Source organism: Colwellia sp. 75C3, assembly GCF_002836255.1.
Classification (GTDB): domain Bacteria; phylum Pseudomonadota; class Gammaproteobacteria; order Enterobacterales; family Alteromonadaceae; genus Colwellia.
In genome coordinates this window covers 1-57,671 of sequence record NZ_PJAU01000056.1, presented here as the reverse complement: position 1 = coordinate 57,671, position 57,671 = coordinate 1, and the positions used below count along the sequence as shown (strand labels likewise).

The 57,671-nt window shown below is 37.4% G+C and carries 64 protein-coding genes (1 of these 64 running past the window's edge); 13 read left to right on the top strand and 51 right to left on the bottom strand.

Features of this window, described 5'->3' with window-relative positions; all coding sequences use genetic code 11:
- Window positions 1–630: the 5' portion of a LysE family translocator gene (locus CXF85_RS15565; RefSeq protein ID WP_101229576.1), read on the bottom strand. 12 nt of this gene lie to the left of the window's left edge; only the first 630 of its 642 coding nucleotides appear in the window; the start codon lies at window positions 628–630; its stop codon lies beyond the left edge, outside the window.
- A 114-nt stretch (window positions 631–744) separates the two neighbouring features.
- On the opposite strand from CXF85_RS15565, the gene CXF85_RS15560 reads away from it, so the two are divergent.
- Entirely contained in the window at window positions 745–1,671 is a 927-nt protein-coding gene (locus CXF85_RS15560; protein ID WP_101229575.1) for a LysR family transcriptional regulator, read from the top strand.
- 155 nt (window positions 1,672–1,826) lie between these two features.
- Here CXF85_RS15560 and CXF85_RS15555 read toward each other — a convergent pair whose 3' ends face one another.
- The 3 genes from CXF85_RS15555 to CXF85_RS15545 all read right to left on the bottom strand — a co-directional run bounded on the left by CXF85_RS15555 (window position 1,827) and on the right by CXF85_RS15545 (window position 6,146).
- Complete coding sequence (locus CXF85_RS15555) at window positions 1,827–2,207, bottom strand: ACT domain-containing protein (protein WP_101229574.1); 381 nt, start codon at window positions 2,205–2,207, stop codon at window positions 1,827–1,829.
- A 546-nt stretch (window positions 2,208–2,753) separates the two neighbouring features.
- Complete coding sequence (gene pta / locus CXF85_RS15550) at window positions 2,754–4,874, bottom strand: phosphate acetyltransferase (protein ID WP_101229573.1); 2,121 nt, start codon at window positions 4,872–4,874, stop codon at window positions 2,754–2,756.
- Between the two features lie 33 nt (window positions 4,875–4,907).
- A complete protein-coding gene (locus tag CXF85_RS15545; RefSeq protein WP_101229572.1) occupies window positions 4,908–6,146 on the bottom strand; it encodes an acetate/propionate family kinase in 1,239 nt (412 codons plus the stop codon).
- Window positions 6,147–6,419: 273 nt separating this feature from the next.
- On the opposite strand from CXF85_RS15545, the gene CXF85_RS15540 reads away from it, so the two are divergent.
- Window positions 6,420–6,920 (top strand): DUF412 family protein, encoded by a 501-nt coding sequence (locus tag CXF85_RS15540; protein WP_101229571.1) that lies wholly within the window; start codon window positions 6,420–6,422, stop codon window positions 6,918–6,920.
- A 33-nt stretch (window positions 6,921–6,953) separates the two neighbouring features.
- Here the strand turns inward: CXF85_RS15540 and rlmA are convergent, their stop codons facing one another.
- Together rlmA and xthA are read right to left on the bottom strand one after the other, a co-directional pair.
- The gene (rlmA, locus tag CXF85_RS15535) at window positions 6,954–7,784 is read right to left on the bottom strand and encodes a 23S rRNA (guanine(745)-N(1))-methyltransferase (RefSeq protein ID WP_232771228.1); all 831 of its coding nucleotides are present in this window, start codon (window positions 7,782–7,784) and stop codon (window positions 6,954–6,956) included.
- 24 nt (window positions 7,785–7,808) lie between these two features.
- Complete coding sequence (gene xthA, locus CXF85_RS15530) at window positions 7,809–8,615, bottom strand: exodeoxyribonuclease III (protein ID WP_101229569.1); 807 nt, start codon at window positions 8,613–8,615, stop codon at window positions 7,809–7,811.
- 271 nt (window positions 8,616–8,886) lie between these two features.
- Here xthA and CXF85_RS15525 point away from each other — a divergent pair, with 271 nt between their 5' ends.
- The 3 genes from CXF85_RS15525 to CXF85_RS15515 all read left to right on the top strand — a co-directional run bounded on the left by CXF85_RS15525 (window position 8,887) and on the right by CXF85_RS15515 (window position 11,898).
- Window positions 8,887–9,603, top strand: a complete 717-nt coding sequence (locus CXF85_RS15525; RefSeq protein ID WP_101229568.1) for a winged helix-turn-helix domain-containing protein — start codon at window positions 8,887–8,889, stop codon at window positions 9,601–9,603.
- Window positions 9,604–9,733: 130 nt separating this feature from the next.
- The gene (locus CXF85_RS15520) at window positions 9,734–11,023 is read left to right on the top strand and encodes an ATP-binding protein (RefSeq protein ID WP_101229567.1); all 1,290 of its coding nucleotides are present in this window, start codon (window positions 9,734–9,736) and stop codon (window positions 11,021–11,023) included.
- A gap of 194 nt (window positions 11,024–11,217) precedes the next feature.
- On the top strand, window positions 11,218–11,898 hold the full coding sequence (locus CXF85_RS15515; RefSeq protein WP_232771227.1) for a VC2046/SO_2500 family protein: 681 nt from the start codon (window positions 11,218–11,220) through the stop codon (window positions 11,896–11,898).
- Window positions 11,899–11,918: 20 nt separating this feature from the next.
- On the opposite strand, the gene CXF85_RS15510 is transcribed toward CXF85_RS15515, so the two are convergent.
- Window positions 11,919–12,416 carry a YchJ family metal-binding protein gene (locus tag CXF85_RS15510; protein ID WP_101229566.1) on the bottom strand — a complete coding sequence of 166 codons (498 nt, stop codon included), beginning with the start codon at window positions 12,414–12,416 and terminating at the stop codon, window positions 11,919–11,921.
- Window positions 12,417–12,734: 318 nt separating this feature from the next.
- Between CXF85_RS15510 and CXF85_RS15505 the strand changes: the two genes are divergently transcribed.
- On the top strand, window positions 12,735–15,206 hold the full coding sequence (locus CXF85_RS15505) for a S9 family peptidase (RefSeq protein WP_101229565.1): 2,472 nt from the start codon (window positions 12,735–12,737) through the stop codon (window positions 15,204–15,206).
- A 184-nt stretch (window positions 15,207–15,390) separates the two neighbouring features.
- On the opposite strand, the gene CXF85_RS15500 is transcribed toward CXF85_RS15505, so the two are convergent.
- The 8 genes from CXF85_RS15500 to CXF85_RS15465 form a co-directional block, all read right to left on the bottom strand.
- Window positions 15,391–16,104, bottom strand: a complete 714-nt coding sequence (locus CXF85_RS15500; protein ID WP_101229564.1) for a DUF3379 family protein — start codon at window positions 16,102–16,104, stop codon at window positions 15,391–15,393.
- Entirely contained in the window at window positions 16,097–16,612 is a 516-nt protein-coding gene (locus tag CXF85_RS15495; protein ID WP_101229563.1) for a sigma-70 family RNA polymerase sigma factor, read from the bottom strand. The genes CXF85_RS15500 and CXF85_RS15495 overlap by 8 nt, the downstream gene beginning before the upstream one ends.
- A 446-nt stretch (window positions 16,613–17,058) precedes the next feature.
- On the bottom strand, window positions 17,059–18,870 hold the full coding sequence (locus tag CXF85_RS15490; protein WP_232771226.1) for a BatD family protein: 1,812 nt from the start codon (window positions 18,868–18,870) through the stop codon (window positions 17,059–17,061).
- Between the two features lie 11 nt (window positions 18,871–18,881).
- A complete protein-coding gene (locus CXF85_RS15485) occupies window positions 18,882–21,008 on the bottom strand; it encodes a vWA domain-containing protein (protein ID WP_101229562.1) in 2,127 nt (708 codons plus the stop codon).
- A gap of 1 nt (window position 21,009) precedes the next feature.
- Window positions 21,010–22,053, bottom strand: a complete 1,044-nt coding sequence (locus tag CXF85_RS15480; RefSeq protein WP_101229561.1) for a vWA domain-containing protein — start codon at window positions 22,051–22,053, stop codon at window positions 21,010–21,012.
- On the bottom strand, window positions 22,050–22,661 hold the full coding sequence (locus CXF85_RS15475) for a DUF4381 domain-containing protein (protein ID WP_101229560.1): 612 nt from the start codon (window positions 22,659–22,661) through the stop codon (window positions 22,050–22,052). The genes CXF85_RS15480 and CXF85_RS15475 overlap by 4 nt, the downstream gene beginning before the upstream one ends.
- Window positions 22,661–23,746, bottom strand: coding sequence for a DUF58 domain-containing protein (locus CXF85_RS15470; protein WP_101229559.1), 1,086 nt, complete (start codon window positions 23,744–23,746; stop codon window positions 22,661–22,663). Before CXF85_RS15470 ends, CXF85_RS15475 begins: the two co-directional genes overlap by 1 nt.
- A gap of 107 nt (window positions 23,747–23,853) precedes the next feature.
- A complete protein-coding gene (locus tag CXF85_RS15465; RefSeq protein ID WP_101229558.1) occupies window positions 23,854–24,843 on the bottom strand; it encodes an AAA family ATPase in 990 nt (329 codons plus the stop codon).
- 341 nt (window positions 24,844–25,184) lie between these two features.
- Here CXF85_RS15465 and fadI point away from each other — a divergent pair, with 341 nt between their 5' ends.
- Both fadI and fadJ read left to right on the top strand, forming a co-directional pair.
- A complete protein-coding gene (gene fadI, locus CXF85_RS15460) occupies window positions 25,185–26,492 on the top strand; it encodes an acetyl-CoA C-acyltransferase FadI (RefSeq protein WP_101229557.1) in 1,308 nt (435 codons plus the stop codon).
- Window positions 26,492–28,831 (top strand): fatty acid oxidation complex subunit alpha FadJ, encoded by a 2,340-nt coding sequence (fadJ, locus tag CXF85_RS15455; RefSeq protein ID WP_232771225.1) that lies wholly within the window; start codon window positions 26,492–26,494, stop codon window positions 28,829–28,831. Before fadI ends, fadJ begins: the two co-directional genes overlap by 1 nt.
- Before the next feature lie 112 nt (window positions 28,832–28,943).
- On the opposite strand, the gene CXF85_RS15450 is transcribed toward fadJ, so the two are convergent.
- On the bottom strand, window positions 28,944–31,754 hold the full coding sequence (locus CXF85_RS15450) for an insulinase family protein (protein ID WP_101229556.1): 2,811 nt from the start codon (window positions 31,752–31,754) through the stop codon (window positions 28,944–28,946).
- A gap of 548 nt (window positions 31,755–32,302) precedes the next feature.
- Here CXF85_RS15450 and sixA point away from each other — a divergent pair.
- The gene (sixA, locus tag CXF85_RS15445) at window positions 32,303–32,863 is read left to right on the top strand and encodes a phosphohistidine phosphatase SixA (RefSeq protein WP_101229555.1); all 561 of its coding nucleotides are present in this window, start codon (window positions 32,303–32,305) and stop codon (window positions 32,861–32,863) included.
- A gap of 19 nt (window positions 32,864–32,882) precedes the next feature.
- Here sixA and smrB read toward each other — a convergent pair whose 3' ends face one another.
- Complete coding sequence (gene smrB, locus CXF85_RS15440; protein WP_101229554.1) at window positions 32,883–33,590, bottom strand: endonuclease SmrB; 708 nt, start codon at window positions 33,588–33,590, stop codon at window positions 32,883–32,885.
- A gap of 134 nt (window positions 33,591–33,724) precedes the next feature.
- Here smrB and prmB point away from each other — a divergent pair, with 134 nt between their 5' ends.
- From prmB to CXF85_RS15420, 4 genes are all read left to right on the top strand, one after another.
- Entirely contained in the window at window positions 33,725–34,663 is a 939-nt protein-coding gene (gene prmB / locus CXF85_RS15435) for a 50S ribosomal protein L3 N(5)-glutamine methyltransferase (protein WP_101229553.1), read from the top strand.
- A 123-nt stretch (window positions 34,664–34,786) separates the two neighbouring features.
- Entirely contained in the window at window positions 34,787–35,908 is a 1,122-nt protein-coding gene (gene aroC, locus CXF85_RS15430) for a chorismate synthase (RefSeq protein WP_101229552.1), read from the top strand.
- A gap of 170 nt (window positions 35,909–36,078) precedes the next feature.
- Window positions 36,079–37,284 (top strand): MFS transporter, encoded by a 1,206-nt coding sequence (locus CXF85_RS15425; RefSeq protein WP_232771224.1) that lies wholly within the window; start codon window positions 36,079–36,081, stop codon window positions 37,282–37,284.
- A 365-nt stretch (window positions 37,285–37,649) separates the two neighbouring features.
- Entirely contained in the window at window positions 37,650–38,051 is a 402-nt protein-coding gene (locus CXF85_RS15420) for a rhodanese-like domain-containing protein (protein ID WP_101229550.1), read from the top strand.
- Window positions 38,052–38,190: 139 nt separating this feature from the next.
- On the opposite strand, the gene CXF85_RS15415 is transcribed toward CXF85_RS15420, so the two are convergent.
- The 34 genes from CXF85_RS15415 to CXF85_RS15250 all read right to left on the bottom strand — a co-directional run bounded on the left by CXF85_RS15415 (window position 38,191) and on the right by CXF85_RS15250 (window position 57,636).
- Window positions 38,191–38,559 (bottom strand): VOC family protein, encoded by a 369-nt coding sequence (locus CXF85_RS15415; protein ID WP_101229549.1) that lies wholly within the window; start codon window positions 38,557–38,559, stop codon window positions 38,191–38,193.
- 62 nt (window positions 38,560–38,621) lie between these two features.
- Entirely contained in the window at window positions 38,622–38,999 is a 378-nt protein-coding gene (locus tag CXF85_RS15410) for a hypothetical protein (protein ID WP_101229548.1), read from the bottom strand.
- A 24-nt stretch (window positions 39,000–39,023) separates the two neighbouring features.
- Entirely contained in the window at window positions 39,024–39,743 is a 720-nt protein-coding gene (locus CXF85_RS15405; RefSeq protein ID WP_101229547.1) for a hypothetical protein, read from the bottom strand.
- Window positions 39,744–39,813: 70 nt separating this feature from the next.
- Complete coding sequence (locus tag CXF85_RS15400) at window positions 39,814–40,359, bottom strand: manganese efflux pump MntP (RefSeq protein WP_101229546.1); 546 nt, start codon at window positions 40,357–40,359, stop codon at window positions 39,814–39,816.
- A gap of 23 nt (window positions 40,360–40,382) precedes the next feature.
- Window positions 40,383–40,850 (bottom strand): OsmC family protein, encoded by a 468-nt coding sequence (locus CXF85_RS15395; RefSeq protein WP_101229545.1) that lies wholly within the window; start codon window positions 40,848–40,850, stop codon window positions 40,383–40,385.
- Between the two features lie 17 nt (window positions 40,851–40,867).
- Window positions 40,868–41,074, bottom strand: coding sequence for a hypothetical protein (locus tag CXF85_RS15390; RefSeq protein ID WP_101229544.1), 207 nt, complete (start codon window positions 41,072–41,074; stop codon window positions 40,868–40,870).
- A 50-nt stretch (window positions 41,075–41,124) separates the two neighbouring features.
- Entirely contained in the window at window positions 41,125–41,520 is a 396-nt protein-coding gene (locus CXF85_RS15385; RefSeq protein WP_101229543.1) for a hypothetical protein, read from the bottom strand.
- A 42-nt stretch (window positions 41,521–41,562) separates the two neighbouring features.
- Complete coding sequence (locus CXF85_RS15380; RefSeq protein ID WP_101229542.1) at window positions 41,563–42,039, bottom strand: GNAT family N-acetyltransferase; 477 nt, start codon at window positions 42,037–42,039, stop codon at window positions 41,563–41,565.
- A 39-nt stretch (window positions 42,040–42,078) separates the two neighbouring features.
- Window positions 42,079–42,480, bottom strand: a complete 402-nt coding sequence (locus tag CXF85_RS15375) for an NUDIX hydrolase (RefSeq protein WP_101229541.1) — start codon at window positions 42,478–42,480, stop codon at window positions 42,079–42,081.
- Between the two features lie 24 nt (window positions 42,481–42,504).
- Complete coding sequence (locus tag CXF85_RS15370; protein WP_101229540.1) at window positions 42,505–42,867, bottom strand: GFA family protein; 363 nt, start codon at window positions 42,865–42,867, stop codon at window positions 42,505–42,507.
- Between the two features lie 68 nt (window positions 42,868–42,935).
- Complete coding sequence (locus tag CXF85_RS15365) at window positions 42,936–43,553, bottom strand: hypothetical protein (protein ID WP_101229539.1); 618 nt, start codon at window positions 43,551–43,553, stop codon at window positions 42,936–42,938.
- Between the two features lie 64 nt (window positions 43,554–43,617).
- Entirely contained in the window at window positions 43,618–43,917 is a 300-nt protein-coding gene (locus tag CXF85_RS15360) for a hypothetical protein (protein ID WP_101229538.1), read from the bottom strand.
- 160 nt (window positions 43,918–44,077) lie between these two features.
- The gene (locus CXF85_RS15355; protein ID WP_157829121.1) at window positions 44,078–44,605 is read right to left on the bottom strand and encodes a nucleotidyltransferase family protein; all 528 of its coding nucleotides are present in this window, start codon (window positions 44,603–44,605) and stop codon (window positions 44,078–44,080) included.
- 204 nt (window positions 44,606–44,809) lie between these two features.
- Window positions 44,810–45,385, bottom strand: a complete 576-nt coding sequence (locus tag CXF85_RS15350) for a YdeI/OmpD-associated family protein (RefSeq protein WP_101229536.1) — start codon at window positions 45,383–45,385, stop codon at window positions 44,810–44,812.
- 143 nt (window positions 45,386–45,528) lie between these two features.
- Entirely contained in the window at window positions 45,529–45,819 is a 291-nt protein-coding gene (locus CXF85_RS15345) for a hypothetical protein (RefSeq protein WP_101229535.1), read from the bottom strand.
- 622 nt (window positions 45,820–46,441) lie between these two features.
- Complete coding sequence (locus CXF85_RS15335) at window positions 46,442–46,819, bottom strand: GFA family protein (RefSeq protein ID WP_232771223.1); 378 nt, start codon at window positions 46,817–46,819, stop codon at window positions 46,442–46,444.
- A 128-nt stretch (window positions 46,820–46,947) separates the two neighbouring features.
- Window positions 46,948–47,562 carry a LysE family translocator gene (locus CXF85_RS15330; protein WP_101229532.1) on the bottom strand — a complete coding sequence of 205 codons (615 nt, stop codon included), beginning with the start codon at window positions 47,560–47,562 and terminating at the stop codon, window positions 46,948–46,950.
- Between the two features lie 90 nt (window positions 47,563–47,652).
- Entirely contained in the window at window positions 47,653–47,961 is a 309-nt protein-coding gene (locus CXF85_RS23420; RefSeq protein ID WP_442871876.1) for an excalibur calcium-binding domain-containing protein, read from the bottom strand.
- A gap of 93 nt (window positions 47,962–48,054) precedes the next feature.
- Window positions 48,055–48,960 (bottom strand): EamA family transporter, encoded by a 906-nt coding sequence (locus tag CXF85_RS15320; protein WP_101229530.1) that lies wholly within the window; start codon window positions 48,958–48,960, stop codon window positions 48,055–48,057.
- Between the two features lie 133 nt (window positions 48,961–49,093).
- Window positions 49,094–49,417 carry a hypothetical protein gene (locus CXF85_RS15315; protein ID WP_157829120.1) on the bottom strand — a complete coding sequence of 108 codons (324 nt, stop codon included), beginning with the start codon at window positions 49,415–49,417 and terminating at the stop codon, window positions 49,094–49,096.
- Between the two features lie 427 nt (window positions 49,418–49,844).
- Complete coding sequence (locus CXF85_RS15310) at window positions 49,845–50,069, bottom strand: hypothetical protein (RefSeq protein ID WP_101229528.1); 225 nt, start codon at window positions 50,067–50,069, stop codon at window positions 49,845–49,847.
- 174 nt (window positions 50,070–50,243) lie between these two features.
- On the bottom strand, window positions 50,244–50,990 hold the full coding sequence (locus CXF85_RS15305; RefSeq protein ID WP_101229527.1) for a type 1 glutamine amidotransferase domain-containing protein: 747 nt from the start codon (window positions 50,988–50,990) through the stop codon (window positions 50,244–50,246).
- A gap of 193 nt (window positions 50,991–51,183) precedes the next feature.
- Window positions 51,184–51,648: a hypothetical protein gene (locus tag CXF85_RS15300; RefSeq protein ID WP_101229526.1), complete on the bottom strand. Its 465-nt coding sequence runs from the start codon at window positions 51,646–51,648 to the stop codon at window positions 51,184–51,186.
- Window positions 51,649–51,783: 135 nt separating this feature from the next.
- Window positions 51,784–52,122 carry a DUF805 domain-containing protein gene (locus CXF85_RS15295; protein WP_101229525.1) on the bottom strand — a complete coding sequence of 113 codons (339 nt, stop codon included), beginning with the start codon at window positions 52,120–52,122 and terminating at the stop codon, window positions 51,784–51,786.
- A 50-nt stretch (window positions 52,123–52,172) separates the two neighbouring features.
- The gene (locus CXF85_RS15290) at window positions 52,173–52,658 is read right to left on the bottom strand and encodes a GNAT family N-acetyltransferase (protein WP_157829118.1); all 486 of its coding nucleotides are present in this window, start codon (window positions 52,656–52,658) and stop codon (window positions 52,173–52,175) included.
- Window positions 52,659–52,774: 116 nt separating this feature from the next.
- A complete protein-coding gene (locus CXF85_RS15285) occupies window positions 52,775–53,011 on the bottom strand; it encodes a hypothetical protein (RefSeq protein WP_101229523.1) in 237 nt (78 codons plus the stop codon).
- 134 nt (window positions 53,012–53,145) lie between these two features.
- Window positions 53,146–53,601, bottom strand: coding sequence for a hypothetical protein (locus CXF85_RS15280; protein ID WP_101229522.1), 456 nt, complete (start codon window positions 53,599–53,601; stop codon window positions 53,146–53,148).
- Between the two features lie 104 nt (window positions 53,602–53,705).
- Window positions 53,706–54,281, bottom strand: coding sequence for a hypothetical protein (locus CXF85_RS15275; RefSeq protein ID WP_101229521.1), 576 nt, complete (start codon window positions 54,279–54,281; stop codon window positions 53,706–53,708).
- A 271-nt stretch (window positions 54,282–54,552) separates the two neighbouring features.
- Window positions 54,553–54,876 carry a hypothetical protein gene (locus CXF85_RS22985; RefSeq protein WP_198555658.1) on the bottom strand — a complete coding sequence of 108 codons (324 nt, stop codon included), beginning with the start codon at window positions 54,874–54,876 and terminating at the stop codon, window positions 54,553–54,555.
- Window positions 54,877–55,125: 249 nt separating this feature from the next.
- Window positions 55,126–55,380, bottom strand: a complete 255-nt coding sequence (locus tag CXF85_RS15270; protein WP_101229520.1) for a hypothetical protein — start codon at window positions 55,378–55,380, stop codon at window positions 55,126–55,128.
- 105 nt (window positions 55,381–55,485) lie between these two features.
- The gene (locus tag CXF85_RS15265) at window positions 55,486–55,953 is read right to left on the bottom strand and encodes a hypothetical protein (protein WP_101229519.1); all 468 of its coding nucleotides are present in this window, start codon (window positions 55,951–55,953) and stop codon (window positions 55,486–55,488) included.
- A 111-nt stretch (window positions 55,954–56,064) separates the two neighbouring features.
- On the bottom strand, window positions 56,065–56,484 hold the full coding sequence (locus CXF85_RS15260; protein WP_101229518.1) for a GNAT family N-acetyltransferase: 420 nt from the start codon (window positions 56,482–56,484) through the stop codon (window positions 56,065–56,067).
- Window positions 56,485–56,568: 84 nt separating this feature from the next.
- A complete protein-coding gene (locus CXF85_RS15255; RefSeq protein ID WP_101229517.1) occupies window positions 56,569–57,120 on the bottom strand; it encodes a GIY-YIG nuclease family protein in 552 nt (183 codons plus the stop codon).
- A 108-nt stretch (window positions 57,121–57,228) separates the two neighbouring features.
- The gene (locus CXF85_RS15250; RefSeq protein ID WP_101229516.1) at window positions 57,229–57,636 is read right to left on the bottom strand and encodes a DUF4279 domain-containing protein; all 408 of its coding nucleotides are present in this window, start codon (window positions 57,634–57,636) and stop codon (window positions 57,229–57,231) included.
- Window positions 57,637–57,671 lie beyond the last annotated feature (35 nt).

Genomic DNA, 57,671 nt, shown 5'->3' with positions numbered 1-57,671 from the left:
TACTAAGGTGAGTTTTATAGCAATTATCATTAAGACAAACCCCGACACTTTATCAATTTTCTGTTTTTGTCTATTGAAGCGAGGCAAAATATTTGGGTGTGATAATAATAAAGCAATACCGCTGTACCAGATGAAATGTGCCAACATAATGATCAATCCATAAGTTATTTGCATTATTAAGGGCGTATCTACCGACACAACTTGGGTAAAAATACTCAAGAAAAAGATAGATGTTTTGGGGTTTAATATATTGCAAGTAAAGCCTAAACGTAATGCCTTAAAAGCTGACATCCGGGCTGTTTTATTGTTTTTATCTTTATTTAAAAGAGCAGGTGTTGTTAATAACTGCCAGGCAATATAAATAAGATACGCGGCACCTAAGTATTTAATGGCCGTAAATAACCATGGCGAATTTGCAATAATTACGGCTAATCCTGCAATTGAATAACTGGCATGAATACAAACAGATAAACACATGCCTAAGCTCATATATAAACCGGCTAAACGACCATTGTAGATACTGGTACGCGTCACCATCACAAAATCAGCTCCTGGTAACATAGCCATAAAAATAGCGATTGTACTTACCGCAATAATTTCTGCCATATACGTATTTATTAGTGCTTCCATATTTTCCTCTTACAATGTGAAGTCTGTTCAAGCAAGCCGCTTATTATCCAACAACTATGTTAATCTATGAGATATTTAAAACAATACACACATTTGTAAAAGGACTTGTGCCTCATGGACACAAATAAACTAATGCCTTTATTAGCTGACATGGCTATTTTGGTTACTGTGGTTGAGCAGGGGAACTTTAGTAAAGCGGCAAGGAAACTAGGAATTACTCCCTCGGCAGTTAGCCGACAAATTAGTCGATTAGAAGATGCGTTAGGTATCAAATTATTACAGCGAACGACAAGACAATTGGCATTAACTGAGTCAGGGAAAATAACGTTTGATTATTGCAAACAGATGGTTGAATCTGCTGAGCAAGCAGTGAATGCCAGTCGCTCTGCAACATCGACGGTTAGTGGTTTACTGAGAGTGGCTGCACCAAAATCACTAGCGAATCAGGTATTACGTCCACTCTTTGTTGAGTTTTTAAAATGCTATCCGGACATTCAGTTACATTTAAAAGTAACCGACCGTATTTTAGATCCTATTCATGACGGCGTTGATTTCTTAATTCATATTAATGACTATCCAATTGAAGCGTTGGTAAATGTTAAAATTGGTCGTGTTGAACAGGTATTATGTGCCAGTCCTGATTTCCTCGCGAACCATACTCTGCCAACACACCCCGATGATTTAAAATATTTACCGTGTATTTGCTTAGGCGAAAATATGACAGATAATCGTTGGCGATTTAGTAATAAAAATCAAAAAACAACTGTAGAAGTAACAGGATCGTATTTACTTAACCATAGTGAAATGCGTCGAGATGCCATTGAACAAGGCTTTGGTGTCGGTTCTTTACCTGATTACACCGCGCAAAAAGGGATTGAAGCGGGAAAACTAATTCCGTTATTGAAAGATTGGCATTTACAATGCAGTTACCACGGTGATATTTGTTTGCAGTATGTGCAAAGTAAATATATGCCTAATAAAAACCGCGTGTTTATCGACTTTATTAAACAAAAATCATTGGAAATTCAGCAGGATTCGTAAGAAAGGCGTCGACTATACTTTTCTGATCAGGACCGTTAGATCAGCAAAACCTAACGTAGTTCTGGTCATACTAAAGAGGCTGACTACCGCCACTGTGTCTAAATTACTTAGCTTACCGGCTGATTATTATCAAAAGAAAAAGAATAGCTTTGTCACTATATCACCAAATATTGGTTAGCGCGTAGTGCTTCAATGGCTGTATTCATACATTCTTCTTTTACCAGGATGTAATCTGTGTCAAAGGTAGAAATGGCGAAGATGCTAATTTTTTCATTCGCCAATACAGTAGAGATATTCGACAAAATCCCTGTCATAGTAAAAGCAAGCGGGCCAACGACTTCTAATGCATGCCAGTTTAACTCGACTTCATCACTTTCAATCATAATGCTTTGTGGTAAAACAATGGATATTTCGTCAAAAGTCTTTGCAATAAAAAACATACTTGCGCTAAATACTTCCCCCGGAATAGTCGCACTCTCGGATAAACTGTGGATGGCGAATTGTTCGTTAATAAGTCTAAGCGTTAACTGTGCCATTAATGTCCTTAAAGCTATCTATTTGATTAATATTCTTAGTATATTCCCATGACACATCAAACTGAATCTCGGGGGGCGTGGGTATAACTATAGCACTAGTTACTTGCTGTGTTGTTTAATGTGTTGAGATTATCATAGACTCGATCAATGTCTGCGCATTGAAAATAGCTACATTTAGGGGGAAGTTATCTAAAAGGTTTGTTTACGAAAGTTTTACTCGGTTATTTATCGGAAATATTAATAGTTGCCTTAGGGTTTTCTATCCACAAAACCTGTGGATAGAATTGTGCGTAATACGTTGTTAACTGTATATCACATTGAAATAAAAGGGAAATAACAGTTGTACGTTTTTTGACTAGCTAGGGTTTAAATACTAATAAAGTGGATAAGTCATCAAAATACACTGTTGGGTTCTTTTATCTATATAAGTAAAGTTTTAAGACGGTTAAACTTATCAAAAAATGCGTTTAACCGTCTTGTTATTTAATTATGTCCAATAAAGAACCAAGATTATTACTTTATTTCAGCCAATAAACCTATGTGATGCTACATCGTCGCCTGTATTGCTGTTAGTGCAATGGTATAAACAATATCATCGACTAATGCACCGCGAGATAAATCATTAACCGGTTTGTTCATCCCTTGTAACATAGGACCTATGCTGACTAAGTCAGCCGAACGCTGTACCGCTTTATAGGTGGTGTTACCCGTATTTAAGTCAGGGAAGATAAACACTGTCGCTTTACCCGCTACCGGACTATTAGGCGCTTTTTTCTTGGCGACGTTTTCCATAATGGCTGCATCATATTGAAGTGGTCCATCAATAATTAGATCAGGTCGCTTAGCTTTGGCTATTTCAGTGGCTCTAGCGACTTTTTCTACATCAGCACCTTGACCAGATCTGCCGGTACTGTAACTGATCATGGCAACTCTTGGTTCAATATCAAAGGCTCTAGCAGAGTCGGCAGATTGGATAGCGATATCAGCTAACTGCTCGGCATTAGGCTCAGGGTTAATAGCACAATCGCCATACACAAGCACTTGATCAGGTAACAACATAAAGAAAATTGATGAAACCAAAGAGCTATCAGGCGCAGTTTTAATCAGCTGTAAAGCAGGTCTTATAGTGTTTGCAGTGGTATTAACAGCGCCAGAAACAAGGCCATCAACTTGACCGAGTTGTAACATCATAGTGGCCAAAACAACATTGTCTTTTAAGTTCTCTAGTGCAATAACATCCGTTAGACCTTTATTTTTACGTAGCTCGACCATAGGCCCAACGTAATTATCTCTAATAGAATCGGGGTCTGTTATGATTAAATTATCAGGTAGCTGAATACCTTGATGTTCGGCAATTTGCAGAATTTCTTCTTTGTTACCAATCAATTGACAGCGAGCGATGTTACGTTCACAGCAAATTGCTGCTGCTTTAATAGTGCGTATATCTGTGCCTTCAGGTAAAACGATTAACTTATTTGCTTGGCGAGCAAGCTCGGTTAATTTATGTCTAAAAGCCGGCGGTGATAATAAGTTATAACTATTGTTCTTAGAGGTTAAGCTTTCTAGCCAATCACTACTTAAATTATCAGCAACATGTTGTTTTACTTTGTCTTGTCGCTGAATATCGTCTTTGGGTATTTCTGGGTTAAAGCCCATGATATGACGCGATGTTTGCCAAGTATCCCAGGGGACAGACAGAACAGGTAAGCCAGCATCAAGGGCTTGCTGACATAAATCCCACACCTGCTCGGAAGGTTCAAAACCATTAGTTAAAATTAAGCCGCCTAATTTTGTACCATTCAACGCCGATAAGCAGGTGGCAATAATAATGTCAGTGCGATCACCAGGGGTAACAATAAGACGACCTGGTACTAAGTAACTGACCAAATTTGATACGGTTCTAGCACAAAAAGCAACACTGCGAAAACGGCGATGTGCCATATCACCCGCGTTAAGCACTTTAGCTTCAAGGTAGTTACTAATATCACACACACGTGGAGCGATTAGATCGATGTCCCACATTACTGTGCCGAGTAAATCAAAGTGTCGGTCTTTAAAAATAGATAAATCTAACCAATGGTTTAGATTAAAATCACTTTCTATTTCTTCTTCTTTGGGCAATAAACCATATTCTTCTTGATCTGGGCAATTGAGCTTGTTGATAACACAACCAATGAGGTGTTTGTTTTTTATGCCTCCATAGGTTTCTGCGCTGACTTCAAGTCTGTCTTCAAATTCTTCTGCGCTGTCATCACCAGGGCTGGCAACTAATACAATATTTGCCCCAAGTGCTTGAGCTACATCACGGTTAATGCGACCCGCATAAGGTTGTCTAGGTGTTGGCACTAAACCTTCAATAATGATAACGTCGTGATCTTTTTTAAAAGCATTAAAGTTAGCAACAATTTCTTCTAGTACAACATCATGAAGACCATCGCCCATTTTTCCTTCTACATAGCTAAGCGATACGCTAGTACTATTTTGAGATAAGCTAATTGCTTCAATGGTTTTATTCTTTTTAGCTAAGCTATTACGTGAGGGTTGGCTAATAGGTTTAAAGTGTCCTACTTTTATTCCTTTTTGCTGACAAGCATGCAATAAACCTAACGATACGCTGGTTAAGCCTACGCCTGAGCCAACAGGGATTAGCATAATTCTATGTGGCATAAATCAAATCCTATATATTCTTTATTTGAAGCGCTATTTAGCTAAATTTGTTAATAACTGAGCTGATTGCTCGGCAATGACCCATTCTTCATTGGTGGCAATAACTAAACAAGCTCTTGAGCTTTTAGTCGCGATATTACCTGAGGCGCCAAAGCGAGTAGCTTGGTTCTTTTCTTCATCGAGTGAGAAATTCAATAAACCTAACTGTTTAACTATTTCAGCGCGTATCCAACTTGAATTTTCACCAATACCACCGGTAAAGATTAAACCATCTAATTGCGTTAAGCTGGCGCTATAAGAGGCAATGCTTTTGGCTATACGGTAACAAAATACCGTCAGTGCTAATGTCGCTTGAACATGGTTATCTTCTAACATGGCATTTTCTAGAGTACGACAGTCATTGCTCAGGCCTGAAACACCTAATAAACCACTTTCTTTATTGAGTAATTTATTAACATCTGCGATGGAGTAACCTAAATTATCGACTAGATGAAAGATAATACCGGCATCAATATCGCCACAGCGAGTACCCATCATTACGCCTTCGCCAGGTGTCATGCCCATGCTGGTATCAACACTTTCACCATTTTTAATAACGGTAACACTACAACCATTACCTAAATGTGCACTGATTAAGTTACATTGCGCTAGTGGTTTCTTTAATTGCTTAGCTGCTTGTTTCGCGACAAAATAATGACTAGTTCCGTGAAAGCCGTAACGTCTTATTGCATGGTCTTTATACAAAGAATAGGGCAGACCATAGATGTAGGCTTTTTCAGGTATGCTCTGATGAAATGCGGTATCAAACACGGCTACTTGCGGTAAGTTTTCAAAGGCTTCTTGGCATGCTTTTATACCGATGAGATGGGCTGGATTATGCAATGGCGCTAGTTTTGCCAATTGACTAATGCTTTGCTCTACCTCGGTAGTAATTAATGTTGGTTGTGAATAATGTTCACCACCATGAACAACTCTATGCCCAATTGCACTGATATCTTTGACCAAGTTAAGTTGTTGTAATTGCTCCACCAATACAGAGAGTGCTGTTTGATGATCAAAAGCATCAGGTAATTTATAGCTTTGTTTTTCACCATCACGTTTGATAGTGATTTTTGCTTCAGGGCTAAGTAAACATTCGGCTAAACCCGATAATAATGTTTCACCGGTCGCTGGCTTTATTAAACAAAATTTAATAGAAGAGCTGCCACAGTTTATCACTAAAATAGCATCAGTATTAACAGAGTCTTTACTCTGAAGTTTTTGTTGAGTCATGTCTGTTGTCTTTTAAAAAAGTGAAATATATCGAATAATTAGTTGCAAAAATAATTAGATGCAAAATAACGTTGCAACTATTATAGCGCTTGACTGGCGAATATATATTGATGCAATACAATAAAATCGTGTTTAATTGTGTTTTTAATGATTTCTATTCGTAATAGGGAAGTGTATTCGATTGTTGTTATATACTTGCGAACATTAAAACACATGACTTATAGAGCAGTTTGATTGCTAGCGAGTATAGGGACTAGCTGCTATAGTAGAAGTATGAATATCTCCGTTGTACAACTCATTTATTTGGGTAAAAAATACTTATCTCTTTGGCCCGATAAGCCAGAGTTAACTCACTATTTCGAAGATTATCGAGGTGTGCAAAGCGCGCGCTTTGTTTGTCGATATTTTCCTGCGTTAGCCATGTTTACTGTCGTTATGCAGCTTTATGTCGCCTCAGGTTATCCTCTAGGTCAAGGCTCTATAAGTAATGCAATCAATGCACTACCTCAAGCACTTGTTTATGGTTTGTTTTTATTAAGCCTGCCGGTACAAGCATTAGTTTTTTCAGGTGTTAAAGCAGATAAGTTATTACCACCTTCGCTGGCTTCTTGGTATCACAGTGGTGTAGAAAAGGTAAAACAACAATTTATCGAACAAGGGAAGCATAGCAATGGTCACAGAAATGATAATGCTATCGCTAAGCTAACAACGTATAAACCCCGCTATATCGATCTGGCGCAACTTTTACAATTAACTTATGCAAGAACAGAGTAACGCGCGTTATTTGGTTACTCTGTCTTTAGAGCATTATGTCTTCTGATACAAACGTAATACAAAATCAGCTTGGCAACTAAATTCTTTTTGTTGCTTTAACTCGCTAATTAACGTTTCACTGGCTTTAAAGGCAAAAGGCGTCATTGCCAATAAGTTCAGTACATCGTCACTATCAGAAAAGTTCATTGGATAGTTCAAGCGTTGTTCTTCAACCAAGGTTAACTCTTCAATTACTTGCTTAGCCGTATCATGTTTATTTGCTTGTCGATATATCAGTGATTTAAGCTCAAACAAATGATTATCGGCGGGGGTAACCGTCAATAAATAGCCTTTATCTTGTAAGATGCGGGTAAACTCATTTTCTAAGATGGGTGCATAAACACTATAAAGCCAACCAAAATGTTTATTAGCAAAAGGCAAGTCAGAAAGCGTTGCTACGCTAAAAAAGCAATCTTGATAACGTTTTGCCGCAATCTTTATGGTCTCTTTAGCAATATCAACACCGTAGACACTGTTGTTGTCAGTTTTATGTTGATGTGTATAAAAACCTTCACCACAGCCAGCATCAAAAACAGCTAGGTTTTTATCACCATACTTTTGATATAACGCCAACATACTGTCAAGTAAAGGCTGGTAATAGCCTTTATCTAAAAAAGCGCGCCTAGCTTGTACCATTGCTTTATTATCGCCTGGTTCCTTTGAGTGTTTAAACTGGACGGGTAATAAATTAACATAACCTTGTTTTGCTTGATCAAAGCTATGGTTATTTTCACAACGGTAACTCTTTTCAACAAGTAATAAAGCTTGCTGACAAAGAGGGCAACGGTATTGGGCTAATTTTTTACTCGCGACGTTATTAGACATGTCAGTATGCATTAACAATAAACCTTATGAAAATGTTGACCAAATAGGTGCATGATCTGAAGGCTTTTCAATACCGCGTAATTCATAATCAATATCGGCTTCAATACATTGTGCGGCCATCTCTTTTGTCGCTAGTACAACATCAATACGAAGACCACGGTTATCATCAAAACCACGTGAGCGATAATCAAACCACGAGTAACGCTCAGTCGTTTCAGGGTGCAGCATACGGAAGGTATCTACAAATCCCCAATCCATTAACCTTGTTAACCATTCTCTTTCTTCCGGTTGGAAAGAACATTTTCCGCTTTTCAACCAGCGCTTGCTGTTTACGTCACCAATACCAATATCTAAGTCTTGTGGAGAAATATTAATATCGCCCATTACAACGACATTTTCATCATTTGTGTGGTTATCGTTAAGGTAAGTCATCAAATCTTTATAAAACTGACGTTTATAAGGATATTTAGTTTCGTGACTGATGTTTTCCCCTTGTGGGAAATAGCCATTTAAGACAGTCACTTTTTCGCCTTTCTCATTGGTAGTAGTTACCATAATCATGCGTTTTTGCGCTTCATCATCGTCACTAGGGAAACCTTTTTGTACCACATCAGCTTCTTTCTTACATAACATGGCTACGCCATAATGAGCTTTTTGACCATGAAAATATACGTGGTAACCCATTGCTTCAACTGCTTCTAATGGAAAAACTTCATCATGAACTTTAATTTCTTGTAAGCCAATAATATCGGGCTGATGCTTGTCGATAATCGCTTGTAATTGGTGAAGACGAGCACGAAGGCCGTTAATATTAAAAGAGATAATTTTCATAGAATTCCTAAAGATTTTTAGCAACAATATCGTCATGTATTGCGTGGTAAATAAAGGCAATGATCTTGCGTGTTTATCTATCGTCTCGCAAGTTTTATTTCTCACATCCTGTTATAAAGTGTAATTTAATCGTAACAACTAGTAGAACCTATTGTTTAACCGTAATAACTTGTTTAAGCTAACCCTAAATGAGCAATACAATATAGAAAACTGTTACTGCAGTCATCTATCATTACAATATTAGTACCGTGTAATAAATAAGGAAATGAACATGCCAGATAGTAATGCAAACGTAAAAAAAATATTATTGGTTGAAGATGACCGCCAATTGTCAGATTTAGTTACCGACTTCTTAACGAGTGAAGGTTTCCATGTGAAACAAGAGTTTCGTGGTGACACTGTAGCGAAACGTGTAAAGCTTTTCTCTCCAGACCTTATTATTTTAGATGTCATGTTACCTGGTAAAGATGGTTTCGGTGTTTGTCGTGATTTGCGTCCAGAATTTAATGGTCCAGTATTAATGCTTACAGCAAAAAGTACTGACTTTGATCAGGTGCTTGGTTTAGAAATTGGTGCTGATGATTATGTAATCAAGCCAGTTGAGCCTCGCGTATTACTAGCACGCGTAAACGCTTTATTACGTCGCGGTGATTTACCTAATCAAAGTGAAGAAAAAGGTGAAATTACTTGCGGTGGCTTATTTATTAATAAAGCTTCACGTAAAGTGACTTTACAAGAAGAAAATATTGACTTAACCAGTCAAGAATTTGATTTGTTATGGTTACTTGCTAGTAAGTCTGGTGAAGTACAAAACCGTGATTATATTTATAAAGCGGTAATTGGTCGCGAATATGATGGTTTAGACAGAAGTGTTGATGTTCGTATATCTCGCTTACGTAAAAAATTGCACGATAGCACTGATACACCTTTTAGAATCAAAACTATTTGGGGCCAAGGTTACTTGTTCGTTCCAGATGCATGGAGCTAGGCTCATTCAGTTATAGCGCTGTAACGCTACTTTGATTTTACAGTACTAAATATACCAAGGCTTTGTTTACTTTTCGCAGTTACAAAGCCTTTTTATTAAGTTCATTTTACATTGCCAATAAGGTACCTTGATGAAATTAGGCCGTTCGTTTTTTAATCTTTATTTCTTTATTATTTCCACATTCATCATTTTTTCTTGGGCTCTTGATGAAGTGTGGACTTCGTATCTCGAGCAAGATATTGAATCCTATACCGGTTATAAAACGTTAATGATGGCTACCGGAGATTATGTTCAAAAACACCCGGAAGAAGACTGGGAAAAGATAATCGCGAGCGCGGGCAAGCGCTGGGGATTACAGTTAAATTTAGTCTCTTTAGCTGAAGTTGAAGCTATTGATCACAGCGAACATCATGTTCTATCACACTCCAATGCCCATATTTATCATTTCGATGATCAAGTAGTTATTCATTATTTACTTGAAGATTCGGAATCAGTTATTACCTTAGGTCCTGTGAAAATGCCAACCAGGCCCAGAGTGAAATCAACTTACCGTGTTTTGATACTTGCTACTTTTGGTCTGGTTATCTTTATTTGGTTGTGGCCAATGTCACGAGACTTAGAGCAGCTTAAAAAGGCGACACGTGCCTTTGGTCAAGGACAGTTCGATAGTAAGGCTCCTGCGGCTAAATCAACCATGATAGCGCCGATGATTGCCTCATTTAATATGATGGCAGCCAGAATAAGGCGGCTAATTGAAGCCCATAAAGAATTAACCAATGCGGTTTCACATGAGCTGAGGACGCCACTAGCACGAACAAAGTTTGCCTTACAGATGCTTGGTTCCATCAAAGATGATGAGAAAAGAGCGAAATATGAGCTCCAAATAAAAAATGATGTGTGTGAATTAGAAGAACTGATCAATGAAATGCTAATTTATGCCGCTTTTGATAGTGATAAACCGGAACTTAATTTTACCCGCACTAATTTGAGTAATTTAGTCACCTTACAAATAGCCAGTCATGATCAATTTGTTAGTTCGGTAGAGTTTGTTAATAAGTTGCCTGACGATTATGTTTGTTGCGACAGTCACTTTATGGACCGTGCTGTTAATAACTTTATTAGTAATGCCATTAAATATGGTAACGATAAAGTTAGGGTCACACTTTCGTTAGTAGATGATCAATGTAATATTTGTGTTGAAGATAATGGCGACGGTGTCTCTGATGAATTTAAACAAGTTATCTTTGATGCTTTTTCACGTGGCGATCAATCGAGAAACCGTGAAACAGGTGGTTTTGGTCTCGGCTTAGCCATTGTAGCTCGTATAATGGAATGGCATCAAGGGCAGGCATCTATTGGAGATAGTGAATTGGGTGGTGCATCTTTCACACTGACTTGGCCAGTAAAACTAGAGAGTTAATGTCATAAGCTAATTTAGTAGGGTAACTGAATCAGGTAGTCACTAAGCTGACTTAGTTCATTTATTTAAGTTAACAGTCGATAAGACAGTAACTTTATAAAATTATTTTATATTTATTGTCTTATCGGCTAAATGTTTTTTACTTTTAGCCGATAACTTATTTATCAAGACATAGATAAATAAGAGATAGGGCATTGGCGGTAGAGCTTTCACAACTGTTTTCAACAACTAATACCTCACAAAGTAATGACGTGGTAAAGGACAGTGCTGGACAATTAGCCACTGACTTTTCATCCGCTAGTGTATTACTTCATGAGTTACAGCTTGGTGATCAGCTAAATGAAAGTGTAATACAAGCGCGTCGTGCGGATTTTTCCTTGATGCTGGCTATGTTAACGGAAGATGTTCGTGAACAAAGCCAATTTCTATTGCCACAAGATGAAGAGGCGACAGTTGCTGATGTTACAAACATCGCGTTGAGAAAACAATTTAACCTACCAGAAAAAGCGGCATTAGCATTAACCAGCTCCGATGACGTTAACCAATTTAACCAAGTACAATCTATTGTTGATAACGATCTCGCTAATATACATCTTACTAACGCTATGATGCCTAAACCTTTGGCATTTCGAGATGACAAAAAATATATCGAAAGCCAAGTGTTACTCAATACTAGCTTATTTACTCAGCTCAAACATAAACAAGCGGTAGAAGTAAGCCAACTACACAACAATCAGTTACAAGTAAATCAAGCGCAAGAAAAGCAACTAGCCAGTACTGTGGATAAACAACTTAGCCAGCCTTTAAGCTTTAATGCCAATGCCTGGTTAGATGGTATCCAACAATCTTTAGTTAAAGCACCACTGCTTAACTAAATCTAGCCGCAGATAGCGGTTCACCTAGCACAGCAATTTTTGAATTTTTTACCTTTCTTTGCCGACCACGCCGTTGGAAATTTGTTACATGGGCAAATATCATTGCGTTTAATAGTGCTAGTACCATTATTGAACGTGAGTTCGTTATGCGCAGTAATATCGCCATCAATATAGCGCCACTGGCCTTTTTCAAGGGTGAAGTTAGATTTCTCTCGTAATTCGTATAAAGTATTGTCAACGATGTAATAAGCTGAAAATTCAACCGTACTTTCTGTCGATTTATGTATAACTAATGCTAACCACAGGCATTCATCAGCCCATGTCTGAATGTCATTAACTGATTGCTCTAATTGAGGCATTGCACCGTAGGTATCAAAAATATACTGCCCGGCTTTTGTTGCATAGGCACTAAAGCGCGATCGCATTAATTGTTCAGGAGTGCTGGGTGATTGTTTTTGTGTAATAAAAAGTTGGCAGCAAGTATTAAATAATAGGGTAGAACCGCAAGGGCAAAGCATAATAATATGTCCAATGATGATATTATACCCGACGGATTAATGCTCGCTAATTGATCAAGAAGTTAGCCCGATTGGTATTAAGTGTAAACCGTTTTATTTTACCGTGTTTTTAACGCAGATAAAGCACTATTGGTCGTTTTCTTTAACACATTATTTATCAATTCGATTAGGATAACGGGTTAATTACATTCTCAAGAGCCGCTAGTATTAGTGAGTAATAGCAATTTAATTGGTATTGCTTGGCGACTCCTCATTCATTCTTTTTTTCTTTAATAAAAGAGTAAAAGAATAAAAGAACTCAACATAAGAATTTATTTTATGAAAATACAACTCATTGCCGCTGCACTCAGTTTATCATTAGTTGCCTGTAGTAATACTCAGCTTAATGAAAAACTTAATACTAGTGTGCCAGATAAAGTTCAAGGTGCTGTTGCTACTAATGCACAATCAATCGATATTATTACTTTAGAGCAAATAATGGCAGACCCAGATTGGTTCGGTCGTTCGCCAGAGTCTTGGTATTGGGGTGATGACAGTAACACTGTCTATTATCAGCAAAAGCAATTAGGTAACCCACTACGTGATTTGTATTCCCTGGACCTATCAAATAGCAATAAGACCACACAGGTTGCGTTGTCGAATAAGCATAAGGTTGCGGATCAAAACGGGCTACTTAATCAAGCTAGAACTCATAAAGTTTATACTTTCAATGGTGATGTATTTGTAAAAACACTCGCCAGTAATGTCATAAAACAGCTTACCTTTACCTCAAATAACGAGCGTAATGCGCTATTTCTGACTAATGGTGATATTGCTTACCAAATAGCGAATGTTTTTTATGCCCATAATTTACAAACAGGTCAAATTAAAGAGTTGGCAAGTTTACAAATGTCAGCAAAACCTGCAGGCGTTACTGCACCTAAAAGTTACTTAGAAAAAGAGCAGCATAAGTTAATTGACTATATTGCTTTACAGCAGCGAAATACTAAATTAAAACAAACGAAAAAAGAACGTCTTGCAGCAGAAAATACTTTTGTGAATGATAGAAATTTTTACTTTGGCAAAGACAACCGCGTAGCGCACGCAAGCTTATCCCCAATGGGCGATAAACTATTAGTTAGCATAGCGTCAGCAAAATCTAGTCGTGATAAAACAGATATTATGCCTAACTACATTACTAAAGATGGCATCATCGCTGCAGAGAAAGTACGTGCTCGTGTTGCGAACAACAGACAATATCAAGAGCAATTGTTTTTACTTGATTTAACTACAGGCACACAACAAGCGTTAAGTTATGACAGTCTGCCAAGCTTTGATAAAGATGTTTTAGCGAGCGTTAAAGCTGAAAACTTTGCTCGTGAAGGTAAAACATATAAGTCAGAGAAAAAGGCACGTAATATTCATGTGCTGCAAATGTACAATCCTATTAAGTGGAGTAGCGATGGTCAGCATCTAGCGTTAATGTTAGAAGCATGGGATAACAAAACTCGCTGGTTAACAACGGTTGATTTTGATAACAATGAACTTGTTACTCAACATAAATTACATGATGATGCATGGATTAACTGGAGCTTTAATGAGTTTGATTGGTTAGCTGCTAATGGTACTACTCGAAAGGACGCAAGCCTTTATTACTTATCTGAAGAGTCAGGTTATTCTCATTTGTACCATAAAGACTTAAACAGCAAAGCTGTTAAGTTAACGTCTGGTAAGTTTGAAGTAAGCAGTGTTACCGTAATGCAAGATAACCAGCGCTTTATTTTTAAGGCTAATAAAAAGCACCCGGGTATTTATGAAATCTATCAAGTTGATTTAGCTAAAAACTTAACTGCACTGACTGATTTAGGCGGTAAAAACGATTACGCGATCAGCCCTGATGAATCAAAGTTATTAATTCAGCACTCCACCGTTACTATGCCTCCTGAACTTTATGTAAAGAGTTTAGCAGGCACTGATACAGCGAAAAGAATTACTCATACTGTATCAGATCAGTTTCTAGCAATGCCTTGGACTGCACCTACTGTTGTGGCTATTCCATCAAGCAAGCAAAAAGAGCCTATTTATTCAAAAGTATATTTCCCTAAAAACTTTGATAATACATTAACTAAAAATCGTGCGGTTATGTTTACTCATGGAGCAGGGTATCTTCAAAACTCTCATTTAGGTTGGTCAGGGTATTTCCGTGAATTTATGTTCAACTCTATGTTAGTTCAACAAGGATACGTAGTTATTGATATGGACTACCGTGCATCGGCTGGCTACGGACGTGACTGGCGTACTGCTATTTACCGTCACATGGGTAAACCTGAAGTAGAAGATATGCGTGATGGCGTTGAATGGTTAGTTGAAAACGCTAATGTTGATGCGAAACGTGTTGGTACTTATGGTGGCTCTTACGGTGGTTTCTTAACATTAATGTCAATGTTCACCGATCCTGATTTGTTTGCTTCGGGCTCTGCAATACGTTTAGTGTCTGACTGGGCTTATTATAATCATGGTTACACTTCCAATATTTTAAACACTCCTGAAGATGATGCTATTGCGTACGAACGCAGTTCACCAATTTATTTTGCACAAGGGCTTAAAAATCCATTATTAATCAATGCACCTATGGTTGATGATAATGTGTTTTTTGAAGATACGGTACGACTTGTTCAACGTTTAATTGAGCTTGAAAAGCAAGATTTTGAAACGGCAATTTACCCAGTAGAGCCGCACGGTTTTGTACAACCTAGTTCATGGTTAGATGAATACCGTCGTATTTACAAGTTATTTGAAAATAATTTATAAGCGAATATAAATATCAGTTTTTTCCCTGTTTTATAAGGTAAGAACTGATATTTTGATTAATACAATAAAAATAAAAAAGCCCTGATAGATACTGTGTTAACAGTGATATCAGGGCTTTTTGTTTTTATGATGAGGTAAAATCTTTTGCTGTGATGCTCTTATGTATTACTTCTAAATAGCATACCTAAATAGACCAAGATACCGTTTCACTGATGTTTTGTTGCCATTGTCCTAAAGACTCATTCTTATCGGCGACAACAATGATATTACTGTGGTTAAACTCAATAGAGCTCCCAAAGTACTGCTTATCATTAAAGGCATTACTAAAGCTGAGTTGTTCGTTTTTAGGCACAACAAAGACAGTGACAGGGCTAGTTTTGCCTTGATAAACTAAATGCAGACTCTTCATACCATCAAATCGACAGTAATCAGCAAATAACAACTTGCCTAAAGATTCACTGAAGTTACCATCAAATGCAGCCATTTTCTTATTCAATGACGTTAAGGTAACTTGGCTACTAGCATTGTTAGTAATACTACCTTGTTCATGGTAAACATGGGCTAGGGCATAATCACCTAAATTGCTATAAGCACTGGAAAACTGTAAAAAGTTAAGCATTAAGCCACCGACAATAGCGACAGATGCGGCTAACGCTAAATGCACACGATTTTTTCGTTTGTGTACTTGGTGACTTGCTAACGTTTGACGTAAAATCAGTTTATTACATAAGTCATCAGGCACAGGTACGTGTAGTGCTTGTTTAATTCTTTCATCCAATTTCGAAATTTCTTGGGCAAATTGTTTTTTGCTTGGATCTTCTTTTTGCGCTGCGACAGTGTCAGCATCTTGATTATTAGGATCGGCATATATAGCACGTCTAAATTGCAAATCATCCATTGTAAGTACCTCGTTTTACGGGCTCTGCTTCTAAAGCTTCTTTAAGTTGATTTCTCGCTCTAAATAAACGTGTCATCACAGTGTTTTTATTTAGATCTAACATAGAGGCTATATCTTCACCGCTAAAACCACCAAGTACTTGTAGAACAAGGGGCTCAGAGTATTCTGGCGGTAGTTGTGATATTTTCTCTCTTAACCAGTGATTTTCTAATTCTTGTTCAGTGGTCACTGATTTAGTATCGGTTATGGTCGCTTCTTCATATTCACTCATCTCAAAACGCTTTCTCTCAAAACGTCTGGCATTCTCTCGTCTTAAAATAGTGATTAACCATGACTTAGCAGCCTTTTCATCTTTTAATGAGTCAAGAGCTCGCCAAGCACGTAAAAAGGTTTCTTGCACTAAGTCTTCAGCCACCTGTTTTTCATGGGTGAGCCAATAGGCGTAGCGATATAAATCACCGTGTAGCGCCTTTACTAGCGCTTCATATCTAACTTGTTTTGTCATCATATGTTTATAGACCCTAGCATGAGGAAATTTATTTCAAAGGGGAGTGATTATTTAGTGATTATCGAATAAATGCTTAGTCATTATTTAATAGAATAGTTATTAAGCATCCTTATTTACTGTCCCGTGAACAGTAAATAAGGATGTTAATAGAGTATATACCCGTTACCATCCAAGATGCATGTTTCAGAGTGCTTGAGCAATTTCAATTCAAGGCGCTGTGATGAAATAAGGGTTATTCCCTTATAAATCATAGCAACGATGAAGTGATGTTGCTCAAGCGCTTCTACGATGGGTTTAAAATGACTTTATACGTCGGTTAATAATCAAACCATAGAATGACTATGCTTTAATTATCAACCTTGCCTAAAGGGCATTTTAATTCCCACTGACATCCTGCACTTTGAATGGTAACGGGTATAGATAGGTCTCAATCTTTAAGGGGAGGATTAAGGGTTAAGTGGGGATATCTGATGGTTTTTAACTTTAGTACTTTGTTGCTTTTCAACCATTTGAATAGCCGTTAATAAGGCAAGCCCTTGCCATGAAGGTGCACCATTTATCGCGCTTTTTCCATAGAGATGTTGCTGTAAATCATTAAGAGCGGTGGCAAAGCTTTGCTCCTGCACAACAGCTTGAGCTTGGGCAATATTATTTATTTCTAATGCTGAGTTATCACGACTAAGTAATACTTTTAACCAAGGTAATACTAAATTTAATGCTTGTTCAGCATTATTTTTCTTACAAGCGGCTAAAAGGGCAAGATAGTGATTATTGTTATTCGTTAAGTGATTAGTCTGAGATTTATTAATCGCCTGATTATTTTTCTTCAAATAAATCATGTGAACAAACCATGCGAAACTCGTTAATAACCATAAGCTAAGGAAGAGCCATTGTAGACGTTTATCTTGAACAGAGGTGAGTGTACCTAAAGCAGGAAGCTGCCCAGCTGAATTTTCAGGATTATTACTCGCGTTAACACTGTTAGCTGAATTATTTGTAGAGTTAGCCATTTTATTGGTTGCAGCATTAAAGTCATTAGCAGAATTATCGGCAAAGCTTGCTTCTGCAGCTTGTACTGAAATAGTCTGTGATGGCAAAGTCGCCTGTTCGATTCTATTGGTTATGGTATTAAACCAACTAACACTCATTTCTGGTAATAAAAACTCGCCAGCTGCACTCGGTACTAAGGCAAAGTTTTGCACTTTTTGGCTGACTAATCGGTCATTACTTAAGTTAGCGTGTAGTTCTGCTTGATCAGGATAAATTTTCAAACCTCGGCTACTATTCATTTCAAGCTTTGGTAATTGTGCTTTTGAAAGACCTGCTGCAGTTAACGTTATAGTACGTGTGATAGGCTCGCCAACGGTAAATTTTTTGTCACCAGTCTGCCATTCTTGATGCAGGGTAAGTATGTCGGTAGGTAACCATTGGGCATTACTTGGGTAGTTTGCTGGTATAGGTAAAACTGAAATCTTTAGTTCCTCACCTAAAATACTCACGGGCTTAGTTTGGGCAAAGCTTAAAAAACTTGAGCGCCGTTTAGATTCTTGTAATATCTCACCAGAAAATAGTGGCGCTTTTAAGGTAAACTCACCACTTTGTTCTGGTGTTATGGCATAAGTTTGTTCAATGACACGGTAACGCTTACCGTTGATAATATTATCAGACTGCTTGTCTTGACCTATCTTTTCAATAGTAGCGCCGGTTAAGCTTGGCTCTGTTAAGTTGCCACTTTTAAGCTCAACAGCAAAGTGTAGTTTTATTGATAAGGTCAACAACTGCTGCACGTAAACTTCATTACTGGATAATTCACTGGTCACAAAAATATCAGTTTGAGCATCGCTGCCAGATTCTTTCGTTGCAACAATAGTCAGCTCTATCGGATCGCTTTGTTGATTTGCAATGCTAAGCGCAGGAATGACAAATTGTCCGGCATTACGTGCAATTAAAACGACCTGCCACTTAGTAGTACGGGTAGTTTTAAAATTGACCATACTGGTTTGTGAGCTAACTGACGTCTGACCGACAATAAAGTCACTAAGCAATGGGCTGGTATCCAAAGCATTACGATTAACATCGTCATCAGCAGTAACGGTTAATAATATCGACTCATTAATCATCGCAGGATTTTTATCAACTACTGCCGTAATTTTTGATAAAGCGTAGGCATTATTACTTAATAAAAAGGTAGTGATAATTAACAGCGCTAGCATAATGCTCTGCAGGGATAAATATGACAATTTAGCTGTGAATTGCATTGAAAAATTTCTTACCACTTTTTAGTTACTCCTTGGGACGCACCCTCATTTCGGCGTTTTTGGTATTCGAGGCGCATTTTGTTTCGTAATAATAAATAAGGGTCATCTGTTACCTTATTTAATAGTTGTTGATGTTTCTGTTCTGTTTCTTGGGCTTTGCTGTCAATAGCTTGTTGAGCTAGGGATTTTTCTTCGCCTTGCTGGTCTTCATCAGATTCTTTGGCTTGAGCCGCTTGTTCTTCTTTTTCTTTTTGCTCTTGCTCTTTTTGTTTAGCTTCTTGTGATTTTTGGTCGTCTTGTTGTTCACCTTCTTTTTCTTCAGGATTACCTTGCTGCTGGTCATCTGATTGCGGATCATCTTTGGACTGATCTTCAGATTGTTTTTGACCATCCTGACTTTTCTGTTCACCTTCTTTATCTTTTTGCTCTTGCGGATCATCTTTTGATTGATCTTCAGAGTCCTGATTTTCTTGGTCACCTTGCGATTGCTGTTCTTGTTCTTGCTGTTTTTTAAGCGCTTCTAGCTTTGCTAAATTGTCTTTGGCATCGTCTAAGTTAGGATTTTTTACCAGCGCTTTTTTATAGGCTTCAATCGCTTCATCAATTTTTTGTAGCTGCGCTAGAGAATTTCCTTGGTTATAAAGTGCTTGAGCGCTGTCACCCTGTTGAAAAGCTTGTAATGCTTGCTCATAATCACCAGCTTTATAGTGGGCACTGCCTTGCCATTGACTGTCTTCAAATTGCTTAGCTGCTTGTTGATAGTCTTTTTGTTGGTAGTGCTGTTGTGCTTGTTGGTCTGACGTTTGCCATAAATTCTGCCACAGTTGGCTAGCGCTGCTAACGGTAGACTCAGCGCTAAGCTCACCGTTAGTCTCCTCAGTAGCTTTGGTATTAGCGGTTTCAGCAGCAGACTGTGCAGCGTTTTGTGAACTATTAGGCTCAGCGGCATAGCTGTTAGGGCTAAATGTTGTGAAACTAAACAACAAGGTCAGTGGCATAAGCCAGCTTATTGCTAAGATACTGGTGCCGCGTCGAAAATAGCTTAACAGTAATGGCAAAATGATAAGTAATAACCAAGGACCTTGCTCTTGATATTGATCTCCTTGCATTGCTTGTTTACTTTTTGATTCATTTGATGCCTGCGAGTCTAGGCTGTCATCAAGGTTAATGCTTAAATGAGCCGTTAATGCTTTAATATCTGAGTCATCATTTGTCATGGTTTGATAAACACCTCGGCCACGTTGAGCAATGGCCGACAATCTACTTTCAGGTAATTTTGGTATGACGATAGCTCCTCTATTATCTTTAAGTAACTTACCGCTAGTTAGCTTTATTGGCGCGCCAGTTTTACTACCAACCCCTAAAATATTCACTTTATGGTTATTATCGTTTGCCCAGTCATAAACATCTGACATTTCTTCATTATCAATATCATCAGTAAACCAATAAATGTCGCCGCTAATATGACCCGCATTCTTCAATGTTTGATCAGCTAACATCAGTGCCACCAAAGCATTCGCTCCAGGCACAGGCATAATATCAGGTGACAGTGAGGGTAAAAGTAATTCTATATTTTTTACATCCTGCGTTAACGGGCTAATAATAAAAGCATCACCAGCATAGGCGATTAAGCCAACATCACCCTCGTTGATTTTTTTAAGTAAATCGATAGCTTTATAACGGGCGCGGGTTAATCTATTAGGTTTCACATCTGTTGCATACATGGAATAAGACATATCCATGATAAGCACAGCGCCACGTTCTAGTTGATAAACCGGTTGTGGTAACTTTTGCCAAGCAGGTCCTGCAAGGGCGAAAATAATGCAACCGCCAATAACGCTTGGCTTTAACAAATAACGTGTTTGTGATGATTGAACTGTTTGGCATGATTGACTGTGCGAGTTTTCCAACAAAGCATTGGTTAAGTGACTAGGTAAAAAATGCTGCCAAGGTGATTGGTAATAGCGAATTTTTTTCAATAAAAATAATACTAAAAATAACGCGAAAAAGGCCAATAACCACCAAGGTCGAATAAAGTGGAAATTGTTGACTAACCCTTCGAAGCTAAAGCCTTGAAAAGTGAAGTCGCTAACTGCCTGGATGAAGTCAGTGAATATATTTGTCTGTTGAGCTGACATATTATTTGCCCCCCATAGCGTGAACATCATTTTTATTCATGCTTTTTTTTGTGCTTTTAGCGGGCAGTAAAAAACTGAAATGTAAGCTGAGCAAATAACCAAAACAAAGTAGGGCAGCGAAAGCCAGCGGCCAATAATATAAAGCGCTAAGCGGGCGCATTTGTTGCTGCTCTTGCTCAATTGGCTCAAGTTTATCTAATAAACTATATATTTCACTCATGCCTTGGCTATCGCGGGCACGAAAATATTGACCACCTGTTTTCTCGGCAATATTGGCTAAACTTTGCTCGTCTAAGTCACCTGAAGGATTAATACGTTGTGTTCCCCACAGTGACCGTTGCAACATGACATCGGCGCCAATACCGACTGTGTAAATCGTAATCCCTTTTGCAACCGCTAATTCTAATGCTTGCTCAGGAGTAATCTTGCCGGCGGTGTTCTGACCATCAGTCAATAATAACAAGACTTTGTTCGATTCTTTTTTTGCATCAAAACGTTTTACTGCCAGCGCAATAGCATCACCAATAGCTGTTTTTCTACCGACGAGGTTGAGTTCACTTTCATCTAACATTTGTTTTACTGTTTTTCTATCAAAGGTCATCGGTGTTTGCATATAAGCATCATCGGCAAATAATATTAAACCAAGACGATCGCTCACACGGCGCTCGATGAAATCACCGAGAACAACTTTAAGCATTTGTAAACGGTTTACATTACGACCATTAAGGCTCATATCCTCAATTTCCATACTGCCGGAAAGATCGACAGCAATCATCATTTCTCGACCTTCACTCGGTATATCAATTGCTTCACCAAGCCATTGCGGTCTACTAATCGCCATCACTAGAAAAATCCAACAAAGTGATAAAACAATTAGCGGTGCTTTACGTTTTTGCTGATCGCTCACCGAATTAGCGGATATATTAATAAGTACAGGCATGATCAGTGCGCTTTGTTGGTTCGTACTTTTTTTAGCGGGTAAAAAATAGATAATTAGTGGTAGTGGTAATAGGGCAATCAACCAGGGCCAAGCAAAGCTTATCATGCGCTTAACTCCTTTTCTTGCTGCGGGGAAACCAATTTATTAGCGTCTAGTGATTGATTAACGGGTAAAGGCTCATCAACAATGAGTGGTTTTATAATAGGAAGTGCATGGGTTAGCCAAAGTTTAGTGGCTTGCAAGCAATCACTATCAATTTCGCTTGTGACTTCTGATTCTACTGTGGTTGTCGAAGCTTGATATTGCGCTTTAAAAGCGGCATTGCTTAACTTAATAAAGCTTGCTTGATGTTTTTCAGGTAATTTTTTCATTAAAAAGTCTTGAAAATTATCGCCGTATAACTTGGCTAATTGTTGACGATTAACGTACTGCAATGCCGCCCATTTCAATAAAGTAAGGCATTCTTTTGCGTTTATTGATGGATTATTATCTAGCATGCTTAACGCCTGTTGTTTACTGGCATTCAAGCGTTTACTTTTTTTGAATTTCTTATAAGACCATACAGCGCTAATAACAATGAGTGCTAACAATAACCACCAACCAGGTGCGATAGGGTAATTGCTTACTTGCTCGGGTAGATGAATATCATGTAATTGTACTGTTTGGCCTGACGGAGGTTGACCAGGCGAGGTAGGAGAGTTTGTCATAGCCATTATAAAGAGGCCCCACTATATTTTAATTGCTGCTCAAGGGTGTCGCCAGCACTAAAGTGAATTACGCGAGCACCTGCTGACTGCAACAGTGACTGCATTTGTTCACTTTGTTCAAAGGCTTGCTGTTGGTACTGAACGGCAGTATTTGTATCGCCTAATGTTAGCTGTTGACGGCTGTGACCATCAGTAATGGTTACCGCTAATTTTAGCGTACTGTCAGGCAACTCTTGCTCTAGGGGATCACTAATGAGACAAATGACTAATTCACAATGTTTACTAATTTGGCTCAAATGTCTTAAAGCATGTGCACAGTTTTTTTCATCGCGAAGTGCATGTCCATCGGTTATCAAATAAACAAGAGAGCCGGGTTTAGCAAGATGTCGTAATCGAGCACAATGCTGTTCGAAATGGGACTGACCGAAAGAATGACTTTTTTGAGCTGAGGTAACGTCATCTATTGGCTCTTTTTCATCATGCAGGGCAGAGTTACTTACCTCCACCGCTTTTTGTTTTTTGTGATTATTTAACGTAGTTAACGCATGTAAATAATGCAATACCCCGGCTTTACGGCTACGCGGTTTTAATTCTATATGCTGTTCATCACAAAAGACTAGGCCACCTATACGATCACCACGACTTTTTGCATGCCAAGCAACCAGCGCCGCTACATGGGCAGCTTGTACTGATTTAAAAAGGAGTTTGCTGCCAAAATGCATATTTTGGCTCAAGTCAGTGGCAATCAATACCGGTCTTTCTATTTCTTCTCTAAACAGTTTTGTATGGGTTTTTCCTGTTCGCGCAGTGACGCGCCAGTCAATGGCACGCACATCATCACCCGTTTGGTAATGACGAACTTCATCAAACTCCATGCCACGGCCTTTACTACGGGATAAGTAATTACCCGATTGTTTACCACGAATATTCTTTTTACCAGCCAAGTCAATCAAACGACTCTTACTTTGGTACTGTAATAGTTCCTGCATCGATAAATCTATGCCATTACTATATAAGCCCGCAAGTAAAGATTGAGCAGCCTCATTATTCACACTATTTGAAGAAGATGTTTTTTGACGATTAAACCACATAAAGTAACTCTACTTGCTCATTTTATTTTTTAAAGTGCAGCGATGGAAAGTCATTAGCGTTACAACAACTAGGTTATAACGGCTAAACACTTTCAATTAGCTATCAATTAAGCAACAGCAACTTGGGTTAAAATATGGTCAAGTACTTGATTCGACGTAATACCTTCTGCTTCAGCTTGATAGCTGAGTAAAATTCTATGTCTAAGGGCATTGTGGAAAACTGCTTGAATATCTTCAGGGCTGACAAAATCACGATTATGCAACCAAGCACGGGCTCGGGCACAGCGATCTAAAGCGATAGTTGCACGAGGGCTAGCACCATAGGCAAGCCAGCTCGCTAACTTATCGTCATACTTTTCAGGTTGACGAGTTGCCATAATCAAATCAACGATATAGTTTTCTAAAGAAGGCGCCATATGTATGTTCAATACTTGTTCACGTGCAGCAAAGATTTCGCTTTGACTTAAGGTACGTAAACTATTTTCTTTTTCATCTGTTGTCTTATCACCATGACTCGCATTTGATTTTAACGCTTCACCACGGTTTAATTTAAGTATTGCTAACTCACTTTCAGCGTCAGGGTAACCTATTTCAATGTGCATTAAGAAACGGTCTAATTGTGCTTCAGGCAGCGGATAAGTGCCTTCTTGTTCAATCGGGTTTTGCGTGGCCATCACTAAAAATAATTCTGGTAAGTCATAGGTTTTACGACCAACAGTTATTTGTCCTTCTGCCATTGCTTCTAATAAAGCTGACTGAACTTTAGCAGGGGCACGGTTAATTTCATCGGCAAGCACTAAATTTTGAAACAAAGGACCCGGTTGAAATACGAAGGTGCCATCTTCAGGACGATAAATATCGGTACCGGTTAAATCTGCAGGTAATAAATCAGGGGTAAACTGTATTCTATGAAAATCAGCTTCTAATCCTTGCGCTAAGGCATTAACAGCACGTGTTTTTGCTAAACCTGGAGGTCCTTCAACAATTAAGTGACCATTAGCTAATAGGGCAATAAGCAAATTTTCAACTAACGCTTCTTGACCAATAATTTGTGAAGATAAATGTTGTTTTAAGGTAGAAAAATGTTCAATTGCCATGCGAATAAATTCTTATAATATTGGTCGTTGAAAGATGAAACTTAGCGATAACTTAATCTTGCCACTCTCTAGCAGCACTATTTTATCTAACCGTTATACTAAGGTAAAAGTTAATATGATATTTTATATAAGGTTTTTATAAAAGAAAACAAGTGATACGTAACAAAATTTATCTGATATTCAGATCCATAAAGCGTAAAAAGTGGTGATTAGTCTTTTTTGATATCAGGTAATGATTGAATTTTTCCGAAAGTTAGTTAGAATCAAGATAGTTTCAAGAGGTCAGACCTCTTGGTTTTGAATATATTTGAATTATAGATACTGAGTGAGTGGAGTAATAAATGACAATAAAAAGACTAACAACTTCTACGGGTGAGCGCATAGCAATCGTTGCAGGCTTGCGTACTCCGTTTGCTAAACAAGCAACGGCTTTTCATGGTGTACCAGCAGTTGATTTGGGCAAAATCGTTGTTAACGAATTATTGCAAAAACACGACATTGACCCAGGCATAATCGATCAGCTAGTTTTTGGTCAAGTAGTGCAAATGCCGGAAGCGCCAAACATTGCGCGTGAAATCGTTTTGGGTACCGGCATGAATGTTAATACTGATGCTTACAGTGTTTCTCGCGCCTGTGCGACGAGTTTTCAATCAACGGTTAATGTTGCTGAGTCTATTATGGCTGGCCACGTTGATGTAGGTATTGCTGGTGGCGCTGATTCTTCATCAGTAGCACCTATAGGCGTTTCTAAAAATCTTGCTCGCACGTTAGTTGATTTAACCAAAGCAAGAACCTTTGGTCAAAAGCTTTCATTACTTAGCCGTCTTGGTTTAAAAGATTTATTACCCGTTTCGCCAGCAGTAGCAGAATACTCTACTGGTATCTCTATGGGACAAACCGCAGAGCAAATGGCGAAAACGTATAATATATCTCGTCAAGATCAAGATGCTTTAGCGCATAGATCACACACGTTAGCGACACAGAACTGGCAAGAAGGTAAATTAGCCGCTGAAGTAATGGCGGTACATGCAGAACCTTATAAAAACTTTATTGATAAAGATAACTGTATTCGAGAAAACTCAGTTTTAGAAAGTTATGCTAAATTAAAACCCGTATTTGATCGCAAACATGGCACAGTGACCGCAGCAACAAGTACGCCATTAACCGATGGTGGCGCGGCTATTTTATTAATGCGTGAAGGCCGAGCGAAAGAGTTAGGTTATAAACCATTAGGTTACATTCGTAGTTTTGGTTTTGCCGCCATTGATGTTTGGCAAGATATGCTGATGGGCCCAAGTTATGCTACGCCAATTGCCTTGCAACGTGCGGGTATGAACTTAGCAGACTTAGATTTAATTGAAATGCATGAAGCATTCGCTGCGCAAGCATTAGCGAATATGAAAATGTTTGCAAGTAGAAAATTTGCGCAAGAACATCTTGGTCGTGATCAAGCTATTGGTGATATTGATATGGATAAGTTTAATGTTATGGGCGGCTCGTTAGCTTATGGGCATCCTTTTGCGGCAACGGGCGCTAGACTTATTACCCAAACCCTTAATGAATTAAATCGTCGTGGCGGTGGTGTTGGTTTAACTACGGCTTGTGCTGCAGGTGGTTTAGGCGCAGCAATGATTGTGGAGACAGATTAATGACTGAAAAAACAAATTCAAATAATAGTGAAGACAATACCATCGATAATACCGAAGTAAGCACAGAGGCAAACACTGAAGTAACTAGCGAAGCAATAAACATTGCTGAGCAGGTAGCTGTGAATGTTGAAAGTAATGGGGTTACGGAAGCTACTTCTGTTGAATCAACCGACAGTGCCTTTACTTTAGTTCGCCATGATAATGGTATCGCTCATTTGGTGATTGATGTTGTTGGCGAAAATGTTAATACGCTTAAAGCGGAGTTTTCTGAGCAAATTAATGCGGTATTAGCTGAAATTAAAGCTGATAAATCGATTACTGGCATTGTGTTATGTAGCGGTAAGAAAAACTCTTTTGTTGCTGGCGCTGACATCAATATGCTTGATGCGTGTCAAAGCCGTGAAGAAGTTGTTGCCTTATCTCGTCAAGGACAACGAATCTTTTCTCTGCTAGAGCAACTGCCTATTCCGATTGTTGCGGCTATTGATGGTACCTGTTTAGGTGGTGGTTTAGAGCTAGCTATGGCATGTCATGCCCGAGTTTGTAGCGATAATCCTAAAACAGCGCTGGGTTTACCTGAAGTACAACTGGGCTTATTACCAGGTAGTGGTGGTACGCAACGTTTACCTAAGTTAGTTGGCTTACAAAAAGCGTTAGACATGATGCTTACCGGTAAACAATTACGCGCTAAACAAGCACTAAAATCAGGTCTAGTTGACGATGTTGTGCCAAGCAGTGTTTTGCTTAACGTGGCAGAGCAATTGGCTATATCTTTGCACCAGCGCGGTAAAAAATCTACTGGGCGTAAGCAAGGCTTAATGGATAAGTTGTTAGAAAATAATGCGGTTGGTCGAAACATTGTTTATCAACAAGCACAGAAAACGGTACTAGCAAAAACCCAAGGCAATTATCCAGCACCCGCTAAAATCATTGATTGTATTCGCACAGGTATCGAATTTTCCCCTGAGAATGGCTATAAGTTAGAAGCCGAGCATTTTGCTGATTTGGTGATGAGTGATGAGTCTGCACAATTACGTCAGCTATTTTTTGCAACAACGGCAATGAAGAAAGAGCAGGGCGTTGCTGATGTGATGCCAGAAAAAATAGCAAAAGCAGGTGTTTTAGGTGGCGGTTTAATGGGCGGCGGCATTGCTTTTGTCACAGCTACTAAAGCTAATATTCCGGTAAGAGTTAAGGATATTAGCCACAATGGTATTAGCCAAGCATTAAAATACAGCTATCAAATACTGAATAAAAAAGTTAAACGTCGATTTTTACTTAACAGTGAAATGCAAAAACAGTTAGCAATGATCACAGGTAGTGTTGAATACACTGGTTTTAAAGCCCTTGATATTGTTGTTGAAGCCGTTTTTGAAGATTTAACTTTGAAACAAAAAATGGTGGCTGAAGTTGAAGCCCACGGTAATGATAAAACTATTTTTGCCAGTAATACTTCTAGCTTACCCATAGGGAATATTGCTGCTAAGGCGAAACGACCTGAAAATGTTATCGGATTACATTACTTTTCTCCGGTTGATAAAATGCCGTTAGTGGAAATAATTCCCCATGAGACAACATCAGATCAAACGATTTCAAATACGGTAGCTTTTGCTAAGAAACAGGGTAAAACACCTATCGTTGTTAAAGACAAAGCGGGTTTTTATGTCAATCGTATCTTAGCGCCTTATATGAATGAAGCGGCTATTTTGCTGCTTGATGGTGAGCCAATTGATAAGATTGATAAAGCGCTGGTTAAATTTGGTTTCCCTGTAGGACCGATGCAATTACTTGATGAAGTAGGTATTGATGTTGGCGCTAAAATTGGTCCAATCTTACAAGCTGATTTAGGTGATCGTTTTTCTCCTCCACCGGCGTTTGATAAGTTACTTGCTGATGGTCGTTTAGGTAAAAAAGCACGTAAAGGCTTTTATCAATATCAAAAGAACAGCTTAGCTAAAACCTTACAAAATACTCTTAAAGGTATTAAGTCGGGACAAAAGCAAGTAGATGAGACTATCTATGACTTATTAAGTATTAAGCCTATGGGAAGTTTATCAGCAGCAGAAATTAGTAAACGTTGTACATACATGATGCTAAATGAAGCGGCACGCTGTGTTGATGAAGGCATAGTGCGCAATGCTAGAGATGGCGATATTGGTGCTATCTTCGGTATTGGTTTTCCACCCTTCTTAGGTGGACCGTTACGCTATATTGATAAAATTGGCGCTAAGTCAGTTGTTGCGCAATTAAGTCAATGGGCAGCACAACATGGTGAACGTTATACTCCATGTGAAGCTTTAGTGACTATGGCAGAAAATGATCAAAGCTATTACGCTTAGTTTCAAGTAATAAGGGCGTATAGTTTAATCAAAAAAGAATAAAAAAGGCTGTTGAGACTTTTTAAACGTAATCGTTTAATTAATATCAACAGCCTTTTTTGATCTTTAATCGTTAGTACTTTATCGGACTGCCTTTAACAAAAGCTTTCATATCTGTAATTATTTCACCGCTGGGTTTTTGTGCTTGTTCTAGCAAATCACTTTGCGAATACAGAATAAATCGATCAGGCTGACAAGCATTAACTAAACTGTTTTTAACAAAGGTTTTTACTTGCGCTAGCGTTAAATTTAAAACCGCCTCCAGTAAATTTTCTTTGTGGGTAAACTCTTCATCTTTATTACAAATAGCCGCCCAAAAACGCTGACTTTTAATGCGTAAGTTGTGGTCTTTTTCTTGTAATTGACTCGCTAAACCCTGCATTAAATGTTGCCATTGATCATCGCTAATATCATCGAGCACACTAACACTATCGCTAATAAATTCATCCATAGCTTGCGCTAAGGTAAAAGCATCACAATGGGGCGACTGAATATAAAAAGCGATACCTGGGTAGCTGTTAATAGGTACATAACCGACCCCGACTAAATAACCATATTGTTTTTCTGTGCGCATTTGTTGAAAGAATAAAGGTGATAAGATGTGGCTAGTGATCATCGCAAGCGCTACTGAGTTATCATCTTTGTGTTCAAACGTCGTATAGATAACACAAGCATGATCGTGTTCAGGTAAGCTAATAGGCAATAATAGTGTTCCTTTGCTCGTCATATCGGTTACAGGGCACAACATGGCATACTTTTCGTCAACATTACCTTGGAAAGCTTTTTCAATGGTCTCGCATAATTGTTGGGCATGTCCAATCAACCAATTACCATGTATAAGCACTTCTAATGTCACTTGTTGAAATAGTTGCGTAGTAAAGTGCTGATATTGACTAAAACTAACCTGACCAAGCGCTTGCGCTAATGCTTTGCTCGGAGGATTATTAGGTTGCATTACCGAGCTAAGGGTAGCGAATAATTGCGAAATAGATTTACTTTTTTCATTATTATTCCAATGTTTAACCAACTGTTTTTTGAACAAATCAAAGTGTTCTTCAGTTACCTGATGACTATGTAATCGCTTTAACAGTTTACTTAACAACAAATGTTGGTTTTCACTATATCCAGAGAGTTGTACCGTCACGCCACCTTGATGGGCGTACAAATGATAATGGATACCTGCTAATTCTGCTTCGTAGTTCTCTTCAATGACAGTATCTGTATATAAATCGACAAATAAGCGTGTCATGGCGATATTAGCGACACTGGCGACAACAAAGGGGGAATCAATACCTATATATAAGTAACCTTTGGGAACCTTAAATGTGTGATCTTGTTTATACCAAGCCACCAGTCCATTTTGATTCACTATTTTTGTTGGAAGTACTGCTCTTTCCTGCGTTGATTCTTGACTCTTTTCACTGTTATATATTGTTGGCTCTTCAACAATATAAGGATTTTGATCAGGTAAATACAAACCTTGTATGTGATCCTTATCTGTGGATTCAATATCGCGCCAGTGAACTAATTGTGGTTCAGAAATGGGCGTTACATGATAAGGCACTTGGTACCAAAAGCTATTCTTAGAAAAACTATTTTGCTGGCTAACATGCATGAGTCGCATATTATCTACCTGTAAATAACTGAGTAACTTGCTGATATTGTCTCTAGACATACCAGACATCACATAATCACCAAAAATATAATCTTCTTCAGGGTAATACTGCATGTTGATGACTAATTGACTAACACTGTCGAGTGGTCGAGTTTTTTCATGGTAAATAAAAGCGAGGTTACTAATCTTTTGCTTTTCTTGGTAATAGTGTTCCGCTATTTCACTATTTTTGAGCAGAGCAATATAAGCAAATACTATATCGACTACCTCATTAATATGTTCTTCACCTAATTCCGTTAAGGCGATGCTGATATTAAAATCTTTAAAATTAGAGCCATTAATACCTGAGCCTGCGGTCAATGCTAACGCCCATTGATGTTTTTTCAGTAATGATAAAACACTACCTTCACCTTCATGGCCTAATAAATAAGCAAGGATAGACTCGGGCTTATCTAGATAATATTTATCAATACTTTCCATAGCAAAACTGATAATCAACTGATGATCATTTTTAACCGGGCATACATCAATTTTAATTTTTTGATGCATGGGTAAATATAAAGGTTGAGTAACTGCTGGTAGTGGTGATTCAGCTGACTTGATTGGAGTGAACAGTTGCTCAGCGAGACATTTAAGTTCATCTAAGTCTTGCGGTCCTTCAATCGCTAACGTCATATACTCTGCGCGATAAAACTGTTGAAAAAAGGCTTGTACTTCTTTGCTTATATTTTTACCACACCGGTCAGCTAAGGTATCTAAGTTACCCACTGAAAATTGAGAGAAAGGGTGTTTAGGGTTAATGGTATCTTTGTGAACATCATATAAACGTCTGATATCATCTTTTAATTTTAAGGTGAATTCAGCATCGATATTTTCACGCTCTTTAACGACAAAATCATCCGCAAGTAAAGGGGCAATAAAAAACTCACTAAAACGCTCTAATGCCGACGAAAAGTGTGTTGCGGTAATATCAAAGAAAAAACAGGTATGTTCTGTGCCAGTCCAGGCATTATGATTACCGCCATGCTGGCTAATAAATTTTTGATATTCACTGCCATCAGGGAAATTCTTTGTCCCTAAAAATAGCATATGCTCTAAAAAGTGCGCTAAACCTTGTCTATCTCTTGGATCATTAAAATGACCGACATTTACTGCCAAAGCAGCAGCCGACTTAGCTGTTTCATTGTTATGAATAAGTAGTACGCGTAAACCATTGCTTAGCGTAATTGCCTGATATTCTTTTGAATCATTGGGACTTTGCTTCAACATTAAGGCTCCTAAGAACACATTATACCAATTCTATTAAATTTATTTCCAACTCAGAGCTATATTAGCGAGCTTATAATAAGTAAAATTGGTTAAACATAGTTATTCTATATTTCATTAATTTTGTGCTGTTATCAGTTTGCTAATAAACTCCCAAAGGGCGAGTTTAAAAGGCTTATATGCAGCGTTATTTATTTTGATAAGGGAGTAACCATTATCATCAATCAATGCCTTGCCTCTTAGCCTTTTAATTCTCGCTGAGTGGAAAATAACTTAATAGACTTGGTATCTAACAACAAAGCGTATTGCGGGAATATGGATAGTTTCTGAATTTCACAGGGAGATAAAACAATTCCTAATTACTTAAAGGAATAAAAAAAGCCTATTTATTCTAAACCGTTGTTACTAATACGAGTTCATTTCTATTACTATAGCCGCAAAAATAACTTAGACTCAATACTTTAGCTAATAAAAGTTGTAATAAAGTTATAAAGAAGCTGAAATTGAAATAATCAGCGAACATAATCTATAAGTAGTCGGCGAGAGAATTAATGCAAGTTTATATAATGCGGCATGGCGAAGCTCAAAACTTTGTTGCACAGGGCAGTCGTGATGACAGTCAAAGAGCGTTAACCGCACAAGGTAAAACCGAAGCGAAAATGATGGCGAATTGGTTGCAAAAAATGCAGATTAATCCAATACATGTTTTTGTTAGCCCTTATGTTCGAGCTCAACAAACCTGTGCTATTGCAACGGAAATGATGAAAAGTGCCATTACCACGCTAGATTTTATTACACCCTCAGGTGATGCTAAACAGGTACATGACTTTATTGATGGTTGGTGCAGTGAGCAACAAGCAGTGTTAGAACTGAACACTTCAGGTCAGCAAGAGATAACTAATATAGTGGCAACTAAGCAACAGTCAACTAATCAAGAAGCAAGCTTGCTAATCATTTCTCACATGCCGTTAGTTAGCTACTTAGTAGCGCAATTAACGCAATCGGACAATGCCCCCATTTTTGCTACAGCAGGCATTGCGCACATTGATTATGATATTGAGCGAATGCAAGGAACCTTGCAACGTCTGGTCTCACCGATAGAACTGTGTTAATTGCAGTTCAAGCTATCTATTAATCTCGATTATATTTATCTTTTAGTTCGATTAACGCCAAAATAGCGCCATCACCACCCCATTCTAACGGTGCTTGATGAAATGCCATAACATCAGGATGCTGTACTAACCAATGCGGCACCTTATTCTTTAATATATGTGAGCCTATACCATGAACAACACATATACATTGGGCGTGTTCCTTTTGGCAGGCAAAGAGTAGGGCAGCGAGTTCCTTTTTCGCTTGGTGCTGATCTAAACCATGTAAATCAAGAATAAGATCGGGTCGATAATGGCCGCGGCGTAAGTTTTTAACTTCAAAACTGTCAACACCCTCACGAACATATTTCATTGGGCCTTGCTTATTTAAATTAGGTTCAAATTCATCAGAAAAATGAAATTGAGCAATGGCCTTATTTGCCTTGTTATACTCTTGGTCATTTTTTAGGGAAGTGTTAGACTTATGCCCTCTTTTAATTAAGCGAACTGTGTCGATAACCAACGGCTTAACTTGACCGATAGCATCAGCAAAAATTTGCTTTTCATCAGGCAATACTGTGTTTAATACGGGGTTAATTGACGCATTAGTTTTACGTAATGACTCAGCCATTTTATTTTGTTGAATCTTGCTTTGCGCGGTCGCTTCAATATTCGCGCGAACTTTGGCTTTAATTGAAGAAAGTTTGGATTTTAGGGCTCTGTTTTTCATCAGCGCAGTGTAAAACATTTTAGTGCCAATACATAACAATTAATGCTGTTAAGCCCCTTAGGTAACATACAAAAAGAGCTTCACAGTTAAGCTGTACAATTAAACTTCAAGTTTATGCAGCAAAATATAAGAACACTTTTGAGGAAGATACATTGAGTAATACCAATTTCGCAGAGATTACCGAGCAGTTACACACCATTGCTGATTATTGTCGTTATGGTGCTAGTTTATTTAACCAAGCTGAGCTTTTTTATGGTCATGGAAATGACAATGCTTTAAATGAAGCACTTACCTTAGTGATGTTTGCTTTATCCTTGCCCGAGGAGATGAGTCAAGACGTAATGACTTGTCGTTTGGTTGAAGTTGAAAAGCAAAATATTCTAGCACTCTTTGAGCAACGTATTGAGACACAACAACCAGTTGCCTACATCACTAACCTTGCTTATTTTGCGCAATTACCATTTTATGTAGACGATCGTGTTTTAGTGCCTCGTTCACCTATTGGTGAATTGATTGAAAAACACTTTTCTCCTTATTTCAGTGAGAAAAATCCACCGAAGAACATTTTAGATTTGTGTACCGGCAGTGGTTGTATTGCTATTGCCTGCGCGAGTTACTTTCCAAATGCAGAGGTTGATGCTGTCGATTTATCTATCGATGCGTTGGATGTTGCACAAATTAATATTGAAAACCATGGTTTAAGTGAACAAGTTATTCCAATTCAATCTGATGTTTTCTCTGGGGTTATTGCACAAAAATATGATTTAATTGTCACTAATCCGCCTTATGTTGATCAAGAAGACATTGATAGCTTACCGGCGGAGTTTACCCATGAACCGAAAATGGGATTAGGTTGTGGTGAAGATGGTTTAGATATTGTTCGTGTTATCTTGGCTGAGAGTGCTCTGCACCTCAATGATGATGGCATACTCATCTGCGAAGTAGGTAATTCACAGTATCATGTTGAAGCGCTCTACCCAGAGGTTGATTTTACCTGGTTAAGCTTTGAACGCGGTGGTCATGGTGTATTTATGCTAAATAAAGCGCAGTTAGAACAACACACTGAAGCATTTTTAGCAGCACTTAAATAACATAAATGTAAAATTAGCAGCTATCTACAGCGACAGTTCAAAAAACAAACAGTGAAACTAGATAGTACAAAAAATTGCTAGTACTCATAGCTTTAAAAATAAATTAATAGGCGGTAATGTTCAATGTCAGGTAATACCTTCGGAAAGTTATTTACAGTCACCTCATTTGGTGAAAGTCATGGTTTAGGATTAGGCGCTATTATCGATGGTTGCCCACCAGGGCTTGAATTATCTGAAGCTGATCTACAAATTGATCTCGACAGACGTCGTCCAGGCACATCTCGATATACCACAGCACGTCGAGAAGCCGACGAAGTAAAAATTCTTTCGGGCGTATTCGAAGGTAAAACTACCGGCACGCCAATTGGTTTAATGATTGAAAACACCGACCAACGTTCAAAAGACTATGGAGATATTGCGCAAAGCTTCCGTCCAGGTCATGCAGATTATACATATTGGCAAAAATATGGATTACGTGATTATCGAGGTGGTGGTCGTTCTTCTGCCCGTGAAACTGCTATGCGTGTTGCTGCTGGTGCGGTAGCAAAGAAATACTTAGCCGACAAATTTGGTATGACCATCCAAGCCTGTGTTACCCAAATAGGTGATATTGTTGCCAGTGGTCCAAATGGTGCACCGTTTGATGTTAATACTGTTGACTGGGCTAGTGTAGAAGACAACCCATTCTTCTTCCCCGATGAAACTAAAATTGACCAGCTTGGTGAATACCTGCGTGGCATCATCAAAGAAAAAGACTCTATTGGCGCTAAAGTAACGGTTGTAGCAACTAATGTACCTGTTGGTTTAGGCGAGCCTATCTTTGACCGGTTAGATGCTGACATTGCCCATGGTTTGATGAGTATCAATGCAGTTAAAGGTGTTGAAGTTGGTGATGGATTTGCAGTGGTAAATCAAAAAGGCTCAGAGCATAGAGATGAACTTACCCCGGAAGGTTTTTCAACTAACCATTCTGGTGGTGTTTTAGGTGGTATTTCTTCAGGACAGCAAATCATTGCGCATTTAGCCCTTAAACCGACATCAAGTATCGGCGTAAGTGGTAAAACGGTTGATTTAACCGGTGAAGCGACTGACATTATCACTAAAGGTCGTCATGATCCTTGTGTTGGAATTCGTGCTGTACCTATTGCTGAAGCGATGTTAGCGTTAACATTAATGGATCATTTCTTACGTCATCGTGGACAAAATGCTGATGTTCAATGTATTACACCGAACATTGAAGCTTAAATAAAAAAAGAACATAAAATAACGTGCCTATGCACATGGCTCAGGCACGTCATCCCCGTGGTGTATTAATCGGGGATCCAGTCATTATAAAGTGATGGATCTTCGATCAGATACTTCGAAGATGACGTTTACAGCGAACTCCTGAGTTAACTATATAGCCATGTAAATTAATGACTATTTTCAATCATCATAAGGCTACTCCCTTGGTGTTTTTTAACGTGATGTTTGTTCGTTTATCTTCGAATTACTTCTTCTACTTTGCCTTACTGGGCCTAATCTCACCCTATTTAGCCATTTTCCTTGATGGACAGGGGTTTAGCTCTCGTCAAGTGGGCGAAATTCTTGCCATTATTACCGCGACAAAAATTGTTGCACCAAGCTTATGGGCAACACTTGCAGATATAACAGCAAAACCGCTACTTATCATTCGACTCGGTGCATTGTTAGCACTAGTTAGTTTTAGCTTACTTTATTGGTTTACCCAGTATTGGCCAATCACCTTTTGTTTGGCACTTTTTACTTTATTCTGGACAGCAATTTTACCGCAATTAGAAGTGCATACGTTAAACACTATTAAGCACAGCAGTAAAATCTATGCCCGAGTTCGCTTATGGGGGAGTTTAGGCTTTATTGTTTTAGCGGTAGTGGCCGGCGAGGCTATGAGTGCATTAGGACACCAAGCCTTTACCACATTAGGCGTTATTACTTTAGTCTGCCTATTGATCAGTACCTTGTTTTTAACCGCCAGGGAACCAGTGAAGTCAGTAAATAAAAATGCCAACGAACCCGCTCCGATACTTGATAAAATTCTTGATGGCCGTTTTATTTGTTTCTTTATCGCAGGTTTATTATTACAAGTTAGCTTCGCGCCTTATTACGGGTTTTTTGCTCTGTTTTTACGAGACCTCCAATATTCTGGATTGACTGTAGGCTTAATTATTTCTTTGGGCGTGGTTGCTGAAGTTATTGCCTTTATTTATATGGGCACACTATTTAAACACTTTTCCTTAAACACCTTATTAGTCTTTAGCTTAGGCATTACTGCCGTACGTTGGTTCATGATACCAGTAGTTGCTGACTCAGTTGTGTGGCTTTCGATAATACAATTAGGACACGCGGCGAGTTTTGCTATCTATCATAGTGCGAGTATGAAATTTATTTCTTCGCATTTTACTAAGGTACAACAAAGTCGAGGGCAGGGGATTTATTTAGGTGGCGTGTATGGTGTCGGTGGAGCAATTGGTGCTTATCTAACGGGTGTACTTTGGCTAGACGGGCAAGGTGCAGATAATACGTTTATTATGGCCGGGGCAAGTGCATTAATTGGCGCTATCATTATGATTTTTACTAAAAATAAATCAATTATACCAATTTGATTAAATTTCTTCCCAACACAGAGCTGTACTCAATGTTCAATAACAAGGAAAATTTGTTTTGGTCTGGTCATTCTAAACCAAATGAATTTAACGATGTTAGTGGTCATTGAGTAAGCTCCCATAGGGCGAGTTTAAAGGGTTCATATGCGGCGTTATTGATTTTGACAAGGGAATAACCATTCTCTTCAATCAATGCCTTGCCTCTAAACCCTTTAACTCTCGCTGAGTGTGAAAGAACTTAATCAATTTGGTATTACTTCGTTTAGCTAATCTACTTTTCTTTAGAATGCTGTAGAGTACTGTATAGTATTTAACGTTGCTGAAATTACGCCACTCAAATAATAAATAATAGATAAGGTCATCAGATGAAATATAGTTTTGTTAAAAAAATTGCCACCACTATTGTACTTGCTATGGCATTAACTACTACCGGGCAAGTTGCCGCTGAAGATATAAGTCAAAGCCAATTACAAACGATTATGAAGAATGAGCAACAAGTTATTGTGCTCGATGTTAGAACGGTTGAAGAATTCGAACAAGGCCATATACCTAATGCGGTAAATATTCCACATAAGCAGCTTGAAGCCCGATTAGCCGAATTGTCTGGTGCTAAAAACACGCAAGTAGTTATCTATTGCCGTTCAGGTAGAAGAGCAGAAGTTGCCAAACAAGTACTGGTAAAAAGTGGTTTTAATCAGTTAGATCATTTATCTGGTGACTTTAATGAATGGACCAGTAATAACCTACCGATAAGTAAAGGTAAGTAATACCAAACGGATCTAAAATAAAAAAGCCCTCGCATTAATTAGTTTTAATAAATGCGGGGGCTTTTTTCGTTATAATTAACGTATGTAGTTAGCTTTGACGTTGGGATACAAAACAAAGCTAAAAAGTTAATCAATAAAGTTAAGCAATATAGGCTTTCACCGGTGACCAAACGGCCAACTCGTTACCACTCGGCTCAGTAAAGTGAAAACGACGTCCACCAGGGAAAGAGAAAATAGCTTGGCTTATAGTACCACCAGCGCTTCTAACGCGTCGTTCGGTTGCTTCTAAATCATCACTAAGTAAAACCAACAAACAAGCGCCATTCGCTGTATTTGAAACAAGCTCAGACTTAAAGAAACCGCCTTCGATGCCTGAATTGCTAAAGGCAGTATACTCTTCACCATAATCAATAAACGACCAAGCGAAGGCTCGTTCAAAAAAGATTTTGGTCGCAGGAATATTTTTTGCAGGCAATTCTACATAATTAATCATTTCCCGGGGTGTCATAACTAAGCCCTCCTAATAGCTATTTAGACTAAATGAAACAATGCTAACTATAGCTTAATGCTTTACTTTTTGTTTAGGGTAGCGATAGAGTCAAAGTCATTTAAATCAACCGTTACCTCTAATTCCCTGAAATATTTGATAAAACGTTTTGGGTAAATAAAGTAGCCTTTATAGCGACAAACTCTGCTTTTTAATAAAATAAAGGTTAGCAGAGCAACATAAGTTATGTATAAAAGTATCGTAGATATAATAAGGCTGCTGCTGAGTAATTTTAAACATAGAATAAAAGCGAAAATCCCCACAACGAATGACAATACCTTATGCTGTGTTATTTTAGGGTAACCGTAAAACTGAAAATAATCGAGACGGTTGAGATACCAAGTGCCTGTTTTAGAACCTGATTCGTTAAGATATTTATTTTCTCTAAACTGTTTGGTCATCAGGGTTACTCATTACGTCTTTGATTATTTTATATCTTTAAGTGCTACTGCAGCACTAACAGGATTACTGCCAAAGACACTAATAACCAATGAAGCGATACCCGCTAATTCAGCTGCTTTTGATAATGACTTGCCTAAAGGCGATTTTTTCTGCTCACCAGTGCGGTAACTTTCAAATCGCTCAGGGCCAATAATATCATTACGAATTCTTCTGTAAATGGCTTTTATAGCATCATTAGCTTGCGCTTGAGAGTCGTTAAGTACAGATTGATAAACACGATTTATCACCTTATTAAATACATCAAATTGCGTGACAACTTGTTCAGAAGAAGGGGAGTAACTGGCAGTGCTTTCAAGTAATCGTACTTGCTTTTGAAAATAACGAAAATGCGCAGGGTTTTCTAACTTAAAACGTACTTGTCCTTTTTCTAAGCTTTCAAGTTCGATAGATACACGTGACAATGAAGAAATTATATCCAACCAAACCTCTACTTCATCTTTACCAGAAAACTTTATCCAACCGGTTTCCACCAAAGATTTTACCCGGCTTTCTTTAATTTTGAAGGTTTCCGATAGTGCAAAAACATCTACTTTTTGAGTACCCGAATATTTAAGGTATAAATGAATAATGAGCGCATCAAGATCTGCTTTTGGCATAGAGCCTAAACCTTGTTGACCAACATAACTTTGCATTAAGTCCCGTAAAAATAATGCTTTTGAATTTTCTGAAATATTTTCTAGCACAATAAATCCCTATTTTTTGACTGCTATTTTAGCCGTCATGCTGTAAACGTTAATACCTATTCGGTTTTATTCACGATGAAATAAGTATTTTTATTGCCATCACGATTAAAGTGAGACCACCGACAAATTCAGCCTTACTCTCCAACCACGTTCCTCCTTTAGCTCCCACTAAAACACCAAGCCAACTAAAGGCAAAGGTAATCACACCAATAATAAAACAGGCAAGAAATGGATTTACCGGTAAAAGCGTTAAGCTAAATCCAGCGGCCATCGCATCAATACTAGTGGCAATGGCTAAAATCAATAAAACACGGTGAGTGATCTTACTTATATCTTCTTCAATACCTTCAGAGAACGAGTCAAAGATCATTTTTGCTCCTATAAGAAATAGCAACAAAAAGGCAATCCACGGCGTATACGATTCAACCCAAGTTAATACGCCCTTACCACCCAAATATCCAATAATGGGCATAACACCTTGGAATACTCCAAAGTAGATTGCCACTATTATGCCTAAGGGCGCTATTTTGCTGTGCTGTTTAGTTGCACCTAAACCAATAGAAACGGCAAAGGCATCCATACTTAATGCTATCGCGAGAATAATGACTTCTATCATTTAAAAACGTCCTAAATAACTTATTAATTGATTATCTCAGTGACAATTTCAGTTTTAACTGAATTGGCGATAAAACATTGTTCATGTGCTTGATGGTGCATTTTTTCAAGTTGTAATAGTGTTGGTTCTTTATTACTCGAAAACAGCGCATGTGGCCTTAAAGTAACTTTTGTCATTGCCATTTTACCTTGTTCATCTTTTTCCATAATGCCGACAGCATTATCGACATAAGAGTCTACAATATATTTTCTTTTAGCAGCGATAGATAAAAAGAATAACATGTGACAACTAGATAGTGAGGCAACAAATGCTTCCTCAGGATCAACATTCGCTTCAACAGAATAGGGAAGGGCAACAATGTGGGGCGAAGAGGATGCTTGTACAATTGCGCCTCCGTCAAATATCCATTCATGTGCTCTACTATATTTATTATCAATATAGTTTTCATCAGCGGATCTAAGCCAATTGATTTTTGCGAAATATTCAGACATTTTAGCTATCTCTCCTTTTATTTATACCAAATACTTATCACGATTGTTGACGCTTGAAATGAACCACCACTTTGAGATTGAGTGATATTCTGAATTTTGATATTGGGTTGAGTGGCTAACCAGATATTAATATCGCCTTGTAAACCATGATCCGTAGCGGTATCTGTTTTAGGTAAAAAACCAATTTTCGGTCTTAAAATCTTAGTAAATATTTTAACTTCCATGATATCTCCATATTTCTATTAGCATTGATACGTGACTAGCTCATTATGTTCTATTTATCCATATAAGCTTGAACTGAAATGGTATTTACATGACAGATATTAGCGGTAACAACGGTATCGTATTGAACCCAATTTATATGATCTTCTTTGATAACCGTAATATCATATGTTCCTTTTCTTTCTCCTGCGACTGAAAAAGTGAAATTTTCTGTACAGCTTTCACCCGCTTCATTTGTTAGTTCTTCAACAAAGTCACCATCCTGAACTTTCACTGTTGCACCACATGCATTAGGAAATCCAGTTTCTTTATCAAATACATTAATTCTAAGCGCTGGTGAAAATTCCTCAGTGCAAGCAATAACATCCCCATCGTTGGTTGTTTTTTCTTCACAACCAGCTAAAGCAATCAAACTGAGAAGAGATAATTTAACTATTCTTAAATTCATATTCATATATCCTTATAAAAATACCGTTAGAACACTTTGTTATCAAGCAATGGCGTAATCAATGATTACGCCATGTTCAACCGACATTGCTAGTTTTTCAATACCATGAGATGGAGTCCATCTTTTAAATTCAGCAAAACCATGTTTCTTATATAAATTTATTGCAGGTGTATTTACCACTGCGGTTTCTACAACCGCTTCAGCAATATCAAATGAATTTAGCACATAGTTTATCAATTTATCGGCGATACCTTTCCTAAAATATGCAGGGTCAACAGTTAAACTATCAATACTTAACTGCTTATTTGCTATAACGATCTCAATAACCGCAGCGAGACATTTATTTTTACTAAAACCATAAAACTGTGTGCTTGAACTTTCTATATCCTTAACACTTCGAAATAGTGGAGGAAAATCAAGAGTACCTATAAGTTGAGCTTCAATTTTATAAGAATTCTGAAAAATGTTGAAAATCTGATTTGCTACGTCTTTATCTGTATGTTCAAGTTTTGTAATCATGTTATCCCTGATCTCAATAGTTACATTGTTCTCTAATGGCTACGTTAATAAACCTTTGCTCTTGAGCCAATCCATAGCTTGAATCGAACCAAGAGAGCAAAGATGTTTGTCTTGATAACCGATAAAACCTATTTCTTCTATCTCTGCATCAGGCGAAATATTTCCTTGAAAGTCAGCGTAATAACACGTTAACTTAACCATTGTTCCATTATTTTTTCCATCAGCTTGAGCTTTAAACGTTGCAGCATATTTGATTGTACTAGGAATTAAGTCTACAGATATTTCTTCTTGAATTTCACGTACGAGTGCTTGTTCATCTGATTCACCTTTTTCTCGCTTACCACCAGGAATATAAAATAAATCTTTGTTTTTAGAACGAGCGCTCAGTAGCTTTCCATCTCGAATATATAACCAAGCCAGTTTATCTATTTCTTTTTTCACAAATACTCCTTACGTGAATGACATTTATGACTTTATTTCTGACCATGTATCAGCACCATCAAAAAACCGAGTGTTAAGGGAGCTGAGAATAGTGGCATTTACTAAGCGAAAATTGACAGCCATTTTATCTTTATTGCCCAATTGAGTTGGTGTGTAATGAGTTAAACAACCACAGTTATTACAATGATGAAATTTAATTGTTTTATCACCCCAGCTGTACGAAGAAATCGTATCTTTTTTTGCGACAATCTCAACTTCCAGGGGGGAGAAATAAGCCCATAGAGACGCATACTTGCTACAAGCAGAACAGTTACAGCAGGTGACTGTTTCAGTACTGTCAGGAACAGTTATTTTGATATTCCCACAGTGACAACGTGCTTCTATCATTCAGTGATACTCCTTGATGTCTAATGATATACCTTATTTTTAGTGTGAAACATCCAACTGTTTTAGTCCTACTTGATGGGCGTATTTTTATGCCTACCAGATATATATATTTTCAAACCAAAAAGCGTTAATGTCATTAACAGAATTAACCCAATGATACCCATATACTGATTAATACCTTTATAAGGAGTCCATTGTAAGTAATGTATCTTATATAGTGTATTTATCAACCTTGTATCTTCACCTTTTTGCCGCAGTGTTAATCGCTCCCAATTAAGCGATACCTCAATGCCTTTACTTGTTATAACTTTAAAATTATTCCTAGAAATAACTTGCCCATATCGGTCTGATTTATTTAAAAATGAATCATTGAAAAGCGAGTTAAGCGCGACACCTGCCGGTATTTCTTTTGATTGCAATGAAATAGGATCGAGATGCTCGAAGCCGTTTTTTGTTTTAACAAGTAAATGATAACCAAGTATTGTTTTTAAAAGCCTGACCTCTGTCCATTCTTTTGATTCGGGGATGATAAATGACTTTTCTAAAGGATACGTTTTTACTGCTAACTGATCATATGCAGCTTGATAACCAGGTTTAATAAAGAATACTATTCCTGTAAAAGTCCAGCCAATCACCGGTAAAACTAGCAGTAATCCAATGATTCTATGTATTCGTTTACTTTTCATAATAATAACTTAACACTTGAAATCGGTGAAAATAATTCTGTACGCTTAACGCCAAAATCACAGACTAATTAACGTTTGGTGGCTTAATTGCTTTTAAGAAATAACCAACCAGTAAAGACACTAATAAACCAAAGAAGGAAACAAGTGATGATACAAATAAAACAGCTTCGCCAATGTTACCCTGTTGGCTGCTCTCATCATCTAAGCCTAAATAATTAGACTGAAACACAAATATAAATAAAAGTGATAAAACAACGATTGCTAGCGTCGAACTAATCGATGCTTTCCAAAATGAATTAGGTAGCTTCCAGTGAACGCCACCCGCAATTAATACGGATAATCCGGCTAATAAATAGGGTATCAAATCTTAAACCTCTCGAATAAATAATGGCCACTTAAGTGGACCCAATAGTTGGTTAAAAGTATAGCGAAACGGAGCCTAATCAATTGTTTGGTTCCGTTTGAAGTTATTGTAATCGTTTCATCATGTATAAACATCCTTATTGATTACTCGTTGTGTACGATCACCAATTTTCGACTGACAACATTGGCCACTGCTCTTTCCACTTAGTTGCTTTGTCTTCATAAATGCTTTTGTTTACTAATACTTTATTCGGCCTAACGAGAAGAGAGAACATGTCTTGAAACCCATGTGGAGCAATAAACTCCAATTTCCCATCCTTAATACGCATAGCCATACAAGCCCCAATAACGGGCCAAGTAGAAATAGATTCTTGAACACTAAAGTATTCAGTTTTAGGAATACCAAAGCGCTCTTCATACCATAAATGTATTCTAGCAATATTTTTTACATCAAAAGGAATGTTAATATTTGGAAAGGCTTCAGTGAGTGAAGTAATGTAGTTATTTTCTGACTCCCAGCTTAAATCTTTATCATCCCAGTATAAGATGTCAATATCCTTTATATGGGTATTAAGCTCATAGCCATGCATTGTATTCCATACATTCTGAAATATTGTTCCAGCACCAAGCCATGCATCAGGCAGTTTACAAATTTCATCGAGTACTTGGGGGATCCCATCGATTGTCATTACAAATTCTGACAACAACTTAATTTGGTCATTAAGAGCCAGATGATGCCCATTTAATAATTTATTTTTCATGCTAATGTTCATAATTTCTAGGGGGCATAACGCCTCATTAAGAGGCCTAATATGGTGAGGTAAAATGAGTAAAGAAGAAAGAAAAGTTAACTTTTTTGTTCTTTTAAACGTCTAATAGTTTGACCAAGATACTTACTTAGGCTTTTCTTCGTTAATAAGCATATCCATGAATTTTGTAAAGCGCCTAAGTCTAGTTTCGGGCTTCTTCGCACTTATCAATCCGTACGCGATAATATAACGACTCGATTTAGTGAGCGTTTCAAAAAACGCTTTAACATTCGGTTTACTCTCCAGTGAAGCTAGAAAATCCTCGGGCACTTCCATTTCACTTACCACATAGGCGCTTTCCCAACGACCGTCAGCTTTTGCCGCACGTATATGTACTAGCCCTGATTCCATCATCCGGTTCTCACTTATCAAACGTTCCGCATGCTCTGTGTTCCTTTTAGACCAGTTGCTTCGTGCTTTTCTTGGTGTGACCCGCTGGAGATAGGCTTGGTCATCGATGGACTTCTTGATGCCATCAATCCAGCCCCAGCACAACATTTCAACGACGACATCATCCCAAGTCACGCTAGCAATTCCAGTTTTCTTCTTGAATATCTTTACCCACAATTCACTTTCAATGGCGTGATTTACCTTGAGCCATCGACCGAGATCTACCGGCGATGCAAAAGTCATTGTTTTTTCTGGGTTGGCTTCAGGCATAAAACTAAATTCTCTTTGATATAACGGCCATATAATTGGTGAAGTAATGGTTCGCTAACATTGAACATTGAACATTGAACATTGAACAGAGAAGCGAAACCTAGACAACAGGTACGAATCCTTGTGTATTTTCTTACTATGTTTTAACAACTCAATTGATATTCTGACCAATGCAAAGTATTGCCTATTAGCACTACACTACCTGATACAATAAAGCTTAGAGGCCCTATCAGTGCCAATGCCACAACACATCCTCCAAAATCGCCATCATCACACATGTCCATGTCTTCCATTTCGGTTACTTTTAACGTTAATTTATTGGTAAAAGCTTCCCGTTTACAATAAGGCTGTTTAGTTGCAATTGATGGTTGATATGCACACGCCGTAATAGACAAAGAAATTAAAGTACTAAATAATATTTGTTTGAAATTCATACAACGTACATCCCTGTAAAATTGGTGTTACCCATAAATAATAGGCTAAGTAATGGTTGGCTAAAATTGTATAGCGAAGCGACAAGTAACCAACTTTTACGTGTCCTTGTTTATTTTCTTGTTATATTTTTTGTGAAATACATGAATAATTGTAAAGAAATTAAAAACATAAATAAACTGATGAATATATTTACAAAACGAATTTCTTGCATAGGCAGCAAAAATAAATGCTCCAATATTGGAGTGTTAGGAATTACTACAAAACTAATAAACGAAGTTATTAGTACAGAATAAATATAGTACCTTGCATGCCCGAAATAATTGACAAAAAATGAACAGATTAACGTAAAAGTTAATAGTTTAGGAAAAAGTAACCAAACATTAGCAATTATATTTGTAGCCCATTCATTCATATTTTTGAAATTAACCAACGTAAGCAATAATTCCATCCATGAACGGCTGCCTATTAATATTGAATTACTATGTAAAAAAATTGAAGATGCGATACCGCAGATAATAATAAAAAACTTCAATTAAACTCCAAAATATAACGCTTTGCTAACATGCGCGGAACACGAAAAAACTGTTGTTTGTCCGTTTAAGCAACTTGTTAAAACTTACTTTATTCAAACTCTTGTTGTTGAGGTAAGTTATCGGTAATTTCATGCCAAGCAGCTTTACTGCCAACGTAGACATGACGAGTGGGTTTTACTTTAGGGTCTGTATCTAATGTACCGAATGGAAAACCTAATATATTTGGATGAGAATCGAATTTAGTAAATAAACTAGAACCACACTCAGAGCAAAAGCCTTTATGCTCACCAGGAGATGATTCATAAAACTTAATAAATTTTTCACCCTGAATAGTTTTCCAGCTTCCAGTCTTAATTTTTGCTCTGGTTCTGAATGCCGACGCATGTAATTTACGACACATACCACAATGGCAATTTAGTACATCTTCAAATTCACCATCGATTTCATATTGGACTTGATTACACAAGCAACTGCCTTTGTTTATCACGATACTCTCCGTAAGTTATAACGCCCCACTATGAGGGAAAAACACTTGGTTAAAACAAGCGGCGCAGGACAAGAATCAACCGATTTTTGTCCTTGTTTTACCGCTTGTTATGCCTTAATTGCGACTACCGCCCCAGTCGACACCATAATGGTGCCTGCTGTTTTATTAATTAATGATAATGCATTAGGGCTCTTTAGCACCCTCTTAGCTCTTAAAGCTAATAGCGCGTAGCAAATATTGACACTACCAAAAGCGAGTGTCGCAATTCCCATTATTGCCAGTACATCTACTGTAACCACTTGGTTAACATCTATAAACGCAGGAAATAAACCAATATAAAATACAATTGCTTTTGGATTTCCTAAATTTATCATTAACCCTGTAGCTAAGCTTGCAACTAAAGAAGACTCTTTTGATGCTTTAATATCTTCAGAGGTTGCTTTAGATTTTATTAAATTAATACCTAACCAAATAAGGTATGCAGCACTAGCGTATTTAATTATAAGAAAAGTAGTTCCCATAATTTCAGAAATTATAGACAGGCCAAACAAAGCAAGAAGTATAAATATAAAGTCACCTAATGTTATACCTACGATCATCATTAAACCGCGGCTAAATCCAGATGAAAATGTACGCGCAATTACAGCAAATACAGCAGGGCCAGGTACAAGAGCAACGATTAACATAGCTCCAAAAAGTGCTAACAAACTTGCAGATGACAAATGAACTCTCCTTGAGGCATAACGCCACATTAAACGGCAAAATATTGTTGGTTAAAATGTTGAATGCCTTGTTAGAAGTTTGAAAGCACTTTATCTATTAAACTGTCTTTCACACGGAATACCATCTCCATCACCGTCCATTTCAGTATTAGGACAGTAACGGATAAAATACTTTGCTTCTTCATATGAATTCATTTGAGAACAATGTTGTCTGCCATCGCATTTATAGGTAACTTTAGGCTTAGCTATTTCTTTAGCTTGAGCTAATGTTTTCATGGCGTCACTATTTGAGAATTCAGATGTCGCCTTTTTGTGAGTTGTTTCGACTAGAGAGCTATTTTTAAAATAGAACTGCCATGCCGCGCCACAAATAACTATGAGAATAAGTAAATTTTTCAATTGAACACCATCCTTGATAAAACTTATAACGCCCATTTAAGGGGCTGATAATCGTTTGCTAAAATGTGTAGAGAAGCGAGACGTAGCCAACTGTTACGTGTCCTTGTTAATTCTCTTGATATAACCCTGATTGAACAGAAGGTTAAATAACTTATTTCCAGCAACACAAAACACTAATCCCAGCATAATTAAAATAGTACCAGTTATTTCATGAGGGTTTAAAGTTTCATTTAAAAGTAAACTTGATGTCACTATACCTACAACAGGAATTAATAGTGCAAATGGCGTTACAAAAGCGGCAGAATAACTTTTTAGTAAAAAACCCCAAATTGAAAAGGCAATCAATGTCGAGATATAGCTCACATAAGTGAGTGCTCCCCATGTTTTTATGGATGTTGAAAGAATGGCACCTAAAGGATCATTAGTTTCCATGATAAACGATAAGCCTAGAAGGGGGATAGGAGGTATTAAGCAAACCCAAACCATAAAATGTAACAGATTAACTTGTTTTATTTGCTTCATAATCATATTTGAGATTGCCCAGAACAAAGCTGCAAGTAAAATAAGCCCCAAACCAGTTGTTGTGATATTTCCACCTGCATTAAAAAAGAAAAAGCTAAAACCAATTGCTGCAACACTTACTCCTAATAATTGTGTTTTAGTGATTAATTCTTTAAAAAACAAAATACTTAAACCAATGGTAAAAAACACCTGAGCTTGAAGTATAAGTGAAGATAGACCAGCAGAGGCATCTGATTTCATTGCAACAAATAACAAACCAAATTTTAATACACCTAAAAAGAAGCCAACTCCAATAACATTCCAAATTGAAGTTTTAGGAAATGGAATAAAGAAAACAGCAGGTATCGCTACAATTGAAAAACGTATTGCAGAAAAAAGTATCGGTGGTAATTCTTCTAAACCAATTTTGATAAAAGAAAAGTTAATCCCCCAAATAAAAACCACCAATAATGCTAAAAATATATCTTTGAGGTTCATAATATCTTCGTTTAAGGGTTATAACGCCCCACTAAGGGGCAAATAATTGTTGGTTAAAATAAGCTTAAATATTTGATAAAACACCTATCCATGTGAATACAGCCAACTGTATTTTTTCCGTTTAATGTTCTTGTTATGACGAAACTGGCACCGTTACTCCAGGTTCGATGATTGCTTCATGCTTGGGTAAATTGATAGACATCCATTGTTCAAATTTATCTAAACTTAAATCATTAGGTATTCCACTAATGCTTTTATGAATGTATATCCAAACATATTCCCTCATATAGCCCGCATCATTTACTGATACCAAGGCATCTAGATCTGTATCAGGAGTTACACTATTTTTCTGTCTTAATTCTTGCCAAATAAGTGCTACTTTCGAACGAGCAAAAACTTCTCGTTTATATAAGTCAGTATTTCCATGTAGATCAAGTTCAACAGGCCACATTTTCAATGCCATTCCGTAAAAGAGCCAACCTTTAAATGAATTTTCATTATTCATTACATTCCGATCTAAAGTTATTGGATTTTGATTAGTATCTTTTTTTGTGCCGGAACAACCTAGAATAAATAAGGTGATAATAATTATGATTAGATGACGCATATGATTCCGTTCGTTATATTTTACTTTTTTACCAACTCAAAAAACTGACAATGATCTTGATTACCTTTAAAACGGATATAACCTTTATCTTTGAGAGAATGCAAAACAATTAACCTTTCAGCTTCAGAGTCTGTATCACAAGATAAAAAGCGCTCATCTTTAGGGAAATTATCCAATTCTGCTTTTTCACTGGTTGTTAACCTTGCCAGATTAAAAAGACTCTTGATTTAAAATGCTGATGCCAGCTTGTAAAATATAACGCCTTGTTAGCCGTACTTTACACGAACTTTTTATAATTTAATGACTTGAGGTAATTGGACAAACGACTCTTAACTTGTGGAGTTAAGCCTAAACTAATTAGAAATGTTGAAAAAATAGAAATAAACATGATGCTTTTAATTATTTTAGCGCCAGTTAGCAACGCGACAAGTATTAATAAAGCAACATAACCTAAACCTATTAGCCCCAAGAAAAGACAAATCCCTTTAATATCATTATTCATAGTAATTCCTTAACTGAATATAAAATTTTATTCTAACCCAAAAAGTTAAATATGTACTCATAATCATGCGTACTGCTAACGCCTGTATAAGCGAACAAAAATTGTGGCTATAATATGAAGCGAAGCGTAGTCAACTGTTTTTGTTCCGTTTGAAGTGCTTGTTAGGTGCATTTACTATTTGTTAGAAATTATCATTTCTTTTGCGACAAGTGCAGCTGAAGGTAGAAACATTGTTGAGATAATACGTTGATCTTCGATCACGGTATGTTTATCTTGTAATGTTTTCTTATTTTGAGCAATAGCACCATTCTTATTAAGCTGACTTTCTATAAGAAAAGGCAATAGTTCCCCCTGTTTTGCCCACGGCTTAGATGTTTCTGTAGAGTTCGGAAATCCAGCTACTTTCTTTCCTTTCACCAAAAAGTCACCGTTAGATAATGTCACATTAACAATACCTGCAGAGCCATGACCACCAACACCTACAACACCACCTGACTCGTATACATTGCTGATGATTGAATGGATTCTTTTGTTATCTGCAACATCAAACATTACACCATACCCACCACCAATGAATACGCCCCAATAATCGCCTGGAACAATTTGAGAAGGAGAGAATGAACTGTTCGCTTTTTCTAAGAAATTTTCATACTTTATCGTGTAACTACTTATACCTCGTGGTTCCATCATAAACTCAACTTTTCCACCTTTAGGCGATACAAAGTCAACTTCAAAGCCGTGACTAACAAAAACGTGATAGGGAGGCGCGAATTCCCATAAATTATTTCTAGCATCATGCTTTTCAGGATCTCCCATATCTATTGTATTCGATACTACGATTAGCACTTTCTTAGATGGTTCAGCTAATGCGTTTGTGGTAAGTAAAGCCGTCATTAGTATAATAGTGGTTAAGAATCTCATTGTTTTCCTTTGTAAATAATTAAAATCACTACTTAGACGCTATAAGTGGCTAAAAGGTTTAAATGCTGAATAAGCGTAGGCATTTAACGCCAAGCTAAGCGGACAAATGCCGTTGGCTAAAATGCGCAGCGCCAGCAAACTGATCTACCCCCGATAAAACGGACACATTTTCCGTTTAAGCACCTTATTATGTTTAAAATTGATAACCAGCCTGAATAAAAGCGCCTGTGTCACTTTCTTTGCTTCCCTTTCCCGCTAGGAGAGTAAAACCAATATTGAAACCCGACTGGTCAATACCACTAAAAAAGTAAGAGTAACCTAATCCGCCACCGTAAATTGGATCGTAGCCATCGAAAGAGTTTTCAGTGCCAACTGCTCCAACGTATATGTTTATACCATGTTTTTTACTTTGAAAATCAAACATGTCTGTAGTTATCCACCCAAGACCCAAACCGTAGGTGGTACTGTTGCCGCTTAATTGCAAAATTCCAGCCGAAACATACTTTATGTCAACGTCAGACTGAACTCCTGCATTCATGCCGAGTCCACCATACATAGTTCCAACGCCAAGACCCAAAGTATAATTATTGTCAGCTAATGACTGAGGTGAAAGAGCTAAGACAATAGAAAATAATGATGATTTATAGATGATATTCAAACGTACTCCTTACGCTTTAAGTTTTATACATAACACCCCATTAAGAGGCTTTTAATTGTTGGCTAAAATTGTGAACGGAGTGAAACAGCCAACTGTTTTTTGTGATCTTCCCCCGTTTGAGTGCTTTGTTAGATTTTATGCGGGAACACCAGCTTTAGGATTAACGCCATAGTCATTTTCATCATGGCTATCTTGAGCTAAAAAGACAATCATGACTATTATTCCGATAAGTGGAACTAAATAAATTAACTGCCACCATCCAGAGCGGCCTGTATCATGCAACCTTCTAGCTCCAATACTAAGGCTTGGAACTAGAAGCCCAAGACCCAATACCATAAGAACCAGATTCAAACCAAGTACTGATAAAACGACTTGGATAATCAGGTAAATAAGCATGAACATCCAGTACTCTTTCCTACGTGCTCGACCAGTAAAGTCAGCATATTTTTTCAGTGCGCCTATAAAATAATCCATCGTTGGACTCTCCTTGTTGTTGATAAACTTTTTAAAACCTTATTGGCTTGTTATGTCTCTAACTCTAACACCATTAATTGTGAGTTTTCACCATAATTTGAGCAAATTTCTTCACTAGGTATATTTATAAAACCAAACTTAGCCCAAAATCCAGTAGAGTTTTGAACAGCTACTAATAAAATTTTTACATAACTTTTAGCTTTGGCATTATGAATTAGGTTTTGCACTAATTCTTTACCTATGTTTTTTCCTCTTCCTTCAATAGCTAATGCTAGATCATGAATAAATAAAATTGGGCTGTTAATTACAGGGATTTTTTCATTTAACTTTGGTGGGATTTCACTCGCCCATGGGTGTGCTAATAAGTAAGCTAATACTTTGCCTTTGTGGTCTGTAAATACGGCACAGGTTTGTGGCGATGAATACCATTTACTTTTTAGAACTTTTACATCTTCAGGAGCTATATCGGTATAGGCCTCTTCCTGAATTTTTACGATGCCATCCCAAGAGTTTTCATTAATTGGACTAATTGACATGACAGAATCTCCGAGAGACATAACGCCCAAATAACAGGCTAAGTAATAGTTGGCTATGATAGCGAAACATGAGCGCAGCCAACTGTTGCGTGTCACGTTGATTACTTGTTATGTATTTATTTTCCCGTAAGCAATGACCATAAAATATCTAATAGAATGGTTTCACCTTCTTCAGATTGTTTCTGATGTTTAGCTGCTGCCTTATATTCTCTCTGCGCAGCTTGAGGCTGTCCTATTGATTCATAGTAACGACCAGCTTTAGCATTATTCTTAGACATTTCTGAGAGATCAGAACTCGACGCACACCCGCCTAATACTAGAGAATAAACAATAATAACTATTAATTTGAACATCCATAAATCCTTTTAAACACCTAAAGTGGTAAAATACATAACGCCTCACTAAGAGGCAAATAATTGTTGGTTAAAATAAGCGACGCAGGAGCAAAACCAACTGTTATTTGTCCTGATTGATTGTTATGTGCAAATCAGGCACTAAAGCTACCATTATCACCTTTATTTTTAAGCGGTAAAGTGTTTGATATAACTAATTCTATAATATATGCGGTAAAAACACTGTCTAATAAATTGAATGCAAAAATACCTGCCAATATATTTATTTGTTCAGGAAACAGCCACATTAAGGTGGAATATAGTGGACTTAAAAAAATCAAGAATACTTCTAACCATTGAGGTATTTCTGCATAAGCGAATAATAAAGCGGGAAGCATAAACAGTAACGCGACACATGAAACTAAAAATACAATGCTGAGATGTATTAATAAAATTCTCTTAAAGCGAGCACTATTAATATTTGTATTAAAAGGTAGTCGTTTCTTGATACTGGTACCTTTTAATGAAGAATCTACTAAGTAAACCAAGCAACATATAATTGTGATAACAAATAAAACTATAAATAGTAACTTGGCATTGGCTATATCCACGCAACTTTCCTTTTGCACATAACGCCCAAATAAGGGGCTAAAATAGTAGGCTAAAATGGAGCGAAGCGAACAGCCTGCTGTTTTTAGTCCTGTTAATTTGCTTGTTATATTTTTGTGACCAACTCTGTTTTTACAGGAGAAATTAACTCTTTAAATTTAGGGTTTGTAATTAAATCGCGAATTAAAAACTGGACAGCAGGTGAAAATTCTTGAGCAATTTGCTGACAGGCGGTAGAGCCAACCCAGTTGGTTGAAAACTCATGTCTGGTCGATATTTGTAGGGTTTTATCATTATTTGATGATGCCGTAAGTTCAAAAATCCATTTTCCATTACCAACATTTGAATTGAAGTCTATCTCGGTAAAGTGAGCATTTAAAGTAATCTCAGATTGCTCTTTATATATTCCTGCAACCTTTAGCTCTGAAACGAATGCATTATGAATATAACTTTCAAAAGACTCTTTATTAGGAGTTACAACTGAACCTACTCCTCTACAAGTTATTCCACTTCGTCCGGACTTTACTGATGTAAATGGCTTAACAGCAACTTGTACACCATTATAATTTTTAAGTGTTTCTATATTTTCAAATGATGCGCCATATTTTGAGGTATTGGAAGAACAACCTGAAATATATATAGCAACAATCCCTGTCATCATTATTTTTATTATTTTATGCATTCTACCTTCCTTTTTGTGATTAAAAAATATAACACCCCTGTTAAGCGGCTAAAAATTGTTGGCTAAGTAACTTAGAGCATAATAACTAGAGTTGAAATTTTAAAATGTTCGATTAATGTTGGGGAAATGTGAAAGTGTGTAAGATATACCTGACGCGACCAAAAAATATAACGCCCCAATAAGGGGCTGGAAATTGTTTGCTAAAATGTTGAGGAACGAAAACAGCCAACTGTTTTTTGTCCTTATTAATTAGCTTGTTATAACGCTTTAGCTAATACACTTGGGTTAGCTTACGATTTGTTCCGAATGAACTCCAACCCTTAGAACCCACTAAGTAACTATTTTTAGGTTCTAATTGATTAAAGATACCTTCACTCGTTGTAAAAGATTCATCTTTGCTTTTTATTGTGAACATAAGAGCTTCTACACACCCATGTTCAGTGCAATGCTCAACCCACTCAGAATCTTTTGAGACGACATATATTTCGATAGTATCAATACTGTAACGATAACATTGATAAAAGATAACGCTGATTATAAATAGTGATGGAAAGAAAATTTTAAATAGTTTTGATAGCTTCTGATCGTTATCCATGTGATTACATTCCATTGTTCAATTTATGCCTAAGTGAGTGCAACTTTCTGAAAAGCGATATAACGCCCACATTAACGGGCCAACTGTTGCGTGTCACGTTGAATTGCTTATAGTTCGACCAAGCCACCTAATTGACTAAAGTAACTTACTATTATATTAGGTGGAACATGCTTCTGTTGGCTAAAATAAGTGAGGCACGAACAAAAATTCAACTGTAATTTGTCCGACTTGAAAACCCTTGTTAGGTGTTTATTTAGGTGGCCAAGGTCTTATTTGGTTTCTAACTTGATCGTCTAATGTCCAACCTTGTGGTTGTGCTTTAGCCTCAAACCAAACGCATCCGTCTTTTACCCAATCAGCATAAAACTTAAGATCATCATCATGTCCATACTCACAGCCACAACAATCACAAATATCATATGAACAGCGTAATTCTAAAACCGATGTATAACTTTCATCAGCTTTAAAACCGCAGATTGGACAATGATTTATCGATACACTCACGAAACACCTAACGCCTTACTAAGCGGCGCGAAATAGTTTGCTAAAATGTGCGAGAAACGAGCGCTAGCAAGCTGTTTCGCGTCCGTTTGAGTAACTTATAGTGTTTTATTCACCAAGCCATTTTAGTTTGGCAGTTTTGTCAATTTCATTAAACTCAGCTTCGGTTATCTTTCCATTAGCCAAGTCACCTTCAGCTGCCCATATAACTCTGATGTATTGAAATTCTGTTGCCGCAAGAATATAACCTAGTTTTCTTTCCGTAATTTTACCGCTATGAAATTGGCTCATCGCTAACTTTTTATTCCACGACTGACCTTTTGGAGGAGCTGGTAGTGTAAAGTCAATAGTGAGCAATCTTTCATCTGATATTGTGTAACCTTTAGCAATTGAATCTTTTGCGCATTCATATAACACATAATCAATAGAATCTTCTAGGCCATAGAAATGCCAATCAAAACCAGCATTACAACCACCTACAATTTTCCCTTCTTTATCACTAATATCGATGACTCTTTCAGCGCAGCCTGAAAGAAAAAATAATAGGACTATTGTTTTTAATAAATCTCGATACATCGACTAACTCTTCTAAACACATAACGCCCAAATAATGGGCAAATATTAGTTGGTTAAAATAAGCGACGCAGGAGCAAAACCAACTGTTATTTGTCCTGATTGAAACGCTTGTTATATGCCCAGTTGCTTCTGTAGAAAGTAACAGGTATGTCCATCTGGCATATTAGCCAATTCACCAAAAACTGAATAACCAGCTTTTACATAAAAGCCTAACGCCTGAAACGTCGTTGTTTCTAACCGAATGTTAGTGGTTGTTTTGGATAAAGCATATTCTTCCATTTGAGATAGGAGTTTAAGTCCCCAACCATCATTACGGATGCTTTCATCAATCCAGATGCCTTGAATATACATCCAGTTCCAATTTATTTCTCCTAGAACACCACCAACAATTTTACCTGAGTCATCTTTTATAAAGGACGAAACTTTCTCCCTGAATACGGTTCCAGTAAAAGACTCATTAAATGTTGTAAGGCCTGTCCTTAAAGCTTCGATATCATCATCTTGCGGCGGTAAAGGTTTAGTTAACTCCATAGTATGCTACGAACTCCGTTTGGGCATATAACGCCCACTTAAGCGGACAAAAATTGTTGGTTAAAATGTGAAGCGCAGCGGAACCTAACCAACTGTTTTTGTTCCGTTTGAAGTGCTTGTTAGCTGCTTATATGCAGCTTTCATTTCTTTTCTTCTAGCTTTGTTTGTTTGAACAAATGAATGCTTATTGTCTTTTATATTCAAAGGTAAGTCGTGACTACTTATGAGGCTACTTTCAATCGACTTAAAATCAGGAGTTTCATAATAACTCATGTATACATATTTATTTAAAAACTCATTCAGCTTTTCTTGCTCTGATAAACAGTTGATATTTTCATGGTTAGACATATAGCTCAACCTTAACGTAGATAAGGTACCATGAACAATGCACGAATGAGATACATTAACTATCCCTAAATGCCACTTAAGCCGATATTGTATATCCTTGGCTAACCCAATATATAAGAGGTATACAGTACTTCCATCATCAGCTGTTTCTTGCTCTGTAGGGTCAACACCGCTTAGGTATTTTAAACCTTCCTTATTGATAAAGTGCTTGTAAACACCTCCTGATTTAGGTGCATCAGCAATATTATCTCTAATTACTTTTGCGGATGTTATTTTGGAGAATATCACAACGATTTCCTAAAGCAGCTAACGCCCTAATAATGGGCAAAAAATTATTGACTAAAATGTTGAGGAACGAAAACAGTCAACTGTTTTTTGTCCTTATTAATTAGCTTGTTATGTTTCCGATTCATCATCGAAATACATATCCCCAAGTATATCCAAACCTAATACTGAAAGTCTACGCATTAACTCAACTGTTAAGGATGGTCCACCTTGTCCAGTAGAATCCCAGAAATTTGTAATCTTAGTTTCACAACCTTTATTCCTTAGAGCCTCAAGAATACTTTCTTTACCCTCTAGTTGTTTAAGAATAAGATTTAGATGTTCGATATTATCGGTGGTTTTACATAAATCCTGAGTCGTCCATTTCCAAATATTACGTTCTCTGCGATGCTTATATTTATGTTCGGGATCTTTTACCCAAATATCATGAGCAAAGAAGCCTAATGATTTATTGATTACATCCGGAGTAATATCCTCCGAAAATATTAGCAAGGTTGAATAAGTTTCAGTACACGCCAAATGAATTTAACTCCGAACTCTACAAGGAAACATAA

Excerpts from the sequence above, each read along its gene's own strand:
- CXF85_RS15525 (WP_101229568.1), top strand. The coding sequence starts at position 8,887 with ATGCCAGATAGTAATGCAAACGTAAAAAAAATATTATTGGTTGAAGAT.
- smrB (WP_101229554.1), bottom strand. The coding sequence starts at position 33,590 with ATGTTTTACACTGCGCTGATGAAAAACAGAGCCCTAAAATCCAAACTT.
- CXF85_RS15510 (WP_101229566.1), bottom strand. The coding sequence starts at position 12,416 with ATGCTTTGCCCTTGCGGTTCTACCCTATTATTTAATACTTGCTGCCAA.
- rlmA (WP_232771228.1), bottom strand. The coding sequence starts at position 7,784 with ATGTCTAATAACGTCGCGAGTAAAAAATTAGCCCAATACCGTTGCCCT.
- CXF85_RS15410 (WP_101229548.1), bottom strand. The coding sequence starts at position 38,999 with ATGACCAAACAGTTTAGAGAAAATAAATATCTTAACGAATCAGGTTCT.
- CXF85_RS15495 (WP_101229563.1), bottom strand. The coding sequence starts at position 16,612 with ATGATGACAAAACAAGTTAGATATGAAGCGCTAGTAAAGGCGCTACAC.
- CXF85_RS15365 (WP_101229539.1), bottom strand. The coding sequence starts at position 43,553 with ATGAAAAGTAAACGAATACATAGAATCATTGGATTACTGCTAGTTTTA.
- CXF85_RS15500 (WP_101229564.1), bottom strand. The coding sequence starts at position 16,104 with ATGGATGATTTGCAATTTAGACGTGCTATATATGCCGATCCTAATAAT.
- CXF85_RS15415 (WP_101229549.1), bottom strand. The coding sequence starts at position 38,559 with ATGACACCCCGGGAAATGATTAATTATGTAGAATTGCCTGCAAAAAAT.
- sixA (WP_101229555.1), top strand. The coding sequence starts at position 32,303 with ATGCAAGTTTATATAATGCGGCATGGCGAAGCTCAAAACTTTGTTGCA.
- xthA (WP_101229569.1), bottom strand. The coding sequence starts at position 8,615 with ATGAAAATTATCTCTTTTAATATTAACGGCCTTCGTGCTCGTCTTCAC.
- CXF85_RS15395 (WP_101229545.1), bottom strand. The coding sequence starts at position 40,850 with ATGTCTGAATATTTCGCAAAAATCAATTGGCTTAGATCCGCTGATGAA.
- CXF85_RS15260 (WP_101229518.1), bottom strand. The coding sequence starts at position 56,484 with ATGGAGTTAACTAAACCTTTACCGCCGCAAGATGATGATATCGAAGCT.
- CXF85_RS15345 (WP_101229535.1), bottom strand. The coding sequence starts at position 45,819 with ATGAATTTCAAACAAATATTATTTAGTACTTTAATTTCTTTGTCTATT.
- CXF85_RS15385 (WP_101229543.1), bottom strand. The coding sequence starts at position 41,520 with ATGAATTTAAGAATAGTTAAATTATCTCTTCTCAGTTTGATTGCTTTA.
- CXF85_RS15420 (WP_101229550.1), top strand. The coding sequence starts at position 37,650 with ATGAAATATAGTTTTGTTAAAAAAATTGCCACCACTATTGTACTTGCT.
- CXF85_RS15265 (WP_101229519.1), bottom strand. The coding sequence starts at position 55,953 with ATGTATCGAGATTTATTAAAAACAATAGTCCTATTATTTTTTCTTTCA.
- CXF85_RS15350 (WP_101229536.1), bottom strand. The coding sequence starts at position 45,385 with ATGCCTGAAGCCAACCCAGAAAAAACAATGACTTTTGCATCGCCGGTA.
- CXF85_RS15310 (WP_101229528.1), bottom strand. The coding sequence starts at position 50,069 with ATGAATAATGATATTAAAGGGATTTGTCTTTTCTTGGGGCTAATAGGT.
- aroC (WP_101229552.1), top strand. The coding sequence starts at position 34,787 with ATGTCAGGTAATACCTTCGGAAAGTTATTTACAGTCACCTCATTTGGT.
- CXF85_RS15400 (WP_101229546.1), bottom strand. The coding sequence starts at position 40,359 with ATGATAGAAGTCATTATTCTCGCGATAGCATTAAGTATGGATGCCTTT.
- CXF85_RS15450 (WP_101229556.1), bottom strand. The coding sequence starts at position 31,754 with ATGTTGAAGCAAAGTCCCAATGATTCAAAAGAATATCAGGCAATTACG.
- CXF85_RS15275 (WP_101229521.1), bottom strand. The coding sequence starts at position 54,281 with ATGCATAAAATAATAAAAATAATGATGACAGGGATTGTTGCTATATAT.
- CXF85_RS15540 (WP_101229571.1), top strand. The coding sequence starts at position 6,420 with ATGAATATCTCCGTTGTACAACTCATTTATTTGGGTAAAAAATACTTA.
- CXF85_RS15295 (WP_101229525.1), bottom strand. The coding sequence starts at position 52,122 with ATGGATTATTTTATAGGCGCACTGAAAAAATATGCTGACTTTACTGGT.
- CXF85_RS15390 (WP_101229544.1), bottom strand. The coding sequence starts at position 41,074 with ATGGAAGTTAAAATATTTACTAAGATTTTAAGACCGAAAATTGGTTTT.
- CXF85_RS15355 (WP_157829121.1), bottom strand. The coding sequence starts at position 44,605 with ATGACAATCGATGGGATCCCCCAAGTACTCGATGAAATTTGTAAACTG.
- CXF85_RS15465 (WP_101229558.1), bottom strand. The coding sequence starts at position 24,843 with ATGGCAATTGAACATTTTTCTACCTTAAAACAACATTTATCTTCACAA.
- CXF85_RS15285 (WP_101229523.1), bottom strand. The coding sequence starts at position 53,011 with ATGTTCAAATTAATAGTTATTATTGTTTATTCTCTAGTATTAGGCGGG.
- CXF85_RS15555 (WP_101229574.1), bottom strand. The coding sequence starts at position 2,207 with ATGGCACAGTTAACGCTTAGACTTATTAACGAACAATTCGCCATCCAC.
- fadJ (WP_232771225.1), top strand. The coding sequence starts at position 26,492 with ATGACTGAAAAAACAAATTCAAATAATAGTGAAGACAATACCATCGAT.
- CXF85_RS15475 (WP_101229560.1), bottom strand. The coding sequence starts at position 22,661 with ATGGCTATGACAAACTCTCCTACCTCGCCTGGTCAACCTCCGTCAGGC.
- CXF85_RS15545 (WP_101229572.1), bottom strand. The coding sequence starts at position 6,146 with ATGACTCAACAAAAACTTCAGAGTAAAGACTCTGTTAATACTGATGCT.
- pta (WP_101229573.1), bottom strand. The coding sequence starts at position 4,874 with ATGCCACATAGAATTATGCTAATCCCTGTTGGCTCAGGCGTAGGCTTA.
- CXF85_RS15470 (WP_101229559.1), bottom strand. The coding sequence starts at position 23,746 with ATGTGGTTTAATCGTCAAAAAACATCTTCTTCAAATAGTGTGAATAAT.
- CXF85_RS15320 (WP_101229530.1), bottom strand. The coding sequence starts at position 48,960 with ATGAACCTCAAAGATATATTTTTAGCATTATTGGTGGTTTTTATTTGG.
- CXF85_RS15370 (WP_101229540.1), bottom strand. The coding sequence starts at position 42,867 with ATGATAGAAGCACGTTGTCACTGTGGGAATATCAAAATAACTGTTCCT.
- CXF85_RS15520 (WP_101229567.1), top strand. The coding sequence starts at position 9,734 with ATGAAATTAGGCCGTTCGTTTTTTAATCTTTATTTCTTTATTATTTCC.
- fadI (WP_101229557.1), top strand. The coding sequence starts at position 25,185 with ATGACAATAAAAAGACTAACAACTTCTACGGGTGAGCGCATAGCAATC.
- CXF85_RS15290 (WP_157829118.1), bottom strand. The coding sequence starts at position 52,658 with ATGTCAATTAGTCCAATTAATGAAAACTCTTGGGATGGCATCGTAAAA.
- CXF85_RS15485 (WP_101229562.1), bottom strand. The coding sequence starts at position 21,008 with ATGTCAGCTCAACAGACAAATATATTCACTGACTTCATCCAGGCAGTT.
- CXF85_RS15380 (WP_101229542.1), bottom strand. The coding sequence starts at position 42,039 with ATGATTACAAAACTTGAACATACAGATAAAGACGTAGCAAATCAGATT.
- CXF85_RS15560 (WP_101229575.1), top strand. The coding sequence starts at position 745 with ATGGACACAAATAAACTAATGCCTTTATTAGCTGACATGGCTATTTTG.
- CXF85_RS15305 (WP_101229527.1), bottom strand. The coding sequence starts at position 50,990 with ATGAGATTCTTAACCACTATTATACTAATGACGGCTTTACTTACCACA.
- CXF85_RS15480 (WP_101229561.1), bottom strand. The coding sequence starts at position 22,053 with ATGATAAGCTTTGCTTGGCCCTGGTTGATTGCCCTATTACCACTACCA.
- CXF85_RS15425 (WP_232771224.1), top strand. The coding sequence starts at position 36,079 with ATGACTATTTTCAATCATCATAAGGCTACTCCCTTGGTGTTTTTTAAC.
- CXF85_RS15490 (WP_232771226.1), bottom strand. The coding sequence starts at position 18,870 with ATGCAATTCACAGCTAAATTGTCATATTTATCCCTGCAGAGCATTATG.
- CXF85_RS15505 (WP_101229565.1), top strand. The coding sequence starts at position 12,735 with ATGAAAATACAACTCATTGCCGCTGCACTCAGTTTATCATTAGTTGCC.
- CXF85_RS22985 (WP_198555658.1), bottom strand. The coding sequence starts at position 54,876 with ATGGATAACGATCAGAAGCTATCAAAACTATTTAAAATTTTCTTTCCA.